This window comes from Flavobacterium araucananum, assembly GCF_002222055.1.
GTDB lineage: Bacteria > Bacteroidota > Bacteroidia > Flavobacteriales > Flavobacteriaceae > Flavobacterium > Flavobacterium araucananum.
Genome location: NZ_MUGS01000048.1, coordinates 1 through 44,498, shown reverse-complemented (window position 1 = coordinate 44,498; position 44,498 = coordinate 1). Strand labels below are relative to the sequence as shown.

The following is a 44,498-nucleotide window of genomic DNA, read 5'->3' as shown; positions in this document are numbered from 1 at the left end:
TATAGAATAAAATATACAGGATCAAATAATTACGATTTTGATGATTTTTGTTTTGAGAGTCGTTTCTTTCAGGAAATAGTATTGTTTCGGGATGCTTTTTTAAGATAATTAGGCATAAAAAAGTAGCGATTTAATACATTTTGTAAATAATAAAACAATGAAAACGTTTTCGTTTTTACTAAATGTTAAAGCTTATAAAAAAATCTTTTTTTGTTTCGATACTTTCCTTACTTTCGCACCCAAATGAGAAAGTTAATAGTATTTTTAGTATTCATGAATTTGCTTCTGTTCGGCGGAGGTCAATATCTCAATGCTGGTACTCCACAAAACTTTCATCAACACACTCTTGAGAAAAAGCACCGGGTAAAATTTACGAATCAGGATCAGGGCAGTTCAATCATTGAAGATGCCGATGTCGATCTTGAAGAAGAATATCTTGGAAGTGATGATCTTAAAGATGCACTTACGAATAAGTTTTTTGCAACAAATTACAGTTTACTTGACAATTGGTACCTTTCCTTTTCAAGTCAGACTATTGTAAATGATTACAATCGTTTTAAAATCTTCGTGCCATTTTGTGGCCAGTCAAATCCTATTTACATTACCCAACAGGTTTTAAGAATTTGATTCAACAGTATACATCGGTTACCTAAGTTGTGATCCTGCATATTTTGTTGATGTAATTTTTTCTCTACCTCATCTTATATGAAAGTTAAACTCTGACTAAGGCTACCTGATGCATTTTTTCATCTAAAGGAATCTCTGTATTCCAAGCATTCAATCGCTTAATTTTCAAACTAAATCATGAAAAGAATTATCTTGTTCACAGGCTTAATAGCCCTAGTGTGCCTTACTAGTTGTACAACTAAAAAAGAAGAAAAAGAAGAAGTGGAAAAATTTACCGCAACAAATCCGGTATTAATGGACACTTCGTTTGTAAAAGAATATGTTTCTCAGATTAAATCTGTACGTAACATCGAAATCCGTGCTCAGGAAAAAGGATTTCTACAAAATATTTATGTAGATGAGGGTCAGTTTGTAAAAGCAGGACAATTATTGTTCAGAATTATGCCAAACATGTATCAGGCAGAATTGCTAAAAGCACAGGCTGAACAAAAATCAGTAGAGATTGAATTGCAAAATTCAAAATTATTAGCAGATAAAAATATTGTTTCTAAAAATGAATTAAGTGTTGCTCAGGCAAAACTACAATCAGCAAAAGCTGAGGTTGCATTAGCAAAACTTCACTTATCATTTACAGAAATAAGAGCTCCGTTTGACGGAACGATCGACCGTATTCCATTAAAATTAGGAAGTCTTATTGACGAAGGCGAATTAATGACAAGTCTTTCAGACAACAGTCAGATGTTTGCTTACTTCAATGTTTCTGAGCCGGAATATATACAATACCAAACAGATGTAAAAGACCGTGCTGATAACAAAGTAAGCCTGGTTTTGGCAAATGGAGATACTTTTAAAGAAAAAGGAAAAGTAGAACTTATCGAAAGTGAATTTAACAACGAAACCGGAAATATCGCTTTTAGAGCAAGATTCCCAAATTCAGGAAAATTACTTAGAAATGGAGAAACAGGACAAGTCAAAATGTTAGTTCCTCTTAAAAATGCCATCATAATTCCGCAAAAAGCAACTTATGAAATTCAGGATAAAAAGTATCTTTTTGTTATCGATAAAAACAATAAAGTAAATTCCAGAGAAATTACAATTACAGGCGAAATTCCTGATTTGTATGTGGTTAAAAGCGGAGTTACTCAAAATGACAAAATTTTACTTGAAGGAGTTCAGAAAGTAAAAGAGAATGACAAAATTAAATATGAATTTCAATCTCCAAAAGAGGTAATGAATCATTTGCGCGTAAAAGCAGAGTAAGTAGCAGTATTCAGTGTCAGTATTCAGTAAGAGTTTGTGGTGTTTAGTAGCAATTTGCTTTTCACATTTTACAGTATACATTTCACCTATTATCATGTTTTACTCCTATTTGGTTTAATCATTAAAAAAATATAAAATGTTTAATAAATTTATTCAAAGACCTGTACTGTCGATAGTAATATCGCTTATAATTGTCTTTTTAGGGGTATTGTCGGTATTAAATTTACCTATTACACAATTCCCTACAATCTCACCTCCAATGGTGAATGTTACCGCAGATTATCCAGGATCTAACGGTGAATTAATGATCAAGGCGGTTGTAATTCCTCTGGAAAGAGCCTTAAATGGTGTTCCCGGAATGAAATATATGGCTTCTGATGCCGGAAATGATGGTGAAGCTACTATAAAAGTAGTGTTTAACTTAGGAACAGATCCTAATCAGGCTGCGATCAACGTTCAAAACCGTGTAGCTTCTGTTACTAATAAATTACCTCCTTTAGTAATTAGAGAGGGAATTAAAATTACCCGAGAAGTGCCTAGTATGTTGATGTACGTGAATCTTTACAGTACAGACAAAAATACTGACATGAAGTTCTTGTACAACTATGCTGATATCAACGTATTATCTGAATTGAAAAGGGTAAACGGTATTGGTTCGGGAGATATCTTAGGAACACGTGAATATGCGATGCGTATCTGGTTGAAACCTGATCGTATGTTGGCTTACAAAATTTCTGCAGATGAGATCATGGATGCTTTATCTAGTCAGAGTTTAGAAGCTTCACCTGGTAAAACAGGAGAAAGTTCTGGTAAACGTTCTCAGGCATTTGAGTATGTATTAAAATATTCAGGACGTTTTACAACCAAAGAACAATACGAAAATATTGTAGTAAAATCAAACGCTAACGGCGAACTTTTACGTCTAAAAGATGTTGCCAAGGTAGAATTTGGTAGCTCGATGTACGATATTTATTCCAACTTAAATGGTAAACCATCTGCGGCTATTGTATTAAAACAATCGTTTGGTAGTAATGCGAATCAGGTTATTGAAGAGGTTAAAGCCAAATTAGAAAAAATCAAACAAAGATTTCCTAAAGGAATGGATTATGAAATTTCGTATGACGTTTCTAAATTCCTGGATGCTTCTATCGAAAAAGTAATCCATACGCTGGTTGAAGCTTTTATTCTGGTAGGTTTAGTAGTATTCCTTTTCTTAGGAGACTGGCGTTCGACGGTTATTCCGGCAATTGCAGTACCAGTATCATTGGTAGGTACGTTTGTGTTTATGTCGTTCTTTGATATTTCATTGAACTTAATTACCTTATTTGCCTTAGTTCTGGCTATTGGAGTCGTCGTCGATGATGCGATTGTGGTAATCGAAGCTGTCCACGCCAAGATGGAGGAAGAGCATCTTTCGCCACTTAAAGCGACTAAAAAAGCGATGCATGAAATCGCAGGAGCAATTATAGCAATTACATTCTTAATGGCTGCCGTATTTATTCCGGTTGCGTTTATGTCCGGTCCGGTTGGGGTGTTTTACAGACAGTTCTCTGTTACGATGGCAACGGCTATTATCCTTTCTGGTATTGTAGCTTTGACTTTGACACCGGCACTTTGTGCGATGATGTTAAAAAACAATCACGGTGAGGTTAAAAAGAAAACGCCTGTAAATGTATTTATAGATGGATTTAACAATAAGTTCAATTTAGCACAAGGTAAGTACCAAAATCTATTGGCCAAAATTGTAAACAGAAGAGCCGTAACGATTATTGCACTTCTTGGTTTTTGCGCCGGTACATGGTTGATTAGTAGTTCTGTTCCTTCCGGATTTATCCCAAATGAGGATCAGGGTATGTTTTATGCGGTTATTCAGACACCACCGGGTTCATCTTTAGAAAGAACAAATAATGTCGCAGAAAGATTGCAAAAAATTGCAGAAACAATAGACGGAGTAAAATCAGTTTCTTCATTAGCAGGTTATGAAATTCTGTCTGAAGGTACAGGTTCAAACTCAGGAACTTGTTTGGTCAACCTTAAGGATTGGAGTGACAGAAAACATTCTGTTCTTGAGATTATGGCCGAAATGGAAGAAAAATCTAAAGACATTGCAGGAGCTAATATCGAATTTTTTCAACCACCTGCTGTACCGGGATATGGTGCTGCCGGAGGATTTGAACTTCGTTTACTAGATAAAACAGGTTCTGGAGATTATAAAAAAATGGAGAAGGTAAATAACGATTTTGTTAAGGAGTTAAATACACATCCGGAATTATCGAACGTTTTTAGTTTTTATAGTTCTAGTTTTCCTCAATACATGATGAAAGTAGACAATGATATGGCACAGCAAAAAGGAGTTTCTATCGAAAACGCCATGAATACTTTGTCAACTCTTGTGGGTAGTAACTATGAAATTAGTTTTATCAAATACGGAATTAACTATAAAGTAATTGTTCAGGCTTCTCCGGAGTATCGCTCTCAGCCAGACGATATCTTAAAGTTGTATGTAAAAAACAACCGTGATGAAATGGTTCCTTTTTCTGCTTTTATGAGATTAGAAAAAGTATACGGACTTTCTGAAATTACAAGACATAACATGTACACTTCTACACAAATTAGTGGTTCTGCAGCACCGGGGTTTAGTTCTGGTACTGCGATTAAAGTAATTCAGGAAGTTGCAGCTAAAAAATTACCAAGAGGTTATGATATTGACTGGGCAGGTATTTCTGCTGATGAGGTTGCACAAGGGAATCAGGCAATTTGGGTATTCCTGATTTGTTTAGGATTCGTGTACTTGGTATTGGCAGCGCAATACGAAAGTTTTATTTTACCATTATCAGTAATTCTTTCTTTACCAGCCGGTATTTTTGGAGCTTTCTTATTGTTGAAATTAACAGGATTAGAAAACAACATCTATGCTCAGGTAGCGATGGTAATGCTTATTGGTTTGCTGGGTAAAAATGCGGTACTTATTGTAGAGTTTGCAATACAGCGTCATGCAGCAGGAAGATCAGTACTTGAAGCCGCAATGGAAGGAGCTAAAGCGAGGTTCCGTCCAATTTTGATGACTTCATTTGCTTTTATTGCCGGATTATTGCCACTTGCTTTTGCTACTGGTCCAGGAAAAATTGGTAACAGAACTATTGGTACTGCTGCTGCCGGAGGTATGCTTATAGGTACTATTTGTGGGGTATTTGTAATTCCGGGCTTGTATTTCATTTTTGCCAAAATTGCAGAGAAACATAAATTGGTAAAACATGAAGAAGAGAATCCATTAACAGAAGAAATTGATAACAATCATGTATAAATTCAAATCATATCAATATGGTATTGCATTAGGTATATGTCTTACGGTTGCAGGGTGTAAAGCCCCTGCGCCTGAGGCAGCACCTACTACAAGTACACCAGTTCCTGAGTCGTTTGGCACAACAGCCCAAACTCAGGATGCAAACAATAATACATCAGCGTTGCAATGGAAAGATTATTTTAAAGATCAAAACCTTGTAGATTTAATTGATGTAGCTTTAAAAAACAATCAGGAATTAAACATTACTTTGCAGGAAATCGAAATTGCAAAAAATGATATTCGTGTAAAAAAAGGGCTTTTATTACCTACAGTTGGTGTTCGTGCCGGAGCTGGAGTAGAAAAAGTAGGTAGATACACAAGTCAGGGTGCCGGTGATGCTACTACAGAGATCAAACCGGGTAAAGAAACTCCTGATCCGCTTGGAGATTTTACGATATCTGCTTATGCAAATTGGGAAGTAGACATCTGGAAAAAACTACGTAATTCTAAAAAAGCAGCGTTAAACAGATATTTAGCTACCGTTGAAGGTAAAAACTTTGTAATCACAAACCTTATTGCCGAAGTTGCTGATTCGTATTATGAATTATTAGCTCTGGACAATCAGTTAGAAATTGTAAAGCAAACCATCAAATTGCAGACAAATGCTTTAGAAATTGTAAAAATTCAGAAGCAAGCTGCAAGAGCAACAGAACTTGGGGTTAAGAAATTCGAAGCAGAGGTTTTAACTTCACAAAGTTTAGAGTTTGGAATTTTGCAACAAATAAAAGAAGCCGAGAATAAAATCAACTTTTTGTTGGCGAGATATCCGCAAGAAATTAAAAGAACAGACAGCACTAACTTCTTGAGTTTATTGCCTGCTGTTGTGAGTTCAGGAATTCCGTCTCAATTATTAGCAAATCGTCCGGATGTTAAACAAGCAGAACTAGAATTGGTTGCTGCAAAATTGGATGTAAAAGTTGCCCGTTCAGAGTTTTATCCATCATTGGATATTTCTGCAGCGATAGGTGTAGATGCTTTTAAACCTTCTTATTTGTTTACTTTTCCAGAATCACTTTTATATTCATTAGCGGGAGATCTTGCTGCACCATTGATTAACAGAAATGCAATCAAAGCAGAGTTTGCAAGTGCAAATGCAAGACAACTTCAGGCGTTGTATAACTACGATCGTACAATTTTGAATGCTTATTTAGAAGTTTCAAATCAGCTTTCGAAGATTGAAAACCTACAAAAAGGATACGATCTTAAATCGAAACAAGTAGACGCTTTAAATACTTCGATTGATGTTTCTAATGATTTATTTAAATCTGCCAGAGTAGATTATTTCGAAGTTTTAATGACACAACGTGATGCATTAGAAGCCAAACTAGAATTGGTAGATACCAAAAAAGAACAATTGAATGCTGCAGTCCATGTTTATAGAGACTTAGGCGGTGGTTGGAAATAATATTGCCCGTTAATTTGTAGACAAAAAGCCTATCAGGATTTAAACCTTGAAAGGCTTTTTGTTCTCTTTTTACCAGGGGTTTAATATTCGTTTTAAACTTGTCAGGTATTTCTAGTTTGAATTCTAGACTTTAATTTCTGTTTATTTAGGCATGGACATCTTTACTCTGAACCCTTTATCCGGTTCTGTATCAAAATAGATAGTTCCTTTTACCGCCTGAATACGGTTTTCCATGTTGTGAAGACCATTTTTTACGATCGTAGTTTTTTCACAACCTTTGCCATTATCAGTATAATTTATTAAGAGCGATTTTTGATCACTTTCAAATTTTATAACCACCAGATTTGCTTCACTGTGTTTTTTCATATTCACCATTAATTCCTGTAAAACCCGACTAATGGTAATCTTTTTTATATCATCGATAATTTCCCAGTTTATACTTTCCAGATTAGTGGCAATGATATTTCTTTTATTGGTATGATAAGCCGAAAGCATTTCTTTTATACTCTTGGTAAAATCGATACCGGTATCAATTTTATTATTTTCTCTTGAAATACCTCTTACACGCCCGTATATATCATCTAATTTTTGAAGTAGATTCTCTTTGTTACCTTCCTGAGATAAGGGCTGATATTCGGCAAAAGCAATTACCTGAAATACGTCGTTTGCTAATTCGTCGTGGATTTTTTTGGCAATTCGGGTTTCGGTGTTATAGGAAGTTTTAAATTCTATGGCCCTGTTTTTATTTTTATAATAACGAATTAAAATAGCTATTAAAATCATTAAAAAAACAAATGCAATTACAAATACAATTCGTAGATATTTGGCTTTTTGAAGTGATAATAAATTTTCTGCTTTTTCTAAACGAAGTTTTGAGTTTTCGTCTTTTTCTTTTTTAGAATCGTACTTGATTTTAGCAAACTTATTTTTGAAATTATTTCTAACCTTAATAATACTGTCGTTTAGTTTAAAATACTTTTGTACATAATGGCTGTTTTGAGCACTGTGGTCATTTGAAATTAGAATTTGTAGTGCTTCCAATCTTTCATCAACACTATTTAGTTTTGTGGCTGCTTTGTATGCCAGAAGAGCATTGTTATTTGATTTTTTAATGTCTTTTATAGCATAATAATCGGCAAGGTGTAAATAACTTTCAATACTACCGTATATATCGGTAATATCCTTTCTTATCTGTAGCGCTTCATTCATTAAAGAGAATCCTTTTTCATCCATTCCGTTCTTAAAATAAGCATAACCTAAATTATCCTGAATCAGGGATTTTTTATTTGCCTGAACTTTCTCATTTAATAATTTTTTGTTTAAAAGAAAATCTAAAAGAGTTATTGCCTTATCATATTTTTTTTGTTGGATATAAACGGCCGCAATATTATTTAGAGGGTCTAACTTTTTAATAGGATTTTCATATCCATTAACAGCTTCTTTATAATAAAGAATCGCATCATCATAAAGAGAAAGTTCTTTGTCTGCAATACCTAGTTTAGTGTTTATAGAAGCGGTATACTCACTGTTTTTTTTAACATAGGGTAATGCTTCGGTTACGGTCTCTTTACTCCCATAATAATCTCCGTTGACTTGCTGAATTGCCGCCATTTGAATAAATATGTAACCGATATTGGCACTGTCTTTTAAAGTTTCATAAAGTTGTTTTGATTTATTAAACTCATGAAAAGCAGTATTAAAGTTTTGTTTATCGTAATTCTCGATTGCTTTATTTCGTAAGCTAAGCGCCTCTTTTCGTATCGATTCTGTGTTAGTATTAACAGTCTTTTTGTCTTTACATGAAAATAAAAAAAGAAGAATAATAAAATAAAAAAACGGGGACCGTAACATATAAATTTACTTTCCCCGAAAATAGTAATTAATTAGATACTAAAAATATATTTTTAGTCGGCAGTAGGAGGTGGCGAAGTTGAACCGTTTCCATCACCGGGACCATCAGCATAAGTTGCTTTTATGGGATTGACAGTCTTTTGTATTTCCTGTTTAGGTTGAGTTTCATACTCATCCGGAGTACAAGAAAATATAGTAAATAATAACGCAAAAGCGATAAATAATAATAAGTTTTTCATTTTGATTTAATTTAGAAATTAGACATAAGTATTGCTGTCCGGAATTTATCCGGAGCTTTTTTAAGGCAATACCAAATTGCTTTTGGGAAGTAAATCGTGTAGAACTGTAAGACGTTAGTTATACTTCCCGAATAAGATCGGTCTTACGGTTTTTACACTTAATTTGAACTAGTTTTATTTTTCGTTTTAATCTGCAGACAAAACTTGAACTAATTTCTATTGCAAAGGAAAGGAGCTTTTAAGCCCTTGTAGATAGGGGATTCCCAGAATTCCCGCGTTTTCCTGAGATTCCCAAGAATTCCTAAAAACAAAATACAAGGCATAGTAAATTTAGATCTGATAGAACTTGTTACTTGATATAAAACCAATCTAAACTCTATTTATAATAGAGGCAAAAAGTCTTAAAAAAGTTGGATTGGACTATTAAAAAAAAGATAAAAAAGTAGAATTGAAGAAATCAATAAATTGATTATTACTATTAGAACAAATCAAATCATTGTAAAGCGAGAAATAAATCATAGAATTACGTTTAGTATTTGGAAAATAAAAATGAAGAGTCGAAAGAGAATCCTAAAAGAGGAAATCTTTTCTTTAATTTGGGAGTTATATTTTCTAAAAAAAATAGGTTAGAAGATATATCCGGGAAAAATAATTAGAATAGTAATTGGAGCGATTGCTCTGTTGTTTTCTGCGTGTTTATACTTTGTGCAGGAAAAAGATTAGATAGAATAGTTTCGAAATGAAACGGGGAAGCATTTTGAAAAATAAAATGCTTAAAGAAGTAAAAAGAATAATTTTTTGAGGGGTAATCCAAGAGTACAAAAAGTTTGTTTTTTATCATACATTTACTTTTATTTATACCTTAAAGATAAGAAAAAATAATCAATAAACCTAGTAAATACAGGGGAAATAATCATTTTTTTTGCTTTTAAACCGATAATTTATTATGAAAATTTTCGTCGTCTGGTGCTAATTTTTGAGGGTAATAAAGCCACTTTTTTCCTTGATATTTTGATCTTGGTAAAACTTTTTTGTTGCCGTTTAAAATCCTAAGATAAAAAATCTTTAAACCACAATCCGGAATGTTTAATAGTTCGTTGCTGCGTTTCGAAATCAACATGAATTAACCCAAATCGTGCGTTATAACCTTCGGCCCACTCAAAGTTATCCGTGAGACTCCAGACAAAATAGCCTTCGACATTCAAACTATCTTTTTTGGCTTTTAGAATTTGTTCTAAATGATCCTGAATATAATGAGTACGTTTGATATCGTATACTTTTCCGTTGGTTAAGAGATCAGGAAAAGCGGCGCCATTCTCGGTTATTATAATTTTTTTAATGCCTTTATATTCATTAAATTTCTTAAGAACATGATAAAGGGCAGGAGGATAAACTTCCCATCCCATATCGGTAGAAATTACATTTCTTTTTTCGGCACTTATTAGTTCAGCACCAATATACGGAATTAGCATTGCTGCTTTTACGACTTCGCGGGTGTAACATTGCAGACCTATAAAGTCAAAATCAAAAGACAAATTGTTGAGATCGTCTTCTAAAATATAATTATTGAGTTTTTTAAGCACAGGCAAATCAGCCTGAGGATAACCCAATCCCAAAATGGGCTCTATAAAAGTTCTGTTGAGTAAAGTATCAACGCGTTTTGCGGCTTCAATATCTTTTTGGTTTTGAGTCGCAGGTTCAATATGAGTACAGGAAAAAGTAGTTCCTATATTGGCGTCAGGAATTTTGTTTCGTAATATTTTTGCACCTGCTGCTGTGGCTAATGTCACATGATGCATGGCTTTAAGATAATTGGTAATGCCTTTTTTTCCCGGTGCATGAATGCCCAGAAAATAACCTGCACCTGTAAAAACGGATGGTTCATTGATAACCATCCAATTTTTGACACGATCTCCAAAATATTGTGCACAAACATCGACATATTGAGAAAACCAGGAAACAGATTCCCGATTGGTCCAACCACCTTTTGTCTCTAAGGCATGAGGTAAGTCCCAATGATATAATGTGACCCAGGGTTCTATTCCGGCTGCGAGCAAAGAATCGATAATTTTGTTGTAATACTCAATACCGGCTTGATTTACGGGATGAACTCCTGTAGGCATAATTCTGGGCCAACTGATAGAAAATCTAAAATTAGGAATGTTTAATTCGCGTATCAGATCAATATCGGTTTGGTACGAATTGTAAAAATCGCAAGCGGTAATGGCGTGATGTCCGTTTTTAATTTTTCCTTTCTGAGATGTAAAAACATCCCAAATAGAAGATCCTTTTCCATCGGCATCATGAGCCCCTTCAATTTGGAAAGCGGCGGTTGAAACACCCCACAAGAAATCCTCTCCAAATTGGTTTTTGTTTAAAAACGAGTTCTCAATTTTATTCATTCAAATAAGTATTTCCTTTTTTAAATGTATTTTATTAATGAAGGAAAGACGATTGCATAGCTCTTAAAAACAGCCATTCTTTGAATGAAACGAGAAAATTTAGATGGAAGAATTTCATAACATTTAGTTTTATTCAAATTAATAAAACTAGTATGAATCTATCGTAATGTAAAGATTATTAAAATGTTAAGTATTTTTATAGGATTGCCTTTTTTGGTATAATGATCAAAAAAAACCGCTTTAGACTGATGTACTCTAAAGCGGCTTTGTGATTATGATATTAAATATTTTTTTAATCTGGTTTGTAGTTTGTCTTTTCTCTTTTGAAGATGTGATACTAAATATGCTGCTATAACAAAGGGCAAAGTAAATGCTCCGCCGGCATTTTGAAGTATTTCTATTTTGGCATTTACAAGCCCGATATTAATAGCTACACAAATTAAAACGGAGAGCAGTACCAAAATACCGTCTATCTTTTTGTTTCCTGCGAAAACAATAGCACATAAAACAGCATTAAAGCTAAAAAGCCCCATGTGAATTTCGTTTATTGGTTCATGTCCATGAAAAGAAAGTGCAGAACTTATTGCAGAACCCAGCAACCCGTACAAAGCCGCGATTGGAGAATTAATGTAAACGCCAATAAAAAAAAGTAGTCCTGCCCAAATGCTTGACTGAAAAATTACTTCGCCAAAACCATTGGTTTCAGAGGTAAAATTATCAATATCCGAAAGATCCGGAACACTCATAAAAGCATCAGATGGAGCAATATGGGTAAATTGATGCAATAGTGTTACAAATACCCAGGTTACCAGAATAAAAGGAAAGGTAAAAACGGCGATTTTTCTTTTGATAAAAAAATGCTGTAACATGGCGGCGGATATAGATCCCAGAAAAATACAGATCCAGATGAGGACTTCATTTTTGAATAGAAAAATTAAGGCAACACCTACTAATGCCGGGCTGAATCCGTACAAGCCTTTGCTAATTTCTTTTTGATCGTATTTTAAAATTTTTGCCGTTAGTGTACCTGTCAAAGCTGCAAAAAGTACGGCAACTCCCATTGATACTGATCCTAAAAAAATACCAAGAGTAAAAAACAGCCCTGTCAAACTGTTTTCCTGTAGCATTATTTGCCCAATACCTTTAAAAACGTTGGTTACAATGTGAAATTTAAATCCTTTTACCTGATTCATTTTTATTGATTTAATGATTTTTTATTTAAGAAATAATTATTGTTTTTTAGTATTTTCAGCGTTGTAGCTGCACTGGTTTACCAACCCAGAAATACCATCCCGAAGGCGCAGAAAGTAATTACAAAACCACCTATAGCATTAGAATAACGTTCCAGTTTTTCTGTTTTTATTAGATTATATCCATAGCGGCCTAAGACCACCATAAAGAGCATGGTAATAACAGTCGAAATTGCAAAGACACTTATCAAAACGGTAATCTCAGTTACAGACCGGTGTGTTCCGGAAAAAAATAATAACGGAATCAACGGCTCGCTTGGACCCATTACAAAAATGGCAAAAAGAACCAGTGGGGTAACTTTTACTCTTTTATCGGGCATAACGATTTCGCCATGTTTGTGTTCAAAAACGTAAACATCTTCGCCCAAAATGTCAAAATGTTTATGTGGCTTGTTTTTATAGGCTTGCCATAGGCCATAAACCAAATATATAAGACCAAAGATTAAGAGCGCCCAACCGGAAATGTTTCCGCGCAGATCCTGAAACCAACTTATTTTATTCATCTGCCATCCCAGAACCACTGCGATAAGACCCAAAATAACGGAACTTAGTATGTGCCCAAATCCGCAAACAATAGTTAGTATGTAGGTTTTAAATGGGGACCATTTTCTGGAACGGGATAAGACAATAAAAGGCAAATAGTGATCTGGTCCTGACATTGTATGTATAGAACTAATAGAAATAGCGGTGAGCGATAAAGCCCATAATGTTTCTGTCATTTTAAAGTAGTTTAGGATTAAAATGCCACATTTTTTCCTGTATTTTCTGGAAGCAATCAAAAATTTGTTCACCTCCCAGACCTAATACCCGTAATACAAAACCATCATTTTGTAAAGATGAAATCCCGAATTCTAATTCTTTTTCTGGAGACATCATCTCAAAGATTTCTTCTATGACCTGTTCTACAGTATTTTTTTTTGTGTTTAAATAAACTAAAGTACCCTGATGGGTAAATTCTTCCAGTGAGCCTATAGAATCTAACGGAATCGCTTGTGGACGTAATAAAATATTGTCTTTAAAAATTAATTTCTCTTTATGAATGACTTCTGTTTTATTCTGAAAATGTGCGTACTTAAATACTTCCCCATGGTGTTTTCTGCCACAAGTAATGATTTCGCCCATCATAAAATCGCAATTGTCTTCGATATAGATTGTATTGGTACTTATAAAAGTTGAATTTTCGTGTGGAACTATTGGATGAGGTACATAAAAAAAAGAAGTATCAGGCTCCATTTTTACAGTAAAATTTTGCGTGGCACGATCATCCATATTAAATAAACGCTGGTAGGATTGTGACAGCAGTTGTAACCGTGCATTTTTCTCGACCAAAATATTCATAGCATAATGGTCGCCGCTTAAAATACCGGGGGATGAACTTGTTATCATCAAATAAGCACCACCATCTTTTTTTAGTTGCCCCACAGGAATGACCCGAAAAGGAGGGCTTACAAAAACATCTTTCAAATAAGATTTTCCGTCTCTGCAGCCCGTTACGATATTTAATTCGGCGTTCATTAACGGTATAACTTTGGCTCTTCTGTTTCTTCCAGAAGGGCATATTTTTTTATCCAGCCTATCACGCTGTCCAGGCCTTCATCTGATCTTAAATTGCTAAAAACAAATGGTTTTCCCTGACGCATTCTGCGGGCATCGTTTTCCATTACTTCTAAATTGGCACCTACCATTGGAGCCAAGTCAATTTTATTAATTAGCAAAAGATCAGAACGTGTAATCCCGGGACCACCTTTACGGGGTATTTTTTCTCCTCCGGATACATCGATAACAAAAATGGTAACATCTGCCAGATCAGGACTAAAAGTAGCCGAAAGGTTATCACCGCCACTTTCTATCAGGATAAGCTCAATATCCGGAAATCGTTTTGCGAGCTCATCTACAGCTTCTAAATTCATACTTGCATCTTCGCGTATAGCCGTGTGCGGGCAGCCGCCAGTTTCTACACCAATGATTTTTTCTTTTGGCAAAAGACTGTTTTTAGTCATGAACTCTGCATCTTCTTTGGTATAGATATCATTGGTAATTACCCCGATATTATATTGATCCGTCATTTTTCTGGAAAGTCGTTCCAGAAGTGCTGTTTTACCTGACCCAACCGGGCCCGCAACACCTATTTTTATATATTTTCTATCTTCCATTTTAAGTTTTATTGTGTTATTATTTTTAAGACATATAAAGTCTTGAGTACAGTCGTTCGTGTTGCATAGCTCTGATATCGAATGCAATACTGCACATTCCGATCAGGTTTTTATCCAGAAAAAGGGTTTCTTGCACCAATTTGGCTATTTTGGGCTGAAAGCGAAACATCATATCCTGTCCGTCTAACTGACTTAAAGGCACGAGTTTTACACTGTTGGTAATCATTCCGATACAACTGTTATAAAAAAAAGCAAATAAGGACTCTTCAAGAGGGATATTCATTAAGCAGGCATACATACCAAATGCAATGGCATAATGTCCTGTAGCATCGCCTTTATGAATGCTTTGCTCATATTGTGTTGCGAGATCAAATTCTTTATGCCGGCGAAAAATCTTAATGAAACGCAGCCCTAATTTTTGACTGGCATCCCGCATTTCTCTGGGGGATTTGAATGCGGTACATTCCTGATCTAAAATAATCAGGGCTTGCAAATCATTGTTTAATGTTTTTTCGTAGGCTATTCGCATAAATGAGGCATCGTTGAATTTGATGTTGTTTTGCAACATGTTTTCGATAAAAATTTCTGCTGTAGCCGTATTATTCACTTTGTTATTTTGCACATACGTTTCTAAACCATTAGAGTGCGAAAATCCACCAATGGGCAATGTTGGATCAGCGATGTGCAATAGGCTGCCTAAAAAGTTACTGATCATTTTTTGAGGCGATATTAATTATTTTACTGAATAAAGAATTACTTCCGGAGTGCCCGTGAGGCTCTGTGTTCGATTTTAATAAATTCAATAATTGATGTTTTTCTTTGGCAGGTTGATATCCTGCGGCTTCCAGCCATCGAAACATTGGCATCTCAAAAGGCATTAAAACGAGTTCGTTCTGAATAAAAAGAGGCATGTGTTTGTTGCCAATTTCATAACATACGGTTCCCATTTGCAGCATTGTTTCAGGCTTAATTACGATGGCATCACATGGTTTTATGTGCACAACGATTGCTTTTTCATTATCCTGACACAGGATATCTCCTTCTTGTAAACGCTGTCCCTCTCTCAAGAATTTTATAGACAAATCTGTTCCACCATTACTGGTTTTGCGTTGTATGCGTTTGGTGGCTTCATACCATTCAATTTCCAATACATCAATTTTTAGGGTTCCTAAAGATTGTTGGGCGGTATTACCTACTATTTCTTTAATAAGCATGTGATCCTTTTTTATGTTTAGTGAGTCCTGAACTAATTTCTTAGAACATGAAATACAATTGTGCCAGAGGCAATTTGTCTACGGGTTCGCAGGTAATATGTTCGCCATCTACATATACTTTATAATTCTCTGCGTTTACTTCGATATCCGGAGTTCCGCTATTATGAATCATATCTGCTTTAGAGATGTTACGACAGTTTTTTACCGGAAGGACGATTTTTTTCAAACCATATTCTTTTACGATTCCTTTATCAAGGGATACTTGGGATACAAAAGTGGCGCAGGTACCATATTTGGCTTTTCCGTGTGCACCAAACATGTTTCTGTAAATGATAGGTTGAGGTGTTGGGATAGAAGCATTAGGATCTCCCATTTTTGCTGCCGCAATAAATCCGCCTTTATAGATTATCTCTGGTTTTACTCCAAACAAAGCAGGTTTCCAAAGTACAAAATCGGCTATTTTACCCACTTCTATAGAACCCACATAATCAGAGATTCCGTGCGCAATAGCGGGATTAATGGTATATTTAGAAATATATCTTTTTACACGAAAATTATCATTCTCAGTATCGGTTTCTAAATACCCTCTTTGTGAGCGCATTTTGCTGGCGGTTTGCCAGGTTCTGGTTACTACTTCGCCAACACGTCCCATGGCTTGAGAGTCTGAACTCATGATACTAAACACTCCCATATCCTGCAAAATATCTTCGGCTGCAATAGTTTCCGGACGGATTCTCGAATCGGCAAAAGCAACATCTTCAGGGATATTTTTACTTAAATGATGACAAACCATTAACATATCCAGGTGTTCGTCGATCGTGTTTTTTGTAAAGGGTCTTGTTGGGTTGGTCGATGCCGGCAAAACATTTTTGTACATAGCTGCTTTGATAATGTCCGGAGCATGTCCGCCACCAGCACCTTCAGTATGAAAAGTATGTATTACTCTACCGTTAATAGCCGCCATGGTATCTTCTAGAAAACCAGATTCGTTAAGCGTATCTGTATGTATGGCAACCTGCACATCATATTGGTCTGCTACAGTTAGCGAAGCATCGATAACGGCAGGTGTTGCGCCCCAGTCTTCATGAATTTTTAGTCCCAAGGCTCCAGCTTCAATTTGTTCGATTAAGGGTTGTGGAGTTGAGCAGTTTCCTTTACCAAAAAATCCCAGATTCATTGGATATTCCTCAGCTGCCTGAAGCATTTTTTCAAGATTCCATTTTCCGGGTGTAATCGTAGTTGCGTTTGTACCGTCGTTTGGTCCTGTACCTCCGCCAATCATGGTGGTAATACCGCTGTATAAAGCTGTTTCTATTTGTTGCGGACAAATAAAATGAATGTGTGTATCAATTCCTCCTGCGGTAAGTATGTAACCTTTGCCTCCATGAACTTCTGTAGACGCACCAATAATCAGGTTAGGATCTACACCATCCATAATATCAGGATTTCCGGCTTTGCCAATTCCTACGATCTTGCCATCGCGAACACCAACATCAGCTTTTACGATTCCCCAATGGTCAATGATTGTAACTCCTGTAATGCAAAGGTCCAAAGACCCTTGATCTCTTAGCGTAGTGGTAGATTGCCCCATACCATCACGTACTGTTTTCCCTCCACCAAAAATTACTTCATCACCATAAACGGCATAATCTTTTTCGATCTCGATGATTAAATCAGTATCTCCTAATCTTATTTTATCTCCGGTTGTTGGTCCGGCAAGATTGGCATATTTATCTTTACTTATTTTCACGCTCATTTTGATATGTTTTTAAAGTTCAGTTTGTCAACTAATTCTAATGCTTTTTCTTTATTCTGTGCTACGTTGGCATCGCCGTTTACAAGGTTATTAAGTCCTATTATTTTTCGGGTGCCACCAATTTTTACTAAATTGATTTCTTTTTCTTCTCCCGGTTCAAAACGAACAGCTGTTCCTGCGGGAATATTCAAACGCATACAAAAAGCTTTTTCCCTATCAAATTTCATGGCTTTGTTTACTTCAAAGAAATGAAAGTGGGACCCAATTTGTATCGGGCGATCTCCTGTGTTCACTACTGTTATACTGGTAGTTTCGCGACCTTCATTTAAAATAATGTCGCCTTCTTTTATAAATGTTTCTCCTGGTATCATTTTGTGTTTTTTAAGATTAACGTATTGGGTTATGAACGGTTACCAATTTTGTCCCGTCAGGAAAAGTAGCTTCTACCTGTATGTCGTGAATCATCTCGGGAACTCCGGACATGACATCGTCTCTGGTAAGTACTTTGGCGCCACTTTGCATCAATTCGGCTACACTGTTGCCATCTCTGGCACCTTCCATTACATAAGCTGTAATGATGGCAATAGTTTCGGGATAATTCAATTTTAAGCCGCGTGCTTTTCTTTTTAAAGCAACTTCAGAGGCTAAAAAAACCATCAATTTTTCGGTTTCTCTTGGAGTTAAGTGCATGTTTTTATTTTTAAATTGTTGAAATAATACAAGAATGTGTTTTCGGATGTGGATACACCGAAATGCTGCAAAAAAAATATTACAGGATTTTTATTGCGTGATAACGCAGGAAAAGTGGGAGGTGAAATTGAATTCTGGTTTGATACTCTTTCAGGATTTGTGAGCGATTGTCAAAAGAATCAATTTGAAAATTAATAAAGGTTGTGTATGCAATAAGACAAGGATTATCCAGGTCATTATCTTCTAAAGAAAATACATCACTAACATCATTATCAGCTACAGAAAATGTTTTATAAACAGTAGATTCTTTTTTGAAACGATCCGCTGATCTAACAGAAGTTTGTGTATTTGAGAATAAGCGAAATCCTAAAAAGAATAAAAATATAAAAGCAAAGAACAGGACAAAGGATGTCTTATTCTGAATTTTTGAGCTTTTATTGATTCTTTTAAATAGCATTTTTTGTAGTAATATTCTGCAAAATTACTACATGTATTTAATTTTTATAATAATTTACCCGCTAAATTTTTGTTAAAATATAGGATGAGAATATGGAACATTAAGATAAGGGATTCTTTTTTATACTAAAAAAATCCACTCAAAAACATCCCGAAACTATGTTTAAAGATTTGTTTTTGAGTAGATTAATATTTTGTAATTTGTTGTGAGCTTAAGTAATAAATTGCTCAAAAAGGTGTAAAGGTATTAGTCTTCCCAGCCACAAAGGGTAAGTCCCAAACCACGGGCTTGTTTTATAGATGTTTTTACCGTTCCATGACTACAAGCCGATAAACCGCGGCAGTTTTCATTAAAATGATATTTTTTTGCTCCGGTAGAACCACAAATATAGACGCTGGCTTCTAGAGGTCTAAAGGACATTAAAAAAACAAATAACACGAGTAAAATATATTTCATGACACTTTTTTTATTTGACAATTAATAGATATTCGTTTCCTTTTTTATCACAGGCTCTTAATTTTCCGTAGGAGATCCATTCGGTATTAATTTCAATATCGGCAACGGCGAAGCCTATTAAAATTCCGGCACCGTATTTTCCAAGCACATTGATATTTCCGCAAACCGAATCGCCTTCAATATTGATTCCTTTTACATCATAATTATATTCATATTGTCCCGGATTTCCGGTTCTGTATTCGTATTTGTACGTGTTGTTTACATGATACGTTTTTGCTTCTTCGGGCGTAATCGTTTTGCGATCATCAACCGTAACGACCTGTTTGTAAAATGACTTAATTTCTGGCAGAGGAGGAGCAGAAACTTTTTTGCACGAAAGTGTTACGAGTAATAAAAATAGAACAGAGTAGTTTTTTGACATAGGCTTTTGGAATAAAAAGTTTAAAAAGTATGACCGCTATTTTTTATGATCTTTGAGAAAGTATAGACTTTGAATTGTTAAATCTAATTAGAAAAATGTTCTCGAAAATGCGTAATAATACTTGATTTTTTACCTTTATACGATTTCATAAAGCGCGACAGTTTCTAACAATTCTTTCTCAAATTGATAAATGTCGTCGATTGTCGAAATTAAATTTGGAGAAATTTTAGATTTATTAGTAGTAAATCAAAATTGTTCTCCAAACCTAATTATTTTTGAAATCCACTGATTTATTATGGACACTCAGGCAATTCTAATAAATTATTTTTTTCAGTGGTATCTGCTTCAGTTCTCAGGTATTTATTACCAGTTGTAGTTTTTGCTACTAGTACTTTTACCTTGTGACCAGAAGAATTGTTAACATAAAATGTCCATTTATTACTTTCAATTCCATCAATTGCATCAGTTAAAGATAATTTCCATCTTGTTCCATCAGATTTTATCCCTCCAATGCTTAAAATACGTTCATGTATATTATATCTATCTGATTTATTTATACATTTAATTTCATGTAGATCTGCCATTTTTTTAAATTTTAATTAGTTATTTATTATGTTTCCAACTTTTAATTTTATTGACTGGTTTTATTTTTTTCAAATGTAAAACCAATAAAAAGCAGTATTTTATGGAAATCCGTAAAGGGAGAGAATTTGAAGAGAATTTTATAAACAGAAAAAAGAGGACAATAAAATTCCTCTTTCATTAGATTAGTTGTAGTGTAAAAATTATGGTTTGTTTAGAATAAAATCCTTGATAATGTTCTCCATATTTGATGGCAGATCTGCGTTCTTGATTTCAAAATGACCAATTTTCATTTCGGTAAACCATTTTGTCCAGTATGCTCTAATTACCTTTTCTTCATAGGGATTGTTATGATTTGGATTAATACCAATCACTAAAACTTCGAGATTCGATAAGTCGTCATTTGCTTTAATAAATCCAAAATCCTGTTGGTGCATTTTTTTATCCCAATCTTTACTATTTAGTCCGTTTTTTCGAATAAGTTCAGGAGTAATATAAGTGGTTCGATTTCCTTCTTTCATGATTGTGCCTTCATAGAACATATAACCATCTGTCAATACAACAAGAATATTTCTATATTTATTTTCGACGCATTGATCTTTTACTTTACTATCAAAAAAACTCCATATATCAGATCCTACATATTTATTGTCCTTGATTGCAGATTCGTATATTTTTGACGTCTGTGCGGCATAATTTGAGTTTATTGAATTTAGTAAATTCTTTGAAGCATTGTTTTTATCCATAACAATTCTCAAATTTTTAGCAATCGTATTGATTTCCGGATCGAGTGGCTCCGGGTTAAAAAATAACTGCATTTTATCGTCGATTTGCCTTATTCGTTTCGATTTTAGATGTTGTGTAAAAGCTTCAGAAACGGACTTGATATAGCCTAAATCCCTTTGGTAATATTGCATCGTTGGGTTTGGATTTTTTTTAAGGCTAATTCTATCCGATAAATCAAGGAGAATACTAATGTTATAGTTTTCTGAGATTGGGCTTTTTGTCAAAATTTCTTTTTCGGGTTTATCAGATTCCTGCTTGCAGGAAAAAGTAGTAACAAGCAATAACGAAATTGCCATTATGGGTAAAATATTTTTCATGACGATTAGTTTTTAGAATAGACCAAATGTTGAAAATCAGGATCAATAAGGTTCAGCTTGCTTAAATGTTCTTCTGACGAAAGGTCACAGTCTTGCAACAATTCGGTTTTTTCTGTATACGGCAGGGCGATTTCGGTATTAATTGCCTGAAACCATCCTTCTTTGTATTGATGGTGATAATGCAGATACTCTTTTACAGGAAATACAAAACCGTCAATTTTAGACTGAAGCTCCGAGATTTTTCCGGTTATGTTAACTATTTGCTGTTTAAAATCATTGACCTTATTGTTATAATCTGTTTTTAGTTTTTCTAAATCGATTAGGTTTTGCCTTTTACCTCTAATGAAAGCTCTTATTTTATCGATGTTTTCAAATTCTTTCATTACAAAATCAAATACAAGTCCCCAGATAATATAAACTACAAATCCTGCAAAAATGATCATCCAAAACTCAGCTTCCCCTAATGCGATGTTGAGGTTATAGGGTGATGAATCTGTGGTTTTATTAAATTCATATATCTTTTTTTCTATTTGATACGCCAGGAGTGCATCGAATAAAAATGTTGTTACAAATAAGGCAATCATCCTAAAAACGTTTTTAATTCCTTTACCTTTTTGTACCATGTGTATTACATACCCCAGCCCCATAAAGACAAACGGAATCGTAATTACTAAAACCCCTTCGAGCCAGCTTGCTTTAAACGAATTTGTTAAAGCATTTGCATCAAAAATGGCAGCGGTTAAACTATCATTTGCAAATTCTTTAAAAAAAGCAGAATACGATGCCGAGATGTAAAAAACTAATACATAAAGTGTTATAGGAAGTAATAAAAACAAACCAATATAAAATTGCGCTTTTAATCCTTTGCCATCTTCGATTCCGTATTTATCAGGATTTCGCTTTACCTCGATGATTTCGTTCTTGATCTGATCGATATCATCCGTTACATCCTGCTCTTTTTTTTCGTAGATTCCAATTGCAGCTTCAGATTTTTTAAGCTCGGTTCTGTTTTTTTCCTGCTCTTCTTTGTAGGGTTGTTTTAGTTTGTCTTGTTCCTGTTTCTGTTTTCGGCATTGGTCTTCAAAACTCATGTACAGGTTTTGCAAACATGCTTTTAAGACAATAGGTTTTCCGGTTGCTTTTACTGATGCTGCGAATCCGCTTTGATAATAGGTTATTCTGATTTGTTCTCTATCATCTTCATTTTCGTCTAAAGTTTTGATGTGAGAATCCTCGTTTTTCTTTAAACTAAATAGTTGTGTAAGTGACTTCATTTTTTAGGCGTTTAATTGGTTAATAATTTCTTCTTTTCCAATATTTTTCTGCACGCAATCAATGAGATAATTGGATAAATCATTGATGTTTTCATCCAGAAAATTAAATTTTCGACAATACTTTTTCAGCATATTCTCTTCATCATCAGTTATTTTACCATCTGCCCAAATGATCCTTGTAAAATCGTACAGGTATTCTATTTTGGTTTTTAAGTTTTCTGGTATGATCAGTTCTGTACTGATTGGATTTAGAAAAAGTTTGTCCAGTTCTTCTCTGGGAATTCCGCGTTCGTCTGCAAAATGATATAACATTTGAAGTTCTAAAACATCAAATTGATCATCTGCTAGTGCCATTTGATATAATCTTAAAAAATGGCTTTTTAGTTCGATAGTCATGTTAGTTTGTTCGTTCATAATATGATAATTTGGTTTTAATTGATTAACCGATCTGCAATTTCTTCGCTATCAATTACTAGTTGTGAAGGAAGAATTATTTGTACCCGATTATTTATTGGATTTTTAAAAGATTGAAAGTTTCCTCTACAATTTTTATATCGAAATTGAAAAGCTTTTAACCCCTTTAGAAAACCTTCTTTTTGAGTTATATCAAATACGTAGTTGGAACAGGATTTTTTAAATATGCATTTTCTCCTTTTTGATTGAGGAATAAAATTCCAATACATTTTAATAACAGTTAGTATTAAATATTTCATTTATTTTTGAAAAACTATTAAATGAGTAAAAATGGTTTGTGCTGGTCTTGCACCAATCCCAAAACATCCTATTTCTGGATTAACAAATGTTGTAATGTTTTCTACTCTAACATAGTCCCAACCTTTTAAGGTATGATGTTTAATTGCTGTTTCTAATTGTTCTGCAATATGTACTGAGGTGTTTTTCTTTAGATCGATTGACGCTGCGAATGGTACTACTTTATATTCCATGATTTTTTGGTTTTAATTGTTATTATTTCGTTTTAACAATTCAAACTTAAACCTATTTGAAACCAGGATTTTACGGAAAACCATAATGCAATTTTTTTTTACATTCGAGAAATAAAAGAGGCTGTCCGAAAAGTAATTTTCAGACAGCCTCTTTGCTTATTTAAAACAATCTTAATTCCAATTGCTCACATTCTATTTCAATAATCAGACTGTAAGTTTATGATATTCTAAGTCCTGGAAGGACGACATATTTATAGAAATTTCAATATTTATATTTCAAGAACCCGCTGCGGCGGGTGACATATCTAACAATCTGAAGAAAAACCAAAATAGCGCTACGCTGTAGCTTTGACCAAAACCCTTTAAATTTGCTATAAATAGGATGCTCCGCTGGAGCAATTATCTATTCTATTTTCTAAAATTGTCAAATAATAGTAAAAAAGGCTGTCTAAAAACTACTTTTCGGACAGCCTCTTAAAATTGAGAATAGGAGTAAGATAAGGTTTTAGATAATCCCCATATCTTTTGTAATCGAAACTAAATGAACCGTATTACTAGCTTTAAAAAAGTCTTTTAATCTGGAAAGTCTTTTTTCTAATGCACTTTTGCTATTGGCTTTGACATTGGATTTTTTAAAAATTTCGACAATTTCATCTTGCGAAGTTCCGTCAGAAAGATGTTTTAGGATTTTAATATCGACATCATCAATTTCATAATTGCTTTTTTCCTGTAATGCAGAAGCAACTTCGGGCGAAATAAATTTTTGATCTGAGGTTGAGGTTATGTGAATTGCTTTTTTGAGATCTTCGATACTCGTTAGACCTTTTAGTACAAAGCCATCAATATCGGCATTATCAAAAAGTGATTTTATGCGGTAGCTTTTATCTTCTACAGAATAGGCAATAATTTTAATATCAGGCTGTAATTCCCGAACTTTTTGAATGAGTTCGTCACCATTAGCAATTTTTACTTCCCGATGATCTGTTTTAAAAGACAGATCACTAATCAATAAATCATAGGGTTCATTTTTATTAATGGCAGCACGCATTTTCAAAAACGCATCATCGCAATATTTTGAGTGTTGAAAATCGAGAATATTTAAATCTTTTAAAACTTGTTCAATTCCTAAACTGATAGCATCAAGATCTTCGGCTATTATTACTTTTTTAAACATAGGCTTTATTTAGGTAGTGTTATTTTTACTTTGAATCCTTTTTCCGGTTCAGAGTCAAAAGTAATAGTTCCTTTTATGGATAAAATACGGTTTTCCATATTTTGCAAACCATTTTTAGTAATTTTATCTTTTTCGCACCCTTTTCCGTTATCAGAGTAGTTGATAATGACCGTACTTGCGGTACTTTCAAACTTTAAAGCAACTACAGGAGCATTGCTGTGTTTTTTCATATTGACCATTAATTCCTGCAATACGCGCTGGATCGTTACTTTTTTGATTGTATCGATTATATCCCAATTTACTTTCTCAATACCATTAATAATAACATTTGTATTGGTACTATTATAGGTAGAAAGCATTTCTTTTAAGTTTACAGAATAGTTCTCCTTGGTATCAATTTCATTATTTTCTCTTGAAATTCCGCGAACGCGAGTATAAATATGATTCAATTTCTGTAGTAAGGTTTCTTTTATCTCTTCTTTTGTTAAAGATTGTGTTTGTGCAAACGTAATGGCATAAAAAACATCATTTGCCAGTTCATCATGAATATCTTTGGCTATTCTTGTTTCGGTATCATAAGCCGTTTTTATTTTTTCTATTCGATTTCGATTTTGGAAAAATTTTATCAAATACAATATCAAAAGAATCAAAGAAAAAATTCCGATTATAAAAAAGATCCTTTGATATTTTGCTTCCTGAATCGATAATAAATTTTCAACTTTTTCTAAGCGAAGTTTCTGGTTTTCGTCTTTTTCTTTTTTAGAATCATATTTAATTTTGGCAAATTTGTTTTTAAAGTTGTTCCTGATTTTAATAATGCTATCATTTAGCGAAATGTATTTTTGAGCATATTGGGTGTTTTTAATTCCGGAATCATTAGAAATTAAGAAGGATAAAGCTTTTAAGCGTTCGTCGATACTATTAAATTTTGTAGCGATTTGGTATGACGTTTTTGCATATTGATGAGATTTGTCAGAATTTGTTTTCGAGTAATATTCTGCCAGATGCAAATTGCTTTCAATATTGCCATAAGTATCGTCTATTTTATTTCTTAAATTAAAGCTATTCTGCATTAATAAAAGTCCCTTTTCATGTAAACCTTTTTTAAAGTAAGCATAACCCAAATTGTCTGAAATTCTAGCTTTATGGGAAGGATTTTCTTCAACAAGCTTTTTGTTTAATATAGCTTCCAAAATTTTAATGGCTTCATCATATTTTTTTTGCTGGATATATACAACTGCAATATTGTTTAATGGATATTGTTTTGATGCTTCGTCAGTACATTCTTTTAGAGCTTCTTTGTAATAAAAAATGGCATCATTGTATAGAGAAAGTTCTTTATCTGCAATTCCGAACAAATTATTAATAGCGGCGCTGTAAACATCTTTCTTTTTAATATAGGGTAATGACTCAGTTAAAGTTTCTTTACTGCCATAATAATCGCCGTTTATTTGCTGTATAGTCGCCATTTGAATAAGGTTGTATACAATATTACTGCTGTCTTTGGTAAATTCAAATGCTATTTTTGATTTATTAAAATAATAAAAAGCACTATTAAAATTTTTCGTCTGAAAGTTAGTTATTCCTTTAGATCTTAAAATAGTAGCTTCTTTTGAAGTCGATTTAAACTTAATAGTTGGAGTTGTTATTTCTTTGCATGAAAGAAAAAAAACGAATATAATAAACGAAAAAAACGGGGACCGTAGCATAAAAGTTACTTTCCCCGAATTTACAACTTAATTATAAATATTTAATATTATTAATTTTTTACTGGTGGTGGTGGAACAGGTATTGGAGCATCACCAGGTCCGTCAGCATACGTAGGTATTGCAGGTTTAGTAGTTGTTTTAACATCATCATAATCATCAGCAGTACAAGAAAATAAAGTAGTGCTCAATAGCGCAAACGCTCCCAAAATAAGTAATTTTTTCATTTTTATATGATTTAAAATTGGACATGGGTATTGCTGTTCGGAACTTTTCCGAATGTTGGTTTAATGCAATACCAAATTGTTTTGGGAAGTGTGGTGCGTAGAACAGTAAGAGTTTTGTTTATACTTCCCAGATAAACTCCGTCTTACGGTTTTCCGCATTTTTAATAGAACTAGTTTTGTATTTTTGTTTTAATTCGATATCGAACAAGAACTAATTCTGAGGCAAAGTAACAACGCTTATGAGCCTGCATTGACAGGGCATTCCGGGAATTCCGTTCTATTTTTTGAAGTCCTGATAATTCCGTAAAAGTCCTTAAAAATCCGAGTAAGAAATCCTTAAAATTCCTAAAGCTTATGCCAAACAATACTTTTGAAGATTATAAAAAAGCCGTTAAAAATAAATATGAGATAGAAAAAAACGGCGAGCATTTTGTTTATTTGAATAATCCCACCAGAGCAAAACTTCGTAATTTTTGTTGGGAGTTATTTCAGCAACAAAATAGAACTCAAGATGATTTAAGTGTTTTCAATTCTTTATTAGGTTTGCCTTTTGATATTAACAGAAAGAACAAGTTTGATGAACAAATTGATAAGTTCAGACCTATTGATAATTTTTTTAAAGGAGAAACTGATCCCGCAAATATTGATGCGGTAAATCTTGCTGCAATCCTGGTAGATTTTAAAGCAAGACCTTTTAATAAATTTAGAATTCAGAGTTTATATGAAGATGAAACCCAAACTGATACTGGAAACAAATCGCAAAAGGATCAAACTGATAGTTCCCGAATTCTGGAATCGTTTATAACTAAAAAAGAAAGAGAAAAAGGAAAGGAAAAAGGTACAGAAGATGAAAATGAAAAAGGAAATGAGAAAGTAAAAGGAATTAGTGTTGAAGTAATCCAGCCAAAACCCATTACTTTATTTGGGAATTCTAAACCAGAGAAAGTAACAACAAAACCCCCAGTAAATTGGAAACCTGTTATAATAGGTGTTGCAATAATTTTGGTTTTAGGACTTGCAGGAATCTTTTTTGCTTTTCCAAATAAAGAGTGCATGCAATGGTCGGATGATCATTATGAAATTGTAGATTGTGATTTGAAAATACAAGGTATCGGAACTTATAGTAACATTGAAATTTTAGATCCAACTCTTGTTAATCTTAAAAAAGTAAAAGTGTGCGATACTACAACTTGTTTTGATAAAAACGGAGTTGCTATTATATGGTATGCGAAAACGGCAAACGGAATTGATTTTTTTAATGTTCATGGCAGGCATCCTGAAAATAATAGTCCGTTAAGACCTGTGACACATTATATTTTGAATAAGTACGTGAGAAAGTAAAAAGTAAATAAAGTGTAAAACTCGAATATAATTTGAGATAATTACTACCGTATTGATAATATAAATACGGTTTCGTAAAACAATTCTTTAAAAATGAATGTAATTATGTAAATCAAACCGAAAATTATAGAACATCGTTGGAAGACTTTAAAACTAATTTAGCATAAATAATTTTAAAGAAATCAAACATGAAAACTAAAAGAATATTATTCGGATTATTATTGAGCATCGGTTTATTTGCAGGATCTTGTAGCAGCGATGACAATGAAGGGGAAACAATCATTCCAATACAAGGTAAATACAACCTAAGTCAGACAGGAACAATTATCAACGGGCAGGAAGTATTAATCGATGCTCCGCAAAATGCAGCGGGATGTAGTAGAGATTATCTGGATCTAAGATTGAGTAATGCTGCGGTTATAGGGGATTATAACGGTAGTGATTGTGCCTTGACAGAAACTACAGGAACTTATGCTAGATCTCATAATGATTTAACAATTAGTATTGGTGCTACAAGTACAACTAGCGACATCATGAACCTTACAAACAAAGAATTGAAAATAAAAGATAAAACTACTGGTATTATTACTGTTTATACAAGATAATCGACCCAAAGTAAAATCTTTAATTCTTAAGGAGAATTAAAACAAAAACGGAAATAACTTTACAAAAGTTATTTCCGTTTTTTATTTTTTAGTGTTGCCAATAAAACTAAACTACAGGAATATAAATATCAAAAGTAGCTCCTTTGTTTTGTTCGCCTTTTGCAGTGATGATTCCGTTATGGTTTTCTACAATTTTTTTTACGATTGCAAGCCCAATCCCGGTTCCGGTGTATTCCATTTTTCCGTGTAAACGCTGAAATACTTCGAATATTTTTTTGCTGTATTGGGGTTCAAAACCAATACCATTATCAGAAAGGCTAATATGGCAGTAATTTGTTTCCGGTGATAAAGAATCATGGTCTAAATTTTTTCCTTTGGCAAATTCGCAATTTATTTTTATTACTGTAGGAATACCAGGATTCGAAAATTTTAACGAATTACTGGCGAGGTTGTACAATAATTGTCTGAATTGAAATGGAATTATACTGGCTTCGCAGGTTTTGCTAATTTCGATTGTAGCGCCTTTTTGCTCGAGTTCTTCTTTTAAATCTTCTTTTACTTCGTCGATAATTTTAGAAAGATCGATTTTTTCGAATTTTCTTTCCTGAATGTTGGTTCTCGAATACGAAAGTAAATCGTTTATAAGGGTTTGCATTCGCTGTGCGGCATTTTGCATACGTTGAAATTTATCCTTTCCAAAATCTGATAACTTGTCTGATTCTCTCTCGATAATTTGCGTTGCAAAGGTTTGAATTTTTCGTAACGGTTCCTGCAAATCATGACTAGAAATGTAGGCAAAAGACTGAAGCTCTTTGTTCATTTGCTCCAATTCAACATTTTTTTGCTCGAGTTCTTTGGTTCGTGCCGTAACTTGTTTTTCTAATTCCTGAGTAAATGCTTTTTCTGTCTGGATATCTGTAAAAGCGCCCACCCACTTAATAATTTTATTGTCTTTGTTCAAAACAGGTTCTCCAATTACAGAATGCCATCTGTAAGTCCCGTCTTTTCTTAAAACCCTGACATCTGTTTTATAAACTTCTCCTGTTGCCAGGCTGTTGCTCCATATTTTCTTGTTTTGTTCAAAGTCATCAGGATGAATCATGGCTTTCCATTCGGCTTCACCGGCAGGTACGACGCCTGTATATTCTAACCATTTGCCAGAAGTAAACAATGCATTTCCTTTTTCGTCTGTTTCCCAGATAAGTTGAGGAATACTTTCGGTTAGGGAGCGGAATTTTTTTTCGCTTTCTTCTATTTTTTTTCTGGCTTCGACCTTTTCAGTAACATCAATCAGGGTCATTTTTATTCCTGAAATCGTATCGTCTAATTCGCGTTGCGGTGCATATTCAAAATCAATATACATTTTATGTTCACTGTTATCTGTGTTTAAATACAACAATGATTCAGACTCCGAGTGTACATTTCCGCTGGCGTAAACTTCATTTAGGAGTTTGGCATATTTTTGTTTTTTAAGTTCCGGGAACACCTCTAATATACTTTTGCCCTGAACATCACTTTCATTTTTTCGCCATATATTTTTCAAAAGTGCGGCATTGACCATTTCAATAACCATATCTTTTCCTTTCAGGATCGCTTTTGGCACAGGAGATTCCATGACTAGTTTACGGAATCTTTTTTCGCTTGCTTCAAGTTCCTGCTGATGATTTTTTTCGTCTGTAATATCTCTTACGGTTCCCAACAATTTTTCGGGATTATTCTCAGCGTCATAAAACATTTTTCCTCTTGCCTCAACCCAATGAATTGATTGATCGTCCCATATTAATCGGGCTTCATAATGAATATATCCGGATGAAATGGCTTCTTTAAACGCACGTTCCCGTATGTGCATATCATCCTGATGTACGTGATTAAGCAATTGTTGATGGCTTAGACTTTCTTCGTTTTTAAATCCGGTAACTATTTCAAGATACCGTTTAGAATATTGCAGGTCTTTTGTTTTTACATTCAATTCCCAGGTTCCCAATTCGCTGGCTTCGACTATAATATTAAGTCGTTCCTCATTGAGTTCTGTTTTTTTTCTGGCTTCGACTTTTTCAGTTACTTCTGTAACCGTTACTATAATCCCGGAAATTTCTCCGTTTTCTTCTTTTAAAGGATGGTATAAAAAATCAAAATAGAAAATTTCCTGTTTTCCATATCGGTTTATGGGTACAGGTACTTCGTTTCCATGAAACGAAATTCCGGTAGTAAAAACGCCATCCAAAAGATCGCTTACAGATTCTTTTACTTCCGGCAGGGAATCAAACAAAGGTCTGTTTACAAATGTAGATTCTTCTCTGCCTACAAGTTTTAGGTAGGTTTCATTTGCCATTTCGACAATATGTTCCGGACCACGCAAAATGGTGATTCCAACAGGAGCTTGTTTTACTGTATTTCTAAAACGTTTGTCTGCTTCCTCAATTTTTTGTCTTGCAATAACCTGTGGTGTATTATCGAGAACCCAAATCGCAATTTTGGTTACTTCTCCTTCTGTATTTTTTAGCGGGGCATAAACAAATGTAACATATACTTTTTCTGCTCTGCCATGCCTGATGAGGATCATTTCTACTTCATTGGCAAAAAAAGGAATACCTTTATCGACTACTTTTTGAAGTTCTTTTTCATAATAAGGTTTTACTTCGGCAAAAGTTTCCCAATAGTATTTTCCGGCAATTTGCTCAAGCGGTTTTCCTGCAACTTCAACAAAACTATCATTTACAATTTCGCTTACCAGCGTGTTTGCATCAAGAACGCAAATACCAATTGGTGATTGCAAAACCATACTGTGTAAGTTTTGCTCGCTTTCTTCGATTTTTTTCTTGGCTAGGTTTAAGTCAGTCAGGTCAACACCGGTATTCATTACACCATAAACATTCCCGTTTAAATCGTAGATGGGTGTTAAGCTGTAATTAAAATAATAAGTGCCCAGTTTTCCATCTACAGTAAGATCTAAAGGGGTATTTTGGGTATGAAACGATTTTCCGGTATTTAAAACTTCTTTAATTTGTTCAAAAACCAATTGATTATCAAGTTCGGGAAGAACCTCTTTAAATGATTTTCCGATAACATTATTGCCTTTTCCCCATACTTTAATAATAGAGTCATTGGCTAGTTCTACAATCATTTCTTGGCCTACATACAAAGCAATCGGAAAAGGGGCATTTTCTACCAGCTCTCTTACTTTTTGCTCGCTTTCTTCGACCTTCGACCGGGAAAGTACCTGATCTGTAACTTCTATCGCAACGCCTACAACACCAGATATACTGCCGTCAGTTTCTTTTAGGGCTTCGTATACAAAATTGAGATAAGTATCTTCTATTTTACCGTTACGGGGTAATTTGACCAATTGTTCATTGGCGATAAACTTCTCGCCGGTATGGTAAACATTATTTAGAACATCTTCGAGATATTGATTTCTGGTTTCGGGCAAAGCTTCAAAAACAGGTTTATTAATAATTTCGCTGGCATCTACTCCCCATAATTTAATCATTTGAGCGTTTGCAATTTCTACAACGTGATCTTTACCTCTCATGACACACATGGCAACGGGAGCCTGCATGATGTTGTTTTTAAATTGAGTATTGCTTTGCTTGAGGGCTGTTGTGGCTTTTACTTTTTCTGTGGTTTCGATCACGGTAACCAAAACACCGCCTACTTCGCCATCTTCTTTTTTGATTGGGCAATACGAGAAATCAAAATAACAATCTTCATCATATCCATTTCGGCTTAATGTCAATTTGAAATCAGGAAAACTAACAGAATTTCCTTTTATTACATCCTCAAACATAGGAGCAATAGTATTCCAGGCTTCGGCAAATGTAATTTGCGAACTAATTCCTAAAGCTTTAGGATGTTTTGAGCCCAGAATTTGGCTGTACCTGTCGTTGTATAATTGCGTAAAATCTTGTCCCCATACAATGTACATTCCAAACGGATTGTTGAGCATTACAGCAACCATAGTCTTAAGGCTTTGTGGCCAGTTTTCAGGATCTCCCAAAGATGTTTTACTCCAGTCTTTGGCCCTAATCTGAGCTCCCATTTCGCCTCCATCGGTCAAAAAATAATGTGTATTATTTGTAAAACTCATTCTAAAAATCAGTTAGGGTTGCAGTATAAAGTGTTCTCTTAGAGGTTGTTTAAGATTATTTTCGAATGCTATGGTTAGCGCATTTTCGATCACTTTTTTTAATTTAGAGAATTCGCCCGGTTTGCGAATGTAATAGGTTGCACCTTTTTTAAACATCTGATCTACAATGTCATTGTCGAGAGAGGTAGAAAAAATAATAACAGGAAGATTTTTGTATTCTTCTTTTTCTTTTATTTCAGTCAAGCATTCTGAACCATTTTTTCGGGGCATATTGAGATCAAGAAAAAGTATGTCCGGCAAATTAGTAGAGAAATTATGGGCTAAAAAATCCATCAGTTGTACTCCGTCATTTACAGTCACAAGAGATACAGGAAGCGACAATTCGTCAAGGGCTTCTTTAAAAAAAGCGCAATCATCTTCATCATCATCGGCTAGTAATAGATTGTAATGCTGTTTATTCATTTTGAATATGCTAATTTTTATAGGTTTAAAATTAAACTATTCTGAGGTTAGCGCAATACCTAAAATTTTAAGAGGCTATTTCTCCTTTTTTTAAGACTGATTTAATGCCAAAATTCATTTAACTCTGCTAAGATAGGATTAATTCTATTACAAGTAATCAAGGGCATACCGATAATTTTAACGCTTTTAGGGTTAATTCTGTAATCGATTTGTTCTTAAATTAACGTCTTTGAATTTAAAGAGTTAGTGATCTTAATGTTTATGTTGGAAATCTGCTTCAAAAAAAATCCTCCAAATTAAATATTTGAAGGATTTAAGATATAATCTAAACAGGTTTTATCGTTGGGTGTACTTTATTTTAACGCATAGAAACATAGCTTTTGGACCTTAAAAAAGGCGTTTCACTTATTTAAAATACACATAGCCTGGCTATGTGAAAGAAATGTATTTCTTTTTGCATTCTTTTTAGCTAAAAAAATCTATGTTTCTATGTGTTATATATATTGACCCAAGCGAAGCGAACAGACGAAGTAATTACACTCAACGGGTTTGTTTTATAATTTTTTATGTTGAAAGGGTTAAACCTTTGGCTTTAAAACTACTAAAAAGTACTTGACGTGCGCTGCTGATGCTTTCTTCGGTACGGTAAATACTACACCAGAATTTTACCAGCAGTTTAAATTGCCCTTCTGAAATCGAGTTGTAATAAATTTGCGGAGGTTTGGTATTATTCACCAACTCCATAGTTTCAAGAGATTCTAAGATAAGTGCGTTAATATCTTCAGGCAAAACGTCTCCGGTAACTTCAATGGCAATTTCTACCAATTTAAAATTGTCCGTATAGGTCCAGTTCGTTATATTTTGAGATAGTAAATTACCATTCGGGATAATAATTTCGGCACCATTTGCTGAGTTGATTTTGGTGGTACGCAATCCCATCGATTTTACACGACCGGTTTCAGAGCTCACATTGATAACGTCACCAATCTGGATAGGCTTATCAAAAATTAAAATAATACCGGAAACAAAATTATTAACCACACTCTGTAGTCCAAGTCCAACACCTACACCCAAAGCTCCCAGCAAAATACTTAGTTTGTCTAATGGCATTCCGGATGCGGCAACCGCCAGAAGATAACCACAAATTAACACAACAAGTCTGGTGATGAGTAATTTAGAGTGTTGTTTTTTGTTGATGTTTTCCTCGTTTTCATCATCAACTTCCCCAAAAAAGTAAGCGACATAATTTTGTAATAAATGGGCAACCCAGATGATGATAAAAAACAATACAATGTTTCCTAACGTAAAAGTGATGCTTCCAATCGTATTAGGATGTGTTAATAAAGTAGCCAATCCGGTACGCAACGATTCCCAGATATTCAGGTTTGCTGCGATAACGATAATCCACATATAACTAATGACAATTATAAAAGGCTTTTTCAGTGTATCTGACAAGCTTTCGTAGTCAAAAATCTTTTCGATGCCACGTTTAACTCTTGTGGTGTAAATTTGTAAAAGTATAATCTCTAACACTATTTTCAAAAGTACACTCAGGGCGACAATTTGAGTGATAGAGATAAAAGCGGTAAGGCTTAACATATTGGCAAGCGAAACCCGTCCGAAAATATTATTAAGTACTGCCAAAACATTCAGACCTATAAAAATTATAGTGGCCCATTTTAAAAATCCTTTAATATAAAGTTGGTCTTTGATGCTTTTGATCTGAAATAAACCATAACGAATTCCTAAAATATTGATCACAATAAAAGCGCAACGTTGTATAAATCCTACTGCAATAAAAAGGTCTAAGAAACACAGGATAAAAAATAAGATTAACAAAAGGACCCAATTGCGCATCGATCCTTTTGACCAATTGTCTTTAAAAAGAAAAGTAATAACTGCCAGAAGTACCAACTGAATAATTTCGATAAACATTGCCGGAGCATACAAATTACTTACTACGGCTATATTAAGCCCAATAACAGCGACCGGAAGTATAATACCTCTGTTTAAATATTTGAAGTTAAACTTAGCCAGGTTTTCAGTATGTCCGTTGCTTTTAAGGTATTTTAAATTGCGTGAAATGTACCAACCCAGTAATCCCATTAATAAAAATAAAGAGATCAGACCGCCAGCTCTGTAACTGAGGTAATAAGCAGCTACATTTTCTTCGATGATTACTTTGGCTTTGATATTTTGCCCTACTACTTTTTTATTGACAGAATCGCTTGTACTCCATAAGGCAGGATATTCTTTTTTAAGCATGCTAATTCCGGATTGCTCAAGTCTGGTCTCTACTACGATTAAGGCATTCGAAACCGAAATTTTTCTTTGTACTGTAATCCTTTTATTCGTATTTAGAATTCCCTGATTTTTAGTCATCAGACTGTCTGTAGTCAGGTATCTCTTTTTAAGATTCGCGAATTCTTTGCTAAATTGCTTGCGACGAACCGTATCCTTCAAAAGAGCCATTAGGGTTGTGTCCTTGCGCAAATCGATTACCCGCCTCTTAATTTTTTCAAGATTTTGATTGCGTAAATTGATTGCTGCATTCTGATCGTCAAGTTCCTGCTGAATCTCTTTGAGCACAATGCGATACATTTGCTGATTGCGCACATTAGGATTCGCTCCTTTTAAACTTGCCAGAATAAGATCAAGTTTGCTTTGTGTTCTTTTGATTTCGCCAAATAAGTGATGACTGTTTCCGTCAAACTCGGCGTCATTGTGAGCAGATTCTAAAACTTCACCCACCTTTTCGATTGCCATTAAATAATCGCTGTCTGTAGCAGATTCTTCAAATAGTTTTGATCGGGTTTCGGTTTTTTTAGGTGTGGTTTGAGAGTAGGTTAGTGGTGCATAAAAAAAGACTGCCAGTAAGGCAAGCATACCAATAAAATTTCTTTTCTGAATCATAATGTAAGGCAATGAATTTAAGGTTCAAATGTAATTTTTTTTAGGTTATTTATGATGTAAACTATGATAAAATTTGGTTAAAAGAGATTTTGTCACCTAGTTTCTTTTTACCATTCCGATAGCTATCGGGATAAATGAATTATAATGATTTTTGATAAAGTTGCTACATGTTTTGATCTCAAATAAAAAAGATAAGCTATTAAAAAAAAATCTTTTTAATCCTTTTAATCTGTGGCAAAAAATATTTTAACACATAGAAACATAGGTTTAGCAAATGCAAAAAAAGCATTTCGCTTTACATAAATTCGCATAGTTGGGTTATATGATGCTCCTTATTTTCGGTATTGAGATAAAAATCTTTTAGATCCTTTTAATCTGCGAGAAAAAATCTTTTAACACCTGGAAACATAGGTTTAGCAAATCCCAAAAAAGCGTTTCACTTTACATAAATCCGCATAGTTGGGGTATATGATGCTTCTTATTTTCGGCATTGAGATAAAAAACTTTTTAATCCTTTTAATCTGTGGCAAAAAAAGACTCTGTACATTCATAGTTTTCTCAAAGATTTAAAAATATTATATTCGTACTCTCATTACCGCCAAAATCACTAAACAATTCGAAATGGAAAATATTACTGTTATTATCATGTTACTTTTTGGGGTGGCTTTTTTGAGCCTGATAAGTAAAAAATACAATTTCCCAATTCCAATTGTACTGGTACTTTGTGGTGTAATCATTAGCGTTATTCCGGGTCTTCCGGTAATTGCCTTAAGTCCCGAAGTGGTTTTTATTGTCTTTTTACCACCTCTTTTATACCATGCAGCGTGGTACACCAGCTGGTCAGATTTTAAACAAACCATTAGACCCATTACTTTGGCAGCTGTAGGATTGGTGCTTTTTACGACTGTTGCTGTAGCCGTTGCCGCTCATCTGTTGATAGCTGATATCTCCTGGCCGTTGGCTTTTTTATTGGGGGCAATTGTTTCTCCGCCTGATGCGGTTTCGGCCACTTCTATAACAAAAGGATTGGGTTTGCACCCAAGGTTGATTGCCATTATCGAAGGCGAAAGTCTGGTCAATGATGCGAGTGGTCTGGTGGCTTACAAATATGCTTTGACGGCAATTACAGCCGGAAATTTTGTGCTCTGGCAAGCCGGATTAAATTTTGTTGTCATGTCGGTTTTAGGAATCGCCATAGGTTTAGCCGTTGGGTATATCATGAGTTATATTCATAAAAAGTTTGTTTGCGATGAGGTGATCGAAGTTACCCTGACCTTGCTAACGCCTTTTGCTTCTTATTTAATAGCAGAACATTTTGAATCCTCGGGTGTTCTTGCCGTAGTGGCGACCGGTCTTTTTCTTTCGGCGCGATCAGGAACAATTTTTACACACGAAAGCCGAATCATGACGGGAACAATTTGGAGTGTTCTAACGAATATCCTAAACGGTTTGATCTTTATCTTAATCGGGCTTCAGTTGCGACAAATTATGTTAGGAATCGGCGATTATTCCGGTTGGTCTTTGTTTATTTGGGGGGCTTCGGTGAGTTTGGTCGTTATTCTGGTGCGCTTTTTATGGGTAATTCCGGCAACTTTGCTTCCGAGATTTATCAGTAAAAAAATCCGTTTGCAGGAAGAATTCGATTTCCGGAACATGATTATTTTTGGCTGGTCCGGAATGCGTGGTGTGGTGTCGATGGCAGCAGCTTTGGCACTTCCGTTAATGATGAACGAATCAGAAGTATTCCCATTGCGAAATCTGATTATTTATCTCGTGTTTTGCGTGATACTATCTACCCTGGTCATTCAGGGACTTACTTTGCCATGGCTGATCAAGAAATTAAAAGTAGAACCATATTCCATAATTGCCGAAGAATACGAAATTCGGAACATGATCGTTTCGCAAACCATCACCCATATCGAAGATAATTTTTCGTTACTCAACGATGATTTACTGCACAATATAAAAAGCAAATACGAAGTAAAATTCAACCGCCTTCAAAAAACCGAACTTCCAGCCAATTTTTTCGGAAAAGGAAAATTAATGGGTGGGGAGATCTTCAACGATTTTACCAAACTACAAATTGATCTCTTGAATGTAGAACGCGGTAAACTGGAATCAATGCACAAATCCGGTTCTGTCAATGAAGAGATTTTCAGGAAGATTGAGAAAGAACTGGATTTAGAAGAGACAAGGTTGTGGATGGAGATGTATGAGGAGTAGGCTATATTGTAATAATTTAATATTGCATATTGCGATATGCAATATGATGGTATAATGTTTTGTTTTAAAGGTTTTTATTTTGTGATTTAATTCTTCTAAATTTAAGTTTTCAGAATATGGTAATATAAAATCGATAGACACAATTCTTGATTTTTCTTTTCTTAATAATTCAACAATACTTTTTATGTAATCAATGCGTATGTTTTTATAAAATCGGAGTTGAATATAAGAACATTTTAATGACTCAAATTGAGGTATTAAAGCACTAAAATCATGAATGATTTCATCATAATCAATAATGATGTTTGTTATCAAACTCGGTGAATTCCATTCGGTACTCATTTTAGGAAATAAAGCTGGATTTGAATTAAAAAAAATAAGCCTATTACTAATTAAAAAAACAAAATATTCGTCAATTATTTCATCATATTGGTGTTCAAAATCAATTTTTATAGCTTCAATGGTCACTTTATCAGATTCTCCTATCCTTACAAAATCTTCGTCTAAACAATCCATAACATTATTAACAAAATCATCGACATCTTTGCTGTATATCAAAATCATAGTCTGTTTTTATTTGTCATAAAACTCCCAGTCGTCAGTAAGTTTCATGATGAGATTGAAGTTTTCGGCATAATAATCATCTGCGACTTTTGGATTCTTAGGATTGTATGCTTCAATCAAAAAATTTCCATAATCCATAATAAAACTATTAGGATTGCTGAATTTGAAACTTATTTTTCTAATCTCTACATCACTTCTTGTTCCACATGATTTTGAATTGTATAGATTGCCTTTGTAAATATGAAAACAAGAATCAAATTCGTTGCCATTATTACCACTTCTCTTGCTGTCATATTCGAAAGAAGAAATGCTTTTATGCAGCAGTTCGTTTAAAACAGCCAGATTTTCGGGCTTTTGTTGCAGAGCATGAATAATTAGAATATTAAAATCAGGAAAAGATATCAAAGTGGTATCTCTTTTTATATAGGCACCTATTTTTTCTTCGGATGGGTAACCTTCTTTTTTTAATAAATCAATAAATTTACCGGTTACTCTTTCTGAGGTTTCATATAATTCTTTCGGTTTTTTTCGGTTTTCCAATCCATAATCAGCCTGATCTTCGTTGACTAAGTCATCTAGTCCTTTTTTTAGATTAAGGTTCCAGTTGCTTTGGGTCAATTTACAGATTGAGTCGTACTTTAGACTAAAATTTTTCCATTCCGGATTTTTTCGTAAACTATTAAAAATCTTAGCATTAAAGTACGGCAATTCAATTCCTTTTAGAGCCAGTTTTTCGCTCCATACAAAAGCAGCTTTGATGTCTCTGGACAAAATCGCGCAACGAACAGCGTTATGAATATCTCTGGCAAACAATATGGGATAATTTTGACTCAACAAATTATATTCTTCTTTAGCTTTCGCATATTGCCTGCTTAGAATATAATTCTCGGCTTTTTGTGTAGCGGTATAATAAGTGATTTCTTGCTTTTGTGTCTTTTCTTTTTCAATATCTGCTATTAACTTGTTAGCAGTAATTATAGGTCTGCACTCAGGTTTTTCCTTTTGGATTACTTTTTTTTGTTGATTTTTTTGTGGATCATAAATCATAGATCCCAAATCAAAAATCTCAGAATAACTTGAGACTGAACCAAATGCAAGCAAAGTGTTTTTTGTAACTTTTCCGCTTATTTTAAAAGGCTGTTTTGTCCCAAGAATTGTTCTGTAGGGGGAATGTTTTTTAAAATAAAAAGCAGGAAATATGTCCAGAATTGTAGAAGTCTGATCTATTTCTTTGTTTTTTAGTGATACTTTTATACTATCTTTATTTACAATTTTACCTAGATAACGAACCTTTATAGTATCTGTTTTTTCTCCAATAAAAATGTCAATATAATTTTTTATTTTTTTTCTTTTAATTAGTACGTTCGAACCCCAATCATCATTTCCACTCACAAAACCTTCTATAGCTATACTATTATCTTTTGGGTTATAAGTACATTTACTGATCTCTACTTTTAAAAAACACATGGATAAATGTTCTATATAATGAAAATTTTTATAAGTCTTGCTTCGAAATATTACTCCGTAATTAATTGTTCCTTTATAATTCCGGTCATCAACAAAATAAGATGTGCTGTCATTTGATTTGGGAACCCAATAAATTTTTTCATTCCATAAATTATATACTTCCTCAAATATTTTATTTTTTTCGAAATTGTTTTGATTATAGGTTTTATATTTTATCGGGCTTTGTCCCAATGATATATTTATAAAAACAATATTTATTAAAAGAATTAGGGATATTGTATCTATTTTTCTCAAAATAATAATTTGTTAGGTTAAAACGAAATAAGTAACTATTGAAAGTATTCAAAAAACAATTCTGAATTGTATTTGAGGCAATCCATAATTGAAAAAAATTAACTCATTTACAAGTTATTTTAGTTAACAAATATCTTGTACGTTGCTTCGGTCATGAAATGTCATAACTCCATTTCTATTAGAATCATAACCATAATCAAAATTCTTTAACTCACCAGATGCTCCATGCTCAGCGCAAATATTATCTGGGTCTGATTTAATACCCCCGCCATTTAGCATAAACATTTGTTCTTTTTTTAAAGTACAATCTTTAAACTTCTCTAATTTTAAACTTTCTAGTTTCATAATTTCTAAATTTTAATTAATAAATAGTTGTTTTAAAATAACCAACATCAATTTAATTTTCTGCAACTTACATTTTGCTTAAAAAAATTAAAGTAAGATTTTAGTTGCTACAAGTGTAGTTTATATTTTTTTATTATACTATTTTTCTTAAATAAATAACATTAAGATGATTTTTTTACCTATTTAAGTTGAATACTGCGACTCCTGAATAGATATTTTATTGATATCATCCAGGAATTCGATTTCTTGTAAAGGGAGCAATTGAGAAAAAACTTTTAATAATAAAGCTATATCTATAGATGAATTTTTGTCCTGATCCCGCCGGACATTCTATTTGCTCTTATGAATGTATCATCAAAAAAATCCATGTCAATTCTTTTTAAAGACAAATGCAATTGTCCCATCCTGATACTTTTAAAACTTATAATGGACGGTTCCTAATCACAACTATTTTAATTTCAACTTTAATATAAAAAGAATTATCTGCAGTTAGTTAACATAACTGTTTTTAAATTCTTAAAAGGTTTTGTGTTTTATTAATTTTAAAGTCAATAACTATGAATTTTATTAAACAAATTGAAAGAATTAAAAGAATACACAAGTTAATTAGTTCTGAACAAACGGGTACACCCAGCATGTTTGCAAGAAAGTTGTGCTTAAGCAGAAGCCAGCTTTATAATGAATTAGAGGTTATTAAAGAATTTGATGGCCCAGTAAAATATTGTAAAAAAAGAGAAAGCTTTTATTATGAAACCTCTTTTGAGTTGATAGTACACTTTTCGTTAAAAACCATTAAAGATGATGAATCAATAGAAATTTTTGGAGGTTCTAACTTCCGTCCAATTATATTAGACGGAAGTCTTATAAGTTTGCTATAACAAAAAAGTTCTCGAGAAAATAATTTTTGTTAAAGATTATTAACTAACCCTTTAATATTTGAAATTATGGAATTAGCATTAGTGAATTTAGAAGATTTTGGATTAGTAGAGCTTAATGCTCAAGAAATTCAGGAGATCGACGGTGGGATTATCCCATTAGTGATTGCAGTTTTCCTATTATGGGGAACACATCAAGCGTATTAATTGCGGGAAATTTAAAGGAGCGTATTTACTATTTAGTGATTCGCTCCTTTTTTTACTATAAAATATGATAAATGTAGTTCAAACTTTGTTATTAATTCGTCTAAGAAAATTTCTCCCTCCTAAGGATAAATTAGCTTTAGTAATTTTTCTGTTTGCTTATTTGCTGTTTTTTTTCTGTTTGAATGAAAAATTTCAAGTCATAAGAAACTACTCACTTTTGTTCTCTTTAGATATTTTTTTCTATCATATAAACAGAAAAGACATTGAATTACTAAAACTAAATAGAAAATGGAAATTAATATTATTTGGAGAATATTTTGTTTATAGTTCCTTCTATTTGGCTTTGTTTTTTATTAATAAAGAGTACTTGCTGGCTTTAATATATCTTGCCTTAACAGTTACTTACATTATTATTGCTCCGGAATTTTACGGTAAAATAATTAAGTACCCATTTAGATTGTTTGATCCATTTTGGCATATGTGCTGGCGGAGAAATAAATTAATTTTATTTCTCCCTATAACTATTTTTTTGGTCGTTGTTGGAGATTTATACCACAATAAAAATCTTATCAGAGCTTCGTTTTTTGTAGCTTCATTATTTAGTGCTCTACCTTCTTTTCAAAGGGAAGGTTATGAAAGCATAAAAATAAGTCATTATTGCGGGAAGGATTACCTCTATAAACAATTCAAGACGGCAATTGTGAATTCTTTAATCATAACGATACCGTTAATTATTGTGCTATGCTTATTTCAAGAATGGGTTTTCTTATGTTTTACTCCTCTAATTTTTACTATTCCAATACTTAATATCATATTCAAATATTCATTTTTTAATAATCAATTTAAACATCAACTTATGTTTACTCTTTTTTTAAGTATGCTTCCATTGGGAATATCTGTTATTGCTATTCCGTTTTTGTATTTAAAATCAATTAAAACAATTAAAGTTATACAGCATGTTTAAAATTGATATAAAAAATAAATCCTATAAAAATAAGACCGTTTTGCAGAATATTTCGATTTCGATATCTAAAAATGGAATTTATGGTGTTGTAGGGAAAAACGGAGAGGGAAAAACTACTTTATTTAAGTGTATAATGGGCTTAACTGCCTTTGATGGTTCTATTGCTTATGCGACAGAATCCTCTCTTCATGGCAAAATAGCTTGGTGTCCTACTGAACCTGTAATTTATGATGAATTGACTGCAAAAGAATTTGCAATTTTTTACCAGGAATTATTAAATATTGAGAGTAATAATTTTCAAATGTTTGATGTACCTCAGGATAAATTTATCAAGGAATTTTCTACAGGGATGAAGAAGAAAGCCTATTTGAATGCGTTGCTCCAAAAAAAATATTCCATTTATGTTTTTGATGAACCTTTCAATGGATTGGATTTAGAATCAAATTATTTATTGATGAGCTATATCAGGCAATTATCCAAAACTAGTATTGTTTTTATTTCCTCTCATATTCTTGAAAGTCTTTATAAAGATTGTGATGCTATTTTTGTAGTAAAAAACACTAAAATAATCACATTTGAAAAGTCGCAATATCCTGAAATAGAAGAAGAATTATTTTTAAAATAGAATAGATAATTTAAACTTCCGTCCAATTTTATTAGACGGAAGTCTTATAAGTTTGTTGTAACAAAAAAGTACCCGACAAAATAATTTTTGTTGAAGTTTATTAACTAACCTTTTAATACTTTAAATTATGGAATTAGAAAATTTAAATTTATTAAAGCTCAACGCTCAAGAGATTCAGGAAGTTGAAGGAGGAGGTATTTTTAGAGTTGTTTCCTATCTACTTGATGCCGCTGCAGTATATGATGCGATAGAAGATTTTAAATCTGGATGGAATTCCGTTTCAGATAGTCAGGTATCAAGTGGGAGTTGGTAATTATAATTAATTAAAATAGAGAATGAACTCTTTCTTAAAGACTTTTGGAAAAAAAAATATTATTTACATTTTTAAGTATTTAGTATTATCCATTGGTATTGTTCTTTTTATAGAAAGTATAAGTTTTTTTCTGAATTTAGAAGAACCCAAAGGCAGTAAAATAGAGGAAAGGTTTATTAATAATTTAATTTGGAGTAGTATTGGGGCGATTTTCTTTTCTCCATTATTAGAAGAACTTGCATTTAGATTATCATTAAAAAAAAGTAAGTATTTTGTCATTAGTATTGTTATTTGCTTTGTTTTCCTTTTATCATCAAAGTTTATTTACCATCAAATTATTATCTCATTATTCATAGTAATGATTTTAGTTAATCAGTTTGAAAACATAATTTATCATGGCTTAACTAAGGTTTTACTTGTTTTTTTTTTCGATTATGAGTTTTGTGATGATACATTTTGATAATTATAATGAGGAAGAATTAAATCATTTAAATCATTTGGAGTTAGTCTTTCTTTTTATGCCTCAACTTATTTTTAGTATTATACTTACTAAGGTTCGATTAGAAACATGCTTTTTAAATACATTAATAATTCATTCCCTTTATAATTTAATTATTTTAACATTGGCTTTATTTTTTAATTATTAATACTTTTTATTATGAATTACATTGAATTAAAT

Annotated in this window: 43 protein-coding genes; 13 read left to right on the top strand and 30 right to left on the bottom strand. The window is 33.3% G+C overall.

Annotated elements, in window-relative coordinates; translation table 11 throughout:
• The first annotated feature begins 243 nt into the window (after positions 1-243).
• The 4 genes from B0A64_RS19230 to B0A64_RS19215 all read left to right on the top strand — a co-directional run bounded on the left by B0A64_RS19230 (position 244) and on the right by B0A64_RS19215 (position 6,635).
• The gene (locus tag B0A64_RS19230) at positions 244-627 is read left to right on the top strand and encodes a hypothetical protein (RefSeq protein WP_165769850.1); all 384 of its coding nucleotides are present in this window, start codon (positions 244-246) and stop codon (positions 625-627) included.
• A 177-nt stretch (positions 628-804) separates the two neighbouring features.
• Positions 805-1,887: an efflux RND transporter periplasmic adaptor subunit gene (locus B0A64_RS19225; RefSeq protein WP_089481117.1), complete on the top strand. Its 1,083-nt coding sequence runs from the start codon at positions 805-807 to the stop codon at positions 1,885-1,887.
• 136 nt (positions 1,888-2,023) lie between these two features.
• Entirely contained in the window at positions 2,024-5,191 is a 3,168-nt protein-coding gene (locus B0A64_RS19220) for an efflux RND transporter permease subunit (RefSeq protein WP_089481116.1), read from the top strand.
• Positions 5,184-6,635 carry a TolC family protein gene (locus B0A64_RS19215; protein ID WP_089481115.1) on the top strand — a complete coding sequence of 484 codons (1,452 nt, stop codon included), beginning with the start codon at positions 5,184-5,186 and terminating at the stop codon, positions 6,633-6,635. The genes B0A64_RS19220 and B0A64_RS19215 overlap by 8 nt, the downstream gene beginning before the upstream one ends.
• A 141-nt stretch (positions 6,636-6,776) precedes the next feature.
• Here the strand turns inward: B0A64_RS19215 and B0A64_RS19210 are convergent, their stop codons facing one another.
• From B0A64_RS19210 to B0A64_RS25265, 24 genes are all read right to left on the bottom strand, one after another.
• A complete protein-coding gene (locus B0A64_RS19210; protein WP_089481114.1) occupies positions 6,777-8,486 on the bottom strand; it encodes an ATP-binding protein in 1,710 nt (569 codons plus the stop codon).
• Positions 8,487-8,539: 53 nt separating this feature from the next.
• The gene (locus tag B0A64_RS19205) at positions 8,540-8,725 is read right to left on the bottom strand and encodes a hypothetical protein (protein ID WP_089481113.1); all 186 of its coding nucleotides are present in this window, start codon (positions 8,723-8,725) and stop codon (positions 8,540-8,542) included.
• A gap of 1,049 nt (positions 8,726-9,774) precedes the next feature.
• Positions 9,775-11,127, bottom strand: coding sequence for a GH1 family beta-glucosidase (locus B0A64_RS19200; RefSeq protein WP_089481112.1), 1,353 nt, complete (start codon positions 11,125-11,127; stop codon positions 9,775-9,777).
• 272 nt (positions 11,128-11,399) lie between these two features.
• The gene (locus B0A64_RS19195) at positions 11,400-12,320 is read right to left on the bottom strand and encodes an urea transporter (RefSeq protein ID WP_089481111.1); all 921 of its coding nucleotides are present in this window, start codon (positions 12,318-12,320) and stop codon (positions 11,400-11,402) included.
• A 77-nt stretch (positions 12,321-12,397) separates the two neighbouring features.
• Positions 12,398-13,096, bottom strand: coding sequence for an urease accessory protein UreH domain-containing protein (locus tag B0A64_RS19190; RefSeq protein WP_089481110.1), 699 nt, complete (start codon positions 13,094-13,096; stop codon positions 12,398-12,400).
• A gap of 1 nt (position 13,097) precedes the next feature.
• Positions 13,098-13,892: an urease accessory protein UreD gene (locus B0A64_RS19185; protein WP_089481109.1), complete on the bottom strand. Its 795-nt coding sequence runs from the start codon at positions 13,890-13,892 to the stop codon at positions 13,098-13,100.
• A complete protein-coding gene (ureG, locus tag B0A64_RS19180) occupies positions 13,892-14,530 on the bottom strand; it encodes an urease accessory protein UreG (protein WP_089481108.1) in 639 nt (212 codons plus the stop codon). The genes B0A64_RS19185 and ureG overlap by 1 nt, the downstream gene beginning before the upstream one ends.
• 25 nt (positions 14,531-14,555) lie before the next feature.
• Positions 14,556-15,245, bottom strand: coding sequence for an urease accessory protein UreF (locus B0A64_RS19175; RefSeq protein ID WP_089481107.1), 690 nt, complete (start codon positions 15,243-15,245; stop codon positions 14,556-14,558).
• Entirely contained in the window at positions 15,235-15,744 is a 510-nt protein-coding gene (gene ureE, locus B0A64_RS19170; RefSeq protein WP_089481106.1) for an urease accessory protein UreE, read from the bottom strand. The genes B0A64_RS19175 and ureE overlap by 11 nt, the downstream gene beginning before the upstream one ends.
• A 40-nt stretch (positions 15,745-15,784) precedes the next feature.
• Positions 15,785-17,500 (bottom strand): urease subunit alpha, encoded by a 1,716-nt coding sequence (ureC, locus tag B0A64_RS19165; RefSeq protein ID WP_089481105.1) that lies wholly within the window; start codon positions 17,498-17,500, stop codon positions 15,785-15,787.
• Positions 17,497-17,871, bottom strand: a complete 375-nt coding sequence (gene ureB, locus B0A64_RS19160) for an urease subunit beta (RefSeq protein ID WP_089481104.1) — start codon at positions 17,869-17,871, stop codon at positions 17,497-17,499. Before ureB ends, ureC begins: the two co-directional genes overlap by 4 nt.
• A gap of 16 nt (positions 17,872-17,887) precedes the next feature.
• Positions 17,888-18,190: an urease subunit gamma gene (gene ureA, locus B0A64_RS19155; protein ID WP_089481103.1), complete on the bottom strand. Its 303-nt coding sequence runs from the start codon at positions 18,188-18,190 to the stop codon at positions 17,888-17,890.
• A gap of 79 nt (positions 18,191-18,269) precedes the next feature.
• Positions 18,270-18,647 carry a hypothetical protein gene (locus B0A64_RS19150; protein WP_089481102.1) on the bottom strand — a complete coding sequence of 126 codons (378 nt, stop codon included), beginning with the start codon at positions 18,645-18,647 and terminating at the stop codon, positions 18,270-18,272.
• 246 nt (positions 18,648-18,893) lie between these two features.
• Positions 18,894-19,103: a hypothetical protein gene (locus B0A64_RS19145; protein WP_089481101.1), complete on the bottom strand. Its 210-nt coding sequence runs from the start codon at positions 19,101-19,103 to the stop codon at positions 18,894-18,896.
• Between the two features lie 10 nt (positions 19,104-19,113).
• On the bottom strand, positions 19,114-19,524 hold the full coding sequence (locus tag B0A64_RS19140; protein WP_089481100.1) for a hypothetical protein: 411 nt from the start codon (positions 19,522-19,524) through the stop codon (positions 19,114-19,116).
• 293 nt (positions 19,525-19,817) lie between these two features.
• Positions 19,818-20,108 (bottom strand): DUF3892 domain-containing protein, encoded by a 291-nt coding sequence (locus B0A64_RS19135; RefSeq protein ID WP_089481099.1) that lies wholly within the window; start codon positions 20,106-20,108, stop codon positions 19,818-19,820.
• Between the two features lie 201 nt (positions 20,109-20,309).
• Entirely contained in the window at positions 20,310-21,209 is a 900-nt protein-coding gene (locus tag B0A64_RS19130; RefSeq protein ID WP_089481098.1) for a hypothetical protein, read from the bottom strand.
• 5 nt (positions 21,210-21,214) lie between these two features.
• The gene (locus B0A64_RS19125) at positions 21,215-22,483 is read right to left on the bottom strand and encodes an ABC transporter permease (RefSeq protein ID WP_089481097.1); all 1,269 of its coding nucleotides are present in this window, start codon (positions 22,481-22,483) and stop codon (positions 21,215-21,217) included.
• 3 nt (positions 22,484-22,486) lie between these two features.
• The gene (locus tag B0A64_RS19120; RefSeq protein WP_089481096.1) at positions 22,487-22,897 is read right to left on the bottom strand and encodes a tellurite resistance TerB family protein; all 411 of its coding nucleotides are present in this window, start codon (positions 22,895-22,897) and stop codon (positions 22,487-22,489) included.
• 17 nt (positions 22,898-22,914) lie between these two features.
• A complete protein-coding gene (yidD, locus tag B0A64_RS19115; RefSeq protein ID WP_089481095.1) occupies positions 22,915-23,196 on the bottom strand; it encodes a membrane protein insertion efficiency factor YidD in 282 nt (93 codons plus the stop codon).
• Positions 23,197-23,427: a hypothetical protein gene (locus B0A64_RS19110; protein WP_089481094.1), complete on the bottom strand. Its 231-nt coding sequence runs from the start codon at positions 23,425-23,427 to the stop codon at positions 23,197-23,199.
• Positions 23,428-23,932: 505 nt separating this feature from the next.
• The gene (locus B0A64_RS19105; protein WP_089481093.1) at positions 23,933-24,601 is read right to left on the bottom strand and encodes a response regulator; all 669 of its coding nucleotides are present in this window, start codon (positions 24,599-24,601) and stop codon (positions 23,933-23,935) included.
• A 5-nt stretch (positions 24,602-24,606) separates the two neighbouring features.
• Positions 24,607-26,310, bottom strand: a complete 1,704-nt coding sequence (locus tag B0A64_RS19100) for a tetratricopeptide repeat-containing sensor histidine kinase (protein WP_089481092.1) — start codon at positions 26,308-26,310, stop codon at positions 24,607-24,609.
• 50 nt (positions 26,311-26,360) lie between these two features.
• Positions 26,361-26,534 (bottom strand): hypothetical protein, encoded by a 174-nt coding sequence (locus B0A64_RS25265; RefSeq protein WP_165769849.1) that lies wholly within the window; start codon positions 26,532-26,534, stop codon positions 26,361-26,363.
• Positions 26,535-26,888: 354 nt separating this feature from the next.
• Between B0A64_RS25265 and B0A64_RS25435 the strand changes: the two genes are divergently transcribed.
• Both B0A64_RS25435 and B0A64_RS19090 read left to right on the top strand, forming a co-directional pair.
• Entirely contained in the window at positions 26,889-27,875 is a 987-nt protein-coding gene (locus B0A64_RS25435) for a hypothetical protein (RefSeq protein WP_208863556.1), read from the top strand.
• A gap of 188 nt (positions 27,876-28,063) precedes the next feature.
• Positions 28,064-28,480, top strand: a complete 417-nt coding sequence (locus tag B0A64_RS19090; RefSeq protein WP_089481091.1) for a lipocalin family protein — start codon at positions 28,064-28,066, stop codon at positions 28,478-28,480.
• 106 nt (positions 28,481-28,586) lie between these two features.
• Here B0A64_RS19090 and B0A64_RS19085 read toward each other — a convergent pair whose 3' ends face one another.
• The 3 genes from B0A64_RS19085 to B0A64_RS19075 form a co-directional block, all read right to left on the bottom strand.
• The gene (locus tag B0A64_RS19085; RefSeq protein ID WP_089481090.1) at positions 28,587-32,567 is read right to left on the bottom strand and encodes a PAS domain S-box protein; all 3,981 of its coding nucleotides are present in this window, start codon (positions 32,565-32,567) and stop codon (positions 28,587-28,589) included.
• A gap of 12 nt (positions 32,568-32,579) precedes the next feature.
• A complete protein-coding gene (locus B0A64_RS19080) occupies positions 32,580-33,029 on the bottom strand; it encodes a response regulator (protein ID WP_089481089.1) in 450 nt (149 codons plus the stop codon).
• A 564-nt stretch (positions 33,030-33,593) separates the two neighbouring features.
• On the bottom strand, positions 33,594-35,942 hold the full coding sequence (locus B0A64_RS19075; RefSeq protein WP_089481088.1) for a mechanosensitive ion channel family protein: 2,349 nt from the start codon (positions 35,940-35,942) through the stop codon (positions 33,594-33,596).
• 621 nt (positions 35,943-36,563) lie between these two features.
• Here B0A64_RS19075 and B0A64_RS19070 point away from each other — a divergent pair.
• Positions 36,564-38,165, top strand: a complete 1,602-nt coding sequence (locus tag B0A64_RS19070) for a Na+/H+ antiporter (RefSeq protein WP_089481087.1) — start codon at positions 36,564-36,566, stop codon at positions 38,163-38,165.
• Here the strand turns inward: B0A64_RS19070 and B0A64_RS19065 are convergent.
• From B0A64_RS19065 to B0A64_RS19055, 3 genes are all read right to left on the bottom strand, one after another.
• The gene (locus B0A64_RS19065) at positions 38,124-38,729 is read right to left on the bottom strand and encodes a hypothetical protein (RefSeq protein ID WP_089481086.1); all 606 of its coding nucleotides are present in this window, start codon (positions 38,727-38,729) and stop codon (positions 38,124-38,126) included. The two genes, B0A64_RS19070 and B0A64_RS19065, sit on opposite strands and share 42 nt — an antisense overlap.
• 9 nt (positions 38,730-38,738) lie before the next feature.
• Complete coding sequence (locus B0A64_RS19060; protein WP_089481085.1) at positions 38,739-40,490, bottom strand: hypothetical protein; 1,752 nt, start codon at positions 40,488-40,490, stop codon at positions 38,739-38,741.
• A gap of 123 nt (positions 40,491-40,613) precedes the next feature.
• A complete protein-coding gene (locus B0A64_RS19055; protein WP_089481084.1) occupies positions 40,614-40,835 on the bottom strand; it encodes a hypothetical protein in 222 nt (73 codons plus the stop codon).
• A gap of 557 nt (positions 40,836-41,392) precedes the next feature.
• Here B0A64_RS19055 and B0A64_RS19050 point away from each other — a divergent pair.
• The 6 genes from B0A64_RS19050 (at position 41,393) to B0A64_RS19025 (ending at position 44,279) form a co-directional block, all read left to right on the top strand.
• Positions 41,393-41,713 carry a hypothetical protein gene (locus B0A64_RS19050; protein WP_089481083.1) on the top strand — a complete coding sequence of 107 codons (321 nt, stop codon included), beginning with the start codon at positions 41,393-41,395 and terminating at the stop codon, positions 41,711-41,713.
• A 66-nt stretch (positions 41,714-41,779) separates the two neighbouring features.
• Entirely contained in the window at positions 41,780-41,917 is a 138-nt protein-coding gene (locus B0A64_RS19045; protein WP_089481082.1) for a class IIb bacteriocin, lactobin A/cerein 7B family, read from the top strand.
• 64 nt (positions 41,918-41,981) lie between these two features.
• On the top strand, positions 41,982-42,881 hold the full coding sequence (locus tag B0A64_RS19040; RefSeq protein ID WP_089481081.1) for a hypothetical protein: 900 nt from the start codon (positions 41,982-41,984) through the stop codon (positions 42,879-42,881).
• Complete coding sequence (locus B0A64_RS19035; protein WP_089481080.1) at positions 42,874-43,506, top strand: ATP-binding cassette domain-containing protein; 633 nt, start codon at positions 42,874-42,876, stop codon at positions 43,504-43,506. Before B0A64_RS19040 ends, B0A64_RS19035 begins: the two co-directional genes overlap by 8 nt.
• A gap of 127 nt (positions 43,507-43,633) precedes the next feature.
• Positions 43,634-43,819 carry a hypothetical protein gene (locus tag B0A64_RS19030; protein WP_089481079.1) on the top strand — a complete coding sequence of 62 codons (186 nt, stop codon included), beginning with the start codon at positions 43,634-43,636 and terminating at the stop codon, positions 43,817-43,819.
• A gap of 22 nt (positions 43,820-43,841) precedes the next feature.
• Complete coding sequence (locus tag B0A64_RS19025; RefSeq protein ID WP_089481078.1) at positions 43,842-44,279, top strand: hypothetical protein; 438 nt, start codon at positions 43,842-43,844, stop codon at positions 44,277-44,279.
• Positions 44,280-44,498: the final 219 nt, after the last annotated feature.

Bases quoted from the DNA above. Each gene is read 5' to 3' on its own strand.
- B0A64_RS19075 (WP_089481088.1), bottom strand. From the start codon at position 35,942: ATGATTCAGAAAAGAAATTTTATTGGTATGCTTGCCTTACTGGCAGTC.
- B0A64_RS25265 (WP_165769849.1), bottom strand. From the start codon at position 26,534: ATGAAAAAATTACTTATTTTGGGAGCGTTTGCGCTATTGAGCACTACT.
- ureB (WP_089481104.1), bottom strand. From the start codon at position 17,871: ATGATACCAGGAGAAACATTTATAAAAGAAGGCGACATTATTTTAAAT.
- B0A64_RS19215 (WP_089481115.1), top strand. From the start codon at position 5,184: ATGTATAAATTCAAATCATATCAATATGGTATTGCATTAGGTATATGT.
- B0A64_RS19065 (WP_089481086.1), bottom strand. From the start codon at position 38,729: ATGATTTTGATATACAGCAAAGATGTCGATGATTTTGTTAATAATGTT.
- B0A64_RS19145 (WP_089481101.1), bottom strand. From the start codon at position 19,103: ATGAAATATATTTTACTCGTGTTATTTGTTTTTTTAATGTCCTTTAGA.
- B0A64_RS19070 (WP_089481087.1), top strand. From the start codon at position 36,564: ATGGAAAATATTACTGTTATTATCATGTTACTTTTTGGGGTGGCTTTT.
- B0A64_RS19140 (WP_089481100.1), bottom strand. From the start codon at position 19,524: ATGTCAAAAAACTACTCTGTTCTATTTTTATTACTCGTAACACTTTCG.
- B0A64_RS19210 (WP_089481114.1), bottom strand. From the start codon at position 8,486: ATGTTACGGTCCCCGTTTTTTTATTTTATTATTCTTCTTTTTTTATTT.
- ureE (WP_089481106.1), bottom strand. From the start codon at position 15,744: ATGCTTATTAAAGAAATAGTAGGTAATACCGCCCAACAATCTTTAGGA.
- B0A64_RS19200 (WP_089481112.1), bottom strand. From the start codon at position 11,127: ATGAATAAAATTGAGAACTCGTTTTTAAACAAAAACCAATTTGGAGAG.
- B0A64_RS19225 (WP_089481117.1), top strand. From the start codon at position 805: ATGAAAAGAATTATCTTGTTCACAGGCTTAATAGCCCTAGTGTGCCTT.
- yidD (WP_089481095.1), bottom strand. From the start codon at position 23,196: ATGAAATATTTAATACTAACTGTTATTAAAATGTATTGGAATTTTATT.
- B0A64_RS19110 (WP_089481094.1), bottom strand. From the start codon at position 23,427: ATGGAATATAAAGTAGTACCATTCGCAGCGTCAATCGATCTAAAGAAA.
- B0A64_RS19230 (WP_165769850.1), top strand. From the start codon at position 244: ATGAGAAAGTTAATAGTATTTTTAGTATTCATGAATTTGCTTCTGTTC.
- B0A64_RS19135 (WP_089481099.1), bottom strand. From the start codon at position 20,108: ATGGCAGATCTACATGAAATTAAATGTATAAATAAATCAGATAGATAT.
- B0A64_RS19120 (WP_089481096.1), bottom strand. From the start codon at position 22,897: ATGAACGAACAAACTAACATGACTATCGAACTAAAAAGCCATTTTTTA.
- B0A64_RS19055 (WP_089481084.1), bottom strand. From the start codon at position 40,835: ATGAAACTAGAAAGTTTAAAATTAGAGAAGTTTAAAGATTGTACTTTA.
- B0A64_RS19190 (WP_089481110.1), bottom strand. From the start codon at position 13,096: ATGACAGAAACATTATGGGCTTTATCGCTCACCGCTATTTCTATTAGT.
- B0A64_RS19045 (WP_089481082.1), top strand. From the start codon at position 41,780: ATGGAATTAGCATTAGTGAATTTAGAAGATTTTGGATTAGTAGAGCTT.
- B0A64_RS19195 (WP_089481111.1), bottom strand. From the start codon at position 12,320: ATGAATCAGGTAAAAGGATTTAAATTTCACATTGTAACCAACGTTTTT.
- B0A64_RS19130 (WP_089481098.1), bottom strand. From the start codon at position 21,209: ATGAAAAATATTTTACCCATAATGGCAATTTCGTTATTGCTTGTTACT.
- B0A64_RS19105 (WP_089481093.1), bottom strand. From the start codon at position 24,601: ATGTTTAAAAAAGTAATAATAGCCGAAGATCTTGATGCTATCAGTTTA.
- B0A64_RS19030 (WP_089481079.1), top strand. From the start codon at position 43,634: ATGGAATTAGAAAATTTAAATTTATTAAAGCTCAACGCTCAAGAGATT.
- B0A64_RS19175 (WP_089481107.1), bottom strand. From the start codon at position 15,245: ATGATCAGTAACTTTTTAGGCAGCCTATTGCACATCGCTGATCCAACA.
- ureC (WP_089481105.1), bottom strand. From the start codon at position 17,500: ATGAGCGTGAAAATAAGTAAAGATAAATATGCCAATCTTGCCGGACCA.
- B0A64_RS19090 (WP_089481091.1), top strand. From the start codon at position 28,064: ATGAAAACTAAAAGAATATTATTCGGATTATTATTGAGCATCGGTTTA.
- B0A64_RS19185 (WP_089481109.1), bottom strand. From the start codon at position 13,892: ATGAACGCCGAATTAAATATCGTAACGGGCTGCAGAGACGGAAAATCT.
- B0A64_RS19125 (WP_089481097.1), bottom strand. From the start codon at position 22,483: ATGAAGTCACTTACACAACTATTTAGTTTAAAGAAAAACGAGGATTCT.
- ureA (WP_089481103.1), bottom strand. From the start codon at position 18,190: ATGCACTTAACTCCAAGAGAAACCGAAAAATTGATGGTTTTTTTAGCC.
- B0A64_RS19040 (WP_089481081.1), top strand. From the start codon at position 41,982: ATGATAAATGTAGTTCAAACTTTGTTATTAATTCGTCTAAGAAAATTT.
- ureG (WP_089481108.1), bottom strand. From the start codon at position 14,530: ATGGAAGATAGAAAATATATAAAAATAGGTGTTGCGGGCCCGGTTGGG.
- B0A64_RS19220 (WP_089481116.1), top strand. From the start codon at position 2,024: ATGTTTAATAAATTTATTCAAAGACCTGTACTGTCGATAGTAATATCG.
- B0A64_RS19150 (WP_089481102.1), bottom strand. From the start codon at position 18,647: ATGCTATTTAAAAGAATCAATAAAAGCTCAAAAATTCAGAATAAGACA.
- B0A64_RS19085 (WP_089481090.1), bottom strand. From the start codon at position 32,567: ATGAGTTTTACAAATAATACACATTATTTTTTGACCGATGGAGGCGAA.
- B0A64_RS19035 (WP_089481080.1), top strand. From the start codon at position 42,874: ATGTTTAAAATTGATATAAAAAATAAATCCTATAAAAATAAGACCGTT.
- B0A64_RS19100 (WP_089481092.1), bottom strand. From the start codon at position 26,310: ATGCTACGGTCCCCGTTTTTTTCGTTTATTATATTCGTTTTTTTTCTT.
- B0A64_RS19050 (WP_089481083.1), top strand. From the start codon at position 41,393: ATGAATTTTATTAAACAAATTGAAAGAATTAAAAGAATACACAAGTTA.
- B0A64_RS19080 (WP_089481089.1), bottom strand. From the start codon at position 33,029: ATGAATAAACAGCATTACAATCTATTACTAGCCGATGATGATGAAGAT.
- B0A64_RS19025 (WP_089481078.1), top strand. From the start codon at position 43,842: ATGAACTCTTTCTTAAAGACTTTTGGAAAAAAAAATATTATTTACATT.
- B0A64_RS25435 (WP_208863556.1), top strand. From the start codon at position 26,889: ATGCCAAACAATACTTTTGAAGATTATAAAAAAGCCGTTAAAAATAAA.
- B0A64_RS19205 (WP_089481113.1), bottom strand. From the start codon at position 8,725: ATGAAAAACTTATTATTATTTATCGCTTTTGCGTTATTATTTACTATA.